Below are 55,200 nucleotides of genomic sequence, written 5' to 3'. Positions count from 1 at the left end.
TTGCCCGCCGTCCGGTCGCTCCACACCACGATCTCGCCGTTGTGCCCGGCGGCCCACACCGGCGTCGGCACGGGCGTGCCGTTCTTGCGGAACGTGGTCAGCAGGAGGTACTTCTCGGCGGCCATGCGCTCGAATTCGGACATGACCCAACCGTAGCGTGATCAGGGCCCTGCGGGTGTCCGCTGTGGACTGTCCACCTCGCCGAACCGGGCCAGCGCCAGCGCCGCCGCCACCGCGACGACGAACCCGGCGACGGCGAGCGGCGCGAACCCGGCCCGCGTCGAATCGCCCAGCAGGACCACGCCGATCAGCGACGGCACCACCGTCTCGCCGACCACCATCAGCGCGGTGCCGGTCGTGACGCTGCCGCGCTGCAGGGCCGAGGCGTAGAACAGCATCGCGAGCACCCCGCCCGCGGCGAGGGCGTACGCGGCGGGATCGGTCAGCACCGCGGTCACGCCCGTGACGTCCAGCACGCGCCCGGCCAGCGCGACCACGCCGAAGCACAACCCGGAGACCAGCCCGAGCGCGGGCGTGCGGATGTGCTCCGGCGCGCGCCCGGCGATCCAGCCCGCCCCGGCCAGCAGCGCGACGGCCACCAGCAGGCCGGCGTGGAACGCCGTGCCCACCGGTTCCGAGCCCTCGCTCTTGGCGGCCACGCCGAGCAGCGCCAGCCCGGCGCACACCAGGGCGATCGCGGTCCACTCCCGGCCGGACAGCCGCGCGCCCAGTGTGAGCGCGGCCACGGCGGTGACGGCGAGGCTCGCGGCGAGCGCCGCCTGCACGACGAACAACGGCAGCACCCGCAGCGCGATCAGCTGCGCCACGAAGCCGAGGGCGTCCAGACCGAGTCCGAGCACGTACCGCCACTGCCGCAGCACGCGCACCAGCAGCCGCGGGTCCACACCGGACCCGCCCTCGTCCACCGCGCGGGCCGCGACGGCCTGGAACACGGAGGCGACCCCGTAGGCGACCGCGGCCGCCACCGCGCAGAGCAACCCCCACCACACCCCGACCACTCTAGGGAACATCTACCCTGGTGGCATGGGTGTAGCGGTCAGGGTGATCCCGTGTCTGGACGTCGACGCGGGCCGGGTGGTGAAGGGGGTCAACTTCGCCGACCTCAGGGACGCCGGCGATCCGGTCGAGCTGGCGCGGGCCTACGACGAGGCGGGCGCCGACGAGCTGACCTTCCTCGACGTCACCGCCTCCTCGGGCAACCGCGAGACGACCTTCGACGTGGTCCGGCGCACCGCCGAGCAGGTGTTCATCCCGCTCACCGTCGGCGGCGGCGTGCGGGCCTGCGACGACGTCGACCGTCTGCTGCGCGCGGGCGCGGACAAGGTGAGCATCAACACGGCGGCGATCGCCCGGCCGGAGCTGCTGCGGGAGGCCTCCCGGCGGTTCGGCGCGCAGTGCATCGTGCTGTCCGTCGACGCGCGCCGCGTGCCCGAGGGCTCGGAGCCGACCCCGTCCGGGTTCGAGGTCACCACGCACGGCGGCCGCCGCGGCACCGGCATCGACGCGGTCGAGTGGGCCCAGCGCGGCGAGGAACTGGGCGTCGGCGAGATCCTGCTGAACTCGATGGACGCCGACGGCACCAAGACCGGCTTCGACCTCGAGCTGATCGAGCGAACCCGCAAGGTGGTCACCGTGCCGGTGATCGCCAGCGGGGGAGCGGGCGCGGTCGAGCACTTCCTGCCCGCGGTCCGGGCCGGGGCGGACGCCGTGCTCGCGGCCAGTGTGTTCCACTTCGGACAGTTGACGATCGGCGCGGTCAAGGACGCCCTGCGCGCCGGTGGGGTCGAGGTCCGGTGAGCCTGTCACCCGAGCTGGCCCAGCGGCTCAAGCGCACCGCCGACGGCCTGGTGTGCGCGGTCGTGGTCGACCACGCGACCTCCGACGTGCTGATGGTGGCGTGGATGAACGACGAGGCGCTGGAGCGCACGCTGACCACGCGGCGCGGCACATACTTCTCGCGCAGCCGCCAGGAGCTGTGGGTCAAGGGCGAGACGTCCGGGCACGTGCAGCACGTGCGGGAGGTCCGCCTGGACTGCGACGCCGACACGCTGCTGGTGCGCGTCGACCAGACCGGCCCGGCCTGCCACACGGGCACCCGCACCTGCTTCGACGGCGAAGACCGCCTCCTGCTGGAAGATGACGCCTAGTCGATGTCGCCGGTCAGGTAGCGCTGCAGCGTCGGCCCGACGGCCGCCGCCAGGGTTTCGACGTCCGTGGTCGAGAACGGCTCGAACATCGCCACGTAGCGTGCCATCCCCATGCCCACCATCTGGGACGCGCACAGCGTCGCGCGCAGTTCCGGGCGGTCCGGTGACACGTGGCCGACCACGTTCTCCAGCACGTGCCGGATCAGGAAGTCCTTGAGGCTCAGCGCGGCCTGGTCGTGGCTGGCGATGCTGCGCACCAGCGCCGGGAACGCACCGCCGTCGGTCGCGTCCCACACGGTCAGGAACCGCCGCACGATCCGCTTCCCCAGCTCGTCCACCGGCCCGTCCATCAGCTCGGAAAACAGCTGGATCGGGTCGAACGGCAGCTGCAGCACGGCCTGCGCGAACAGGCCCTCCTTGCCGCCGAACCAGTGGTTCACCATGGCGGCGTCGACCCCGGCCCGCGCGGCGATCGCGCGCACCGTGGCGCCCTCGTAGCCGCTCTCGCTGAAGACTTCGCGCGCGGCCTGCACCAGCGCGGCCCGCGTGTCCTGGCCGCCGGGGCGGCGGCCGCGCCGCTTGCCGGGCGTAGGCTGTTCGGCGGTACTCACCTCCCCATCATGACCTGGGCGCGACCGGAATTCAACAATGCGTGAATTAACGCCCGGTGCGAAGACTGTCGGACCCGGGCGGCACAATGGCTGCATGGTCAGTGCGAATCCCACCGACGGCGGCCTCGGTTCGGTGAGCCCCGCACGCGACGAGTTCCGCGCCCTCGCCGAGGGCCGTCGCGTGATCCCGGTGGTCCGTCGGCTGCTCGCCGACGGCGAGACGCCCGTCGGGGTCTACCGCAAGCTCGCGGCCGACCGCCCGGGCACGTTCCTGTTCGAGTCGGCCGAGAACGGGCAGTCGTGGTCGCGCTGGTCCTTCATCGGCGTCCGCAGCCCCGCCGCGCTGACGGTGCGGGACGGCCGCGCGGTGTGGGAGGGCACCCCGCCGGTGGGCCTGCCGACCGAGGGCGACCCGCTGACCGTGCTGCGCGAGACCGTCGCGGCCCTGCACACCGAGCCGCTGCCCGGCATGCCGCCGCTGACCGGCGGGATGGTCGGCTACCTCGGCTACGACGCCGTGCGCTGGCTGGAGAAGCTGCCGGAGCTGGCCGAGAAGGACCTCGACATCCCCGAGCTGACCATGCTGCTGGCCACCGACCTGGCCGCCGTGGACCACCACGAGGGCACGGTCACGCTCATCGCGAACGCGGTCAACTGGGACGACAGCCCGGAGCGGGTCGACGCGGCCTACGACGACGCCGTCCGCCGCCTGGAGGAGATGACCGAGCGGCTGGGCGCCGCGGCCCCGGCCACCGCCGCTGTCTTCGACCGCCCCACGCCGCAGTTCGAGCGCAGGCGCACGCAAGCCGACTACTTCGCCGCGGTGGAGAAGGCGGTCGAGGCGATCAAGGCCGGTGAAGCGTTCCAGGTCGTGCCCTCGCAACGGTTCGAGATCCCCACGCAGGCCGACGCGCTGGACATCTACCGAGTGCTGCGCACCTCCAACCCCAGCCCGTACATGTACCTGTTGCGGCTGGACGGGTTCGACATCGTCGGCTCCAGTCCCGAGTCGCTGGTCACCGTGCGGGACGGCCGCGCCACCACGCACCCGATCGCCGGCACCCGCTGGCGCGGCGCGGACCCGGAGGAGGACGCGCAGCTGGCCAAGGACCTGCTGGCCGACGAGAAGGAACGCGCCGAGCACCTGATGCTGGTCGACCTGGGCCGCAACGACCTGGGCAAGGTCTGCAAGCCGGGCACCGTCCGGGTGGTCGACTTCTTCGCCATCGAGCGCTACAGCCACGTGATGCACATCGTGTCGACCGTCACCGGCGAGCTGGCCGAGGACAAGACCGCGTTCGACGCGGTGGCGGCGTGCTTCCCCGCCGGGACGCTCTCCGGTGCCCCCAAGGTGCGCGCGATGGAGCTGATCGAGGAGCTGGAACCGACCCGCCGCGGCCTCTACGGCGGTGTCGTCGGCTACCTCGACTTCGCCGGCGACGCCGACACGGCCATCGCCATCCGCACCGCCCTGATCCGGGACGGGATCGCCTACGTGCAGGCGGGCGGCGGCGTGGTGGCCGACTCGGTGCCCGAGTACGAGGACAACGAATGCCTGAACAAGGCCCGCACGGTGCTCTCCGCGGTCGCCGCCGCGCAGACCATGGCGCCGCCGCGGAAGCTGGACCCGGCCGATGACGTCGCCAACGTCCAGTAAGCGTCCACTGTGGATGGTCGCGGCCGCGCTCCTGCTGGCCGCGGCCGCGCTGTGGGGCTCCTCGCGCCTGGTCTGGGCCGCCGAGCTGCGCGACGCCGGTGTGCGCGGCATGGTGCTGGACCAGCACACGGGGGCGGAGCAGTCCGGGGCGTTGGTGCCGCTGGCCGTGCTCGCGTTGGCCGGGGTCGCCGGGCTGATCGCCGCGGGCGGCTGGCTGCGGCGGGTGCTGGGCGTGGTGGTCGCGCTTGCGGGGATCGCCGCCGGCTGGATCGCGATCGACGGCTGGCGCTTCGGCGGCTTCCCCGAGGGGGCGCCCACCGCGCAGATCTTCGCCGGGCGCGGACTGGCCCTGCTGGCGGGAATTCTGATGCTCGTCGCCGGGTTGTCAGCCATCAAGGGCGCCGGCCGGATGGCGAAGATGGGCGCGCGCTACGAGGCCCCGGCCGGCCGCAAGAAGGCCGCGAAGGACCCGGACACGGAGCTGTGGGAGGCCCTCTCCGACGGCGAAGATCCGACTACTGATCGGTAAGTGATGCGGGAGGCGGTTTGCGTAGCGGTGCGGGTGGCGGAGCCTCAGACTCCCGCCCGCCAGCCCGACCACCGCCCCCATCGAGGCGCTCCGCGCCGCAGTGCCATCGGCTGTGGGATCGCCTCATGAATTCCCACCCGCCACCCCTGGTGGACGCGCTTCGCGCGACTGCGCCGTTCACCACGTTGGCGTTGTCCTCGCGAGGGGCCGCCCGCCCGTCTCCCGCCGCCACCCTCAACGGACGCGCTGCGCGCGGCTGGGCTGATTCAGCACCCGCGGCGGTGCCGGCTGCGTGCGGGGTGTGAGCATCGAAAATTCCGCTACCGGACAAGGCAAGTCCGACCCGGAACCGGTCCGCACCAGTGGGCGGGTTAGCATCTTTTCTGCGGGAAGGGGAAGGTGTTTGTGAGCCAGCTTTCGAGTGAATGTGCGACAACCGGTGAGGTTGCGCCGTGACCGTTCTCGAAGACATCGTCGCCGGCGTCCGGGAAGATCTCGCCGAGCGGGAGAAGGCGCTCCCGTTCGACGAGCTGAAGCGGCTCGCCGCGCAGGCGCCGCCACCGCGGGACGCCATGTCCGCGCTGCGTGATTCGTCGATCGGCGTCATCGCCGAGGTCAAGCGCCGCAGCCCGTCCAAGGGCGCGCTGGCCGACATCCCCGATCCCGCCGCGCTGGCCAAGGACTACGAGGCCGCCGGCGCACGCGTCATCAGCGTGCTCACCGAGCAGCGCCGGTTCGGTGGTTCGCTGGCCGACCTGGACGCCGTCCGCGCCGCGGTCGACATCCCGATCCTGCGCAAGGACTTCATCGTCAGCCCCTACCAGGTCCACGAGGCCCGCGCGCACGGCGCCGACGTGGTCCTGCTGATCGTCGCCGCGCTGGAGCAGAACGCCCTGATGGCGCTGCTCGACCGCGTCGAGTCGCTGGGCATGACCGCGCTGGTCGAGGTGCACAACGCCGAGGAGGCCGACCGCGCGCTCGAGGCCGGGGCCAAGGTCATCGGCATCAACGCCCGCAACCTGCACACCCTCGAGGTCGACCGGGACGTCTTCAGCCGCCTCGCGCCGGGCCTGCCGTTCGACACCGTGAAGGTCGCCGAGTCCGGCGTCCGCGGCCCGGGCGACCTGATGGCCTACGCCGGGCACGGCGCCGACGCGGTGCTGGTCGGCGAGGGCCTGGTGGCCTCGGGCGACCCGAAGGGCGCCCTGATGAAGCTGGTCACCGCCGGATCCCACCCCGCCTGCCCGAGGCCGAGCCGATGAGCGAGCACGACGAGCACCACACCGAGCACGACCCCGACGAGCGCGGCTACTGGGGTCCGTACGGCGGCCGGTTCATGCCGGAGGCGCTGATCGGCGTCGTCGACGAGGTGTCCGCCGAGTACGACAAGGCCCGGGTCGACCCGGACTTCCAGGCCCAGTTCAAGCGCCTGCTGCGCGACTACGCCGGACGGCCGTCGCTGCTCACCGAGGCCGAGCGGTTCGGCGAGCACGCCGGCGGCGCGCGGATCTTCCTCAAGCGCGAGGACCTCAACCACACCGGCTCTCACAAGATCAACAACGTGCTGGGCCAGGCGCTGCTCACCAAGCGGATGGGCAAGAAGCGGGTCATCGCCGAGACCGGCGCGGGCCAGCACGGCGTCGCCACCGCCACCGCGTGCGCCCTGATGGGCCTGGAGTGCGTGGTTTACATGGGCGAGGTCGACACCGAGCGGCAGGCGCTGAACGTGGCGCGCATGCGGCTGCTCGGCGCCGAGGTGATCCCCGTCAAGACCGGGTCTCGCACCCTCAAGGACGCGATCAACGAGGCGCTGCGCGACTGGGTCGCCAACGCCGACACCACGCACTACCTGTTCGGCACCGCCGCCGGGCCGTTCCCGTTCCCGATGATGGTGCGCAACTTCCACAAGGTCATCGGCGAGGAGGCCCGCGCGCAGATCCTCGAGCAGACCGGGCGGCTGCCGGACGCGGTCGCGGCCTGCGTCGGCGGCGGGTCCAACGCGATCGGGATCTTCCACGGCTTCATCGACGACCCGGACGTGCGCCTGGTCGGCTTGGAGCCGGGCGGCGAGGGCATCGACGGCAACCGCCACGGCGCGACCCTGACCAAGGGCACGCCGGGCAACCTGCACGGCGCGATGTCGTACCTGCTGCAGGACGAGGACGGCCAGACGGTCGAATCGCACTCGATCTCCGCCGGCTTGGACTACCCGGGCGTCGGCCCCGAGCACGCGTGGCTCAAGGACAGCGGCCGCGCCGAGTACCGGCCGATCACCGACGCCGAGGCGATGGAGGCGTTCGCGCTTCTGTCCCGCACCGAGGGCATCATCCCGGCGATCGAGTCGGCGCACGCCCTGGCCGGGGCCATCCAGCTCGGCCAGGAGCTGGGCCGGGACGGGCTCATCGTGGTCAACCTGTCGGGCCGCGGCGACAAGGACATGGACACCGCCGCGAAGTACTTCGGATTGGTGGACGAGTCGTGAGCCTGGCGGAACTGTTCGCCCAGACCCGCAGCGAGAGCCGGGCGGCGCTGGTCGGCTACCTGCCCGCCGGGTACCCGACCGTGCCGGGCTCGAAGGACCTGCTGGCGGCCCTGATCGACGGGGGCGCGGACCTCGTCGAGGTCGGCGTGCCCTACTCCGATCCGGTGATGGACGGCCCGACGATCCAGCTCGCCGCGGACGCCGCGCTGAAGAACGGCTTCCGGCTGCGGAACCTGTTCGAGGTCGTCGAGTCGGTGTCCGCCCGCGGTGGCCGGGCGGTCGTGATGACCTACTGGAACCCGGTGCGCCAGTACGGGGTGGACAAGTTCGCGCGCGACCTCGCCGCCGCCGGCGGCCTGGGCCTCATCACGCCGGACCTGATCCCGGACGAAGCCGGTGACTGGATGGCCGCGTCCGAGCAGCACGGTCTGGACCGCATCTTCCTGGTCGCGCCGTCCTCGTCGGAGGAGCGGATCGACCTGACCGTGAAGGCCAGCTCCGGGTTCGTGTACGCGGCCGCGGTCATGGGCGTCACCGGCGCGCGCGACCAGGTCAGCAGCGGCGCCGCGGAGCTGGTGCGCCGCACCCGGGCGCACACGGACCTGCCGATCGGCGTCGGGCTGGGTGTGCGGTCGCGCGAGCAGGCGGCGGAGATCGCCGGGTTCGCCGACGCCGTGATCGTGGGATCGGCGCTGGTGTCGGCCGCCGCGGGCGGGACCGAGCCGGTGCACGCGCTGGCCGGTGAGCTGGCCGAGGGTGTCCGGCAGGCCGTCGCCACGGCGTGAGCCGGCCAAAACACATAGCCCTCGCCTGCGTTGATCGGCAGACTGGCGGCATGGCCTACGAACTCGCGCAGGTGAACATCGGCCGTCTGGCCGCGCCACTGACCTCGCCCCAGCTCAAGGACTTCGTGGACGCGCTCGACCCGATCAACGCCCTCGCCGACGCCGCGCCCGGTTTCGTGTGGCGCCTGCAGACCGAGGACGGCAACGCGACCGACGTGCGCGCCTTCGAGTGGGACGCCGGCACCAGCGCTGGGCTCATCGTCAACATGTCGACGTGGCGCTCGGTCGAGGACCTGGCCGCGTACGTGTACTCGGGGGAGCACCGGGCGGTGCTCAAGCGCCGCCGCGAGTGGTTCGAGCGGATGCCCGAGGCGTTCACCGCGCTCTGGTGGGTGCCGGCGGGACACCGGCCGACCACGGACGAGGCCGAGGACCGGATCCGGCACCTGCGGGCGCACGGGCCGACGCCGTACGCCTTCACCTTCCGCGAAACGTTCCCGCCCGGCGGCGCCGTGCCCGAGCCCGGGCACGCCGAATGGTTGTGCAGGGCATGAGCATGGGCAAGGTGCTGTCGGTCAACATCGGGTCGAAGCGGGAAGTGCGGGAGGCCGATCTCGGGGTCACCGGGATCGACAAGCGTCCGGTCGAGGGGCCGGTGGCGGTGGCCGCGCCGGGCCCGCGTGGCGTCGGCGGCAGCGGCGTGACCGGCGACGTGATCTGCGACCTGCGTCACCACGGCGGCGATGACCAGGCGGTGTACGCGTACGCGCGGGAGGACCTGGACGTCTGGGCGGCGGAGCTGGGCCGCGACCTGCCGCCGGGCGTGTTCGGCGAGAACCTGACCACGATGGGCGTGGACGTCACCGGCGCGCTGCTCGGCGAGCGGTGGCGGATCGGCGAGTCGCTGGTGCTGGAGGTGACCGCGCCGCGCATCCCGTGCCGCACGTTCGCCGGCTGGCTGGGCGAACGCGGCTGGGTGAAGACGTTCACGCAGCGCGCGGTGCCCGGTGCGTACCTCCGGGTGCTCGAGCCGGGGCCGGTGCAGGCCGGGGACGCGGTGACGGTGCTGTCGCGCCCGGACCACGGGGTCACGATCGGGACGGCGTTCCGCGCGTTCACCACGGAGCCGGCGTTGCTGCCGCGCCTGGCCGACGTGGAGGCCCTCCCGGAGGCCGACAAGCGCAAGGTGCACCGCGCCCTACAGCGGCGAGGAGCGTCCGCGGGCTGACCCCGGCGCAGAACTCGCGCCCCGCGACGCAGAACCCGCACGCCTGAACGTGGAACTCGCGCGCACCGCGGGTTCTGCGTTCGGGGGCGGGGGTCCCACGTCCTGTGGGTGAGTTCTGCGTTCGTGTGGGGGAGGCGCGGGTCGCTGAGCCGGGCGTGGCAGGCTGGGCCTATGGCCCGGCCTTCTCCCCTGCAGATGCGCAACCTCGTCATCGCCGTGGTGGCGGCTCTCGTCGCCGTCTGGAACGTCACCCAGGGCGGGCCGTGGTACCTCACGGCGATCTTCGGCGTCGGGTGTGTGCTCGCGCTCGGGTCGGCCGTCCTCAACCGCGCGGGCTGATCCGCGCACCACACACCGCGCACGTTACGGTGAGCCCGTGAATTCCGCCTCGGCTGTGTTCCTCGCGACGATCCCGAGCCCGGACCGCGGCGTCTGGCACCTGGGACCGATCCCGATCCGCGCCTACGCGCTGTGCATCATCGCCGGCATCATCGTCGCCATCTGGTGGGGCGACCGCCGCTGGGTGCAGCGCGGCGGCACCAAGGGCACGGTCGTCGACATCGCCGTGTGGGCCGTGCCGTTCGGCCTCGTCGGCGGGCGCCTCTACCACGTCATCACCGACTGGTGGCGCTACTTCGGCGAGGGCAAGGACCCGGTCAAGGCGCTCTACATCTGGGACGGCGGCCTGGGCATCTGGGGCGCCATCGCCCTCGGCGCGGTCGGCGCGTGGATCGGCTGCCGCCGCAAGGGCGTGCCGCTGCCGGCGATGGCCGACGCGATCGCCCCGGGCATCATCGTCGCCCAGGCCATCGGCCGCCTCGGCAACTACTTCAACCAGGAGCTCTACGGCGGGCACACCACGCTGCCCTGGGGCCTGGAGATCTACCAGCGCTTCGACCCGAACAACCCGACGATCCCCGACCAGGGACCCAACGGCATCGCGTTCGGGCACATCCCGCTCGCCGACAGCCCGGTGCACCCGACGTTCCTGTACGAGCTGATCTGGAACCTGATCATCGCGGCGCTGGTCGTGTACGCCGACCGCAAGCTGCGCCTGGGCCACGGCCGCGCGTTCGCCCTCTACGTCGCCGGGTACACGCTGGGCCGGTTCTGGATCGAGCTGATGCGCACCGACGACGCCACGCACGTCCTCGGCCTGCGGGTCAACACGTGGACGTCGATCCTGGTCTTCGCCGGCGCGATGGTCTACTTCCTCCTCGCCAAACGCCGCGGGCCACGCGAGGAGCCGGAAACGTTGCGCAGCAAGGACGACGAGACCGACAAGGTCGCCCCGGATCGCGAGTAGTTCTACTCAGGCGCGGCCCTCGCGAGGTCCGGCAGACTGGCGATCATGACCGAGGACCGGCGGCCGGGCGTGGCGTTCGTGGGGTTCGCGTTCACGGCCGCACTGCTGATCGCGTTGGTGGCTGCCATGTCGCAGGACCTCGTCGCCGGCTGGCACGGCGGCGAGTACGCGGAGCTGTTCCTCGGCATCGCCCTCGGCGCGGTGCTCGCCGGGATCGTGCTCCGGCTCGCGCGGCCGCCGTGGAAGTCCCTCGGCACCGGCCTGGTGCTCGGCGGGACGTTCGGCCTGGCGGCGGCCCTCGCGATCGGGGTGATGCTCCTGGTCGCGTTCTCGCAGTGGTCTAGCTGACCAGGCCGCGCCCGGTGACCAGCGGCAGGTCCAGGGCCGTCAGCAGGCCGGGCGGCGCCGCGACCACCGCCGGGACCGCGTTCACCAGCCGCATCGCCGTCGCCTTGAGGCCCGCCGTGTTGTGGTCGCCGTCCGTGCCGACCAGCCGCAGGTCCAGCGTGTAGTTCGGCTCGCCGGTCACCTGCACCCGGTAGCAGCCCTGGCCGGACGGCTGTGGCCAGTCCGGTCCCAGGTCGGGGCGTAGCCGCGTCACGTGCTCCAGCACGCACACCGGCCGTCCGTTCCGCATGCCGCGCACCTCGAACCGCAGCGCGGCGGCCGTGCCCTCGGCGATCGTGCCGCACGAGACGTCGAACGCCGACGGCGCCGGCAACCGCTCGAACCTCTCCTCGACAGCGTCCAGCTCCACGCCCAGCCCGGCCGCGAGCTGCCGCACCACGCTGCCCCACGCCAGCGACAGCACGCCGGGCTGAAGCAGCATCGGCGTCTCGTCCAGCGGGCCGCCGAACCCCATGATGTCGAAGACGACCTTGCGGTTGTCGTAGGTCGAGTAGTCGAGGATCTCGAAGCAGCGCACCTCGTCGATCCGCTCGCACACGCCGGTCAGCACCAGCGGCAGCCAGTCGTTGGCGAACCCGGGATCGACGCCGTTGACCCACAGCGACGCGCCACCCTCGGCGGCGGCCGCGCGCACCGGGCCGGACACTTCGTCGGGTACCACGCCGTCCGGGAACTGCAGGAACACCGGGCTGCTGGACACGACGTTCACGCCGGCCCGCAGGATCCGCCGCAGATCGGCCAGCGCCTCCATCAGCCGGTCGTCGGCCATCGCCGTGTAGACCACGCAGTCCGGTCGCAGCCCCAGCAGCTCGTCGGCGTCGGTGGTCGCCGCGACGCCCAGCGACCGGCCCAGCCCGGCCAGCTCACCGGCGTCCCGGCCGGCCTTGTCCGGGTTCGACACCCAGACGCCGGCCAGTTCCAGCTCCGGATGCGCGTCGATGCCCGCGATCGCGTGCCGCCCCACGTTGCCGGTGCTCCACTGCACCACCCGGTACGTCACAGGTCCGGCAATCCGAGTTCGAGGTTGGGCGCCTGCAGTCCACCGTCCACTTCCAGCACCTTCCCCGTGACGAACGCGCCGGCGGGCGAGGCCAGGTAGACGATCGCGGCGGCGATGTCTTCGACCTCGCCGAGCCGGCGCAGCGGCGTGCCCGCTTCCATCTTGGCCTTGATCTCCGGGTTGTTGACCACGACCTCCAGCGCGGAGGTCGCCACCGACCCGACAGCGATCGCGTTGACCCGGATGCGCGGCGCGAGGTCGTAGGCCGCCAGGCGCGTGTAGTGGGCGAGAGCGGCCTTGGCGGTGCCGTAGGCGGCGAACCCTCGCCCGGCGACGCGGCCCATGTTCGAGGAGATGTTCACGACCGCGCCGCCGTCGGTCATCAGCGACACGGCGGCGGTGGTGAGCGCGTGCGCGGTCGAGACGTTGAACCGGAAGGCCTCTTCCAGGAACTCGGGGGTGGTGTCCAGCAGCGGCCGGGGATAGGTGCCGCCGACGTTGTTGACCACGATGTCGACCCGGCCGAACTCGCCGACCGCGGCCTGCGCGAGCGCGGCGGCGGCCGTGGGATCGCTGAGGTCGGCCGGTATGACGTGCGCGCGCCGCCCGGTTTCGGCGACCCGGGCGGCGACGGCGTCCAGGTCGGTCTTCGTGCGGGAGGAGATCACCACGTCCGCACCGGCTTCGGCGAGCGCGACGGCGGCTCCCGCGCCGATACCGCGCCCGGCCCCGGTGACGACGGCGACTTTGCCGGTCACGCGGAAACGATCGAGGATCATGCGGCCGACTGTAACAGGTTCTAGTTGTCGGAGGGAGCGACGTCGGCTAGGTGATCAGGCCGTGCGCGGTGATCCACAGGTGGATCGCCAACGCGATGCCGATCACCGCGACCATCCGGCGCAGACTGGCAGCCGGCAGACGCCGGGCGATGCGTGGTCCCAGCGTCGAACCGACGAACATGCCCAGGCCAAGGGGCGCCGCGGCCATCCAGTCGACGGGGCCGAAAGCGGCGAACGATGCGGCCGAAATCAGGGCGGGGGCACCGATGAGCATGTTCTTCAAGGCGTTGGCGGCGGCGAGGCGCAGTTCGACGGTGACCATGAGGAGCGCGAGGATCATGACACCAGAGCCGGCACCGAAGTAGCCGCCGTACACCGACAGCGCGATCAGCCCGAGCGGGAGGATCACCGCGCGATCCCCGGATGGACGGCGGTGCCGGTATCGCTGGTGCACAGCGGTGAGCCGGGGCTGCGCAAGTAACGTCAGCGAGCCGATGAGCACCAGGAACGGCACGACGTGAGCGAACACCCCGGTCGGAGTGCAGAGCAACAGCACCGTGCCCGCCGCACCGCCGAGAGCGGACAGCGGGACCCAGCGACGCAGCCATGGCCCGTGGCCCACCAGCTCGGGTCGGGAGACAAGAGCCGCGCCAGGCCAACACCCCACGCCGGCAACGAGGTTGGTGACGTTCGCCGACAGGGCAGGAAGCCCCGCCATGAGCAGAACGGGGTAGGAGATCAACGAGGTGATGCCGCCCGCGGTGCCGATCAGTCCGGCGAGTACGCCGGCAGCGGCCAGGAACGCGCCGTCACGGATCCCGATCACGACGCTGACCCCGCATCCAAGCAGCTGTCGTGCAGCACGCTCCCACCCCCGGCCTGTTGTGCCAGTTACCCGGACGACATCGTCGGCTTTGCCCCGGGGGTAAGGTCAAAAAACCCGGCGGACCGGGTCAGGGGCGCGCCGGGCGGATCGGCAGCACCGCCAGTTCGCCGCGATCGCTCATCCGCACCTCCGCCGCCGCGCCGTAGTGCTGCGCCAGAGCCTCCGCGGTGAGCACCTGCGCGGGTGGTCCGGCCGCGACCGGGCGGCCGCCGTCGAGCAGGAGCAACTGGTCGGCGTACTGCGCGGCGAACGTCAGGTCGTGCAGGGTCGACACCACGGTGATGCCGTCCTCGTGCCGCAGCCGGTCGATCAGCTCCAGCAGCGCCTGCGCGTGGCCGATGTCCAGGCCCGTCGTCGGCTCGTCGAGCAGCAGCAGGCTCGCCCGCTGGGCCAGCACCCGCGCCAGCACCGCGCGCTGCCGTTCGCCGCCGGAGAGCGTGTCCATCCGGCGGCCGGCCAGCGCGCTCAGGTCCAGCCGCGCCAGCACCTCCTCCACAATGGACAGATCGGCCCGGCTTTCCCGCGCCAGCAAACCCAGGTGCGGTGTCCGGCCGAGCAGCACGTAGTCGGTCACCGTCAACCCCACGGGCACCGCCGGGTCCTGCGGCGCGTACCCGACGATCCGCGCGAGTTCCCTGCGCGGCAACCGGCTCCGGCCGTCGATGAGCACTTCCCCGTGTGGCGGTAGGAGTCCGGCCACGGCTTTGAGCAAAGTGGACTTCCCGGCCCCGTTCGGCCCGACGACAGCCAGCCACCCGCCTGCCGGCACATTCACCGAAACCCCGTGCACCACCGGGCGATCGCCGTACCCGGCGCGCACCGAGCGCAACGACAACGCGGTCACGAGAACCTCCTCCGCGACGAGCGCAGGATCCAGGCGAAGAACGGCGCGCCGGTGAACGCGGTGACCACACCCAGCGGCAGTTCACCCGGCATGATCGTGCGCGCCAGCTGGTCGGCCAGCACCAGGAACGCCGCACCGCCGACCAGCGACAGCGGGATCACCACCCGGTAGCTGGCCCCGGCGAGCATCCGCACCACGTGCGGCACCACGATCCCGACGAACCCGATCAGCCCGCTCACCGACACCGCGGCCGCGGTCGCCAGCGACGCCGCCGCCAGCACGACCAGCCGGATCCGGCCCGGCCGCAGGCCCAGTGACGCCGCCTCCGCGTCCCCGAGCGCGAGCACGTCGAGCAGCCGCGCGGACAGGCACAGCACGACCGCCGCGACCGCCACGTACGGCACCGCGATCAGGACCTCACGCCACCCGCTCACGTTGAGCCCGCCCAGCATCCACGTGTAGACCTGCCGGATCGTCTCCGTGTTCAGCTGCTGCGCGAACGTCTGGATCGCGGTGAGGAACGACGCCACCGCGACCCCGGCCAGCAGCAGCGTGCTCGTGGTGCCCCCGGCCGACCGGCCCACCACCCAGCTCAGCCCGACCCCGCCGAGCGCCCCGGCGAACGCGGCCAGCGGCAGCGGGCCGACGACCCACCCGCTGACCGCCGGGGCGAGCACCACGACCAGCGTGGCCGCCATGCCCGCCCCGGCCGCCGCGCCCAGCAGGTACGGGTCGGCCAGCGGGTTGCGGAACACGCCCTGGAACGTCGCCCCGGACACCGCGAGCGCGGCGCCGACGAGGCCCGCGAGCAGCACCCGCGGCACCCGCAGCTGCCACACGATCGCGGCCTCCCGCGCCGACAGCGGCGACTGCCCGCCGGTGACCTGCGCCCAGATCTCCGCGAGCACCCGCTGCCAGCCCAGATCGCTCGCGCCGACGAGCACGGCGAACACCAGGACGGCCACGAGCACCACGAGCCCGGCGAGCAGGACCGGGGCTCGCAGCCGGGTGCGGGTGTCAGGCACCGGTCTTGGCGACCGCGTCGGCGACGGCGCGGACGAGCTCGACGATCCGCGGGCTCCACCGGGAGGCGATGTCGTCGTCGAGCGCGATCACGTGCCCGTGTTGCACGGCGGTCAACGTGTTCCACCCCGGCCGCGCGGCCACCGTCTGGGCGTTCTGCCCGCAGCACTTGCTGTCCGCGAGGAAGATCAGGTCCGGGTCGGACTGCAGGATGCGTTCGGCCGACAGCTGGGGGTAACCGCCGGAGGCGTTCGGATCGGTGCCGTCGGCGATGTTGGTGAGACCGAACCGGGTGAGCACCTGGCCGATGAAGGTCGCCGAGGTCACGCTGTAGAACGTCTGGTCCAGCTCCCAGTAGTAGGTCTGCGACCGCTTCGGCGTGTCCGAGACGATCTTGTCGATGTCGTCGCGCGTCTGCCGGGCCAGGCTCTCGCCCTCGGCCTGGTGCCCGGTCGCCTTGCCCAGCACCTCGAACTGCGTGTAGGCGTCCTCGAGCGTCTTCGCGTCGGGCATCACCAGGGTCTTGGTGCCGGTCCGGGCCAGTGCGTCGGCCAGGCCGGTGGTGTCGGCGTAGACCACGACGAGGTCGGGCCGGTAGGCGGCGATCGCCTCGGGGTCCGGGCTCAGGCCGGACAGCTGCGTGCGCGGCGCCTGAGCGGGGTAGTCGGACGCGGAGTCGACGGCGACCACCTGCGGACCCGCGCCCAGGGCGAACAACGTCTCGGTGGCCGACGGCGACAGCGACACGATCCGTTGCGGCTGCTTGTCGAGCGTCACGGGCGGGGCGCCGGGCGCGGCGACCGTGACCGGGAACGCGCCCTCGGTTTCGGGCGGCGCGGCCGAGTCCTCGGACGGCCGGGTGGCGCACCCGGTCAGGACCAGCAGGACCGCGAACAACGGTGCGAAACGACGGAACACAAGAAAACCTCGGGTTTCCGGCCGGCGTCACGGGGCCCCGTCCCGCACCCAGGCGTTACGGACGCCGCACCCCTGAGCCGGGGGCGAAAGGCGTCGGCGCGGCGGCAGGCGACCTGGCTCGACCGGGTGTGCACGGAGCGCACCCGAGTCATCACAGTTGCGGCACAGCACCGGGTTCGCACCGGTTTCGCGGCCGCCGCGTCACTGGCCGGCAAGCCGCTGACCAGCGTGAGGAACGCTACCACCGGCGAATCTGGCCCCGGGGCGGGATCCTCGCGTAATCTTGATGGGATCGCGCGACGCGTACGCTCGATCGAAGGCGCCGATGGCAGCCCATCAAGAACGACGTCGTTCCTCGCAGCCAGATCGTTACCGATCGGATGAGAAAATCCACACTCCGAGAGGGTGCCGTCATGTTTCCTGGGTGTTAAGGTCGCGCTAATCCAAGGGCCATCGTCGTCCCTGCAGCAGTACCGGGGGAACTTTCCGAACTGAGCATTGAGACGACGAAGGAGGTCCCCGCATGATCTTCTCCGCCAACCCGGGCAAGCAGGGCCTGTACGACCCTGCCATGGAGCAGGATTCCTGCGGTGTGGCGATGGTGGCCGACATCCAGGGCCGCCGCACGCACGCCATCGTCACCGACGGGCTGACGGCGCTGATCAACCTGGACCACCGGGGCGCCGCGGGCGCCGAGCCGACCTCCGGCGACGGCGCCGGGATCCTCGTGCAGCTGCCCGACCAGCTGCTCCGCGAGGAGGCCGGCTTCGAGCTGCCCGAACCCGACGCGCAGGGCCACCACCGCTACGCCGCCGGCATCGCGTTCCTGCCCGCCGAGGAGGAGGCGCGCGGCAAGGCCGTCGCGCTGATCGAGCGCCTGGCCGACGAGGAGAGCCTCGACGTGCTGGGCTGGCGCGAGGTCCCGGTCGACGCCGACGCCGCCGACATCGGCCCCACCGCGCGGTCGGTGATGCCGCACTTCGCCATGCTGTTCGTGGCCGGCAAGCCGGACGCCGACGGTGTCCGCCCCTCCGGCCTGGAGCTGGACCGGCTCACCTTCTGCCTGCGCAAGCGGGTCGAGCACGAGAGCGTGGTCGCCGAGTGCGGCACGTACTTCCCGTCGCTGTCCGCGCGCACCATGGTCTACAAGGGAATGCTCACGCCCGAGCAGCTCCCGGCGTTCTTCGGCGACCTGCGCGACCCCCGGCTGACCAGTGCGATCGCCCTGGTGCACAGCCGGTTCTCCACCAACACGTTCCCGTCGTGGCCGCTGGCGCACCCGTTCCGGTTCGTCGCGCACAACGGTGAGATCAACACGATCCGCGGCAACCGCAACCGCATGCGGGCCCGCGAGGCGCTGCTGGAGTCGGGCCTGATCCCGGGCGACCTGACCCGGCTGTACCCGATCTGCTCGCCGGAGGCGTCGGACTCGGCGTCCTTCGACGAGGTGCTCGAGCTGCTGCACCTGGGCGGCCGCAGCCTGCCGCACGCCGTGCTGATGATGATCCCGGAGGCGTGGGAGAACCACGCCACCATGGACCCGCGGCGCCGCGCGTTCTACCAGTTCCACGCGAGCCTGATGGAGCCGTGGGACGGCCCGGCGTGCGTCACCTTCACCGACGGCACGCTCGTCGGCGCGGTGCTGGACCGCAACGGCCTGCGCCCGTGCCGCTGGTGGCGCACCGCCGACGACCGCGTGGTGCTGGCCAGCGAGGCCGGTGTGCTGGACGTGCCGCCGGACCAGGTGGTCGCCAAGGGCCGCCTCAAGCCGGGCCGCATGTTCCTGGTGGACACCGAGGCCGGCCGCATCGTCGCCGACGACGAGATCAAGTCGGAGCTGGCCCAGCAGCACCCGTACGAGGAGTGGCTGCACGCCGGTCTGCTGCAGCTGGCGGACCTGGCCGACCGCGACCACGTCACGCAGAGCCACGACTCGGTGCTGCGCCGTCAGCTCGCCTTCGGCTACTCCGAGGAGGAGCTGAAGATCCTGCTCGCGCCGATGGCCGCCAACGGCGCCGAGCCGCTGGGCTCGATGGGCACCGACACGCCGCCCGCCGTGCTGTCCAAGCGGTCGCGGCAGCTCTACGACTACTTCAAGCAGGCCTTCGCGCAGGTGACCAACCCGCCGCTGGACGCGATCCGCGAAGAGCTGGTCACGTCGATGAGCCGGATCATGGGTCCCGAGCGCAACCTGCTCGACCCGGGCCCGGCCTCGTGCCGGCACATCCAGCTGCCGTACCCGGTCATCGACAACGACGAGCTGGCCAAGCTCATCCACATCAACGACGACGGCGACCTGCCCGGCTTCGCCTGCACCGTCCTATCCGGACTGTTCGAAGTGGACGGCGGCGGCAAGGCGCTGGCGGAGGCGATCGAGCGGGTGCGCCGCGAGGCGTCCGAGGCGATCGCGGCCGGCGCGCGCACGCTGGTGCTGTCCGACCGGGACTCCGACCACAAGATGGCGCCGATCCCGTCGCTGCTGCTGGTCTCCGCGGTGCACCACCACCTGGTGCGCACCAAGGAGCGGCTGCGCGTGGCGCTCGTGGTGGAAAGCGGGGACGCCCGCGAGGTCCACCACATCGCGCTGCTGCTCGGCTATGGCGCCGCGGCGGTGAACCCGTACCTGGCCTTCGAGACGATCGAGGACATGATCGCCCAGGGCGCGATCACCGGGATCGAGCCGCGCAAGGCCGTGCGCAACTACGTCAACGCGCTGGTCAAGGGCGTCCTGAAGATCATGTCCAAGATGGGCATCTCGACCGTCGGCGCCTACACCGCGGCGCAGGTGTTCGAGTCCTTCGGGCTGTCGCAGGAGCTGCTCGACGAGTACTTCACCGGCACGGTGTCCAAGCTCGGCGGCGTCGGTCTCGACGTGCTCGCCGAGGAGGTCGCGGTCCGGCACCGCCGGGCCTACCCGGACAACCCGACCGACCGGGTGCACCGCCGCCTCGACACCGGTGGCGAGTACGCCTACCGCCGCGAGGGCGAGCTGCACCTGTTCACTCCCGAGACGGTGTTCCTGCTGCAGCACGCCAGCAAGACCCGCCGCGACGAGGTGTACCGCCGCTACACCGAAGAGGTGCACCGCCTGTCCCGCGAGGGCGGCGCGCTGCGCGGGCTGTTCAAGTTCCGCAAGGAGGGCCGCACGCCGGTGCCGATCGACGAGGTCGAGTCGGTCGAGTCGATCTGCAGGCGGTTCAACACCGGCGCGATGTCCTACGGCTCGATCTCGGCCGAGGCGCACCAGACGCTCGCGATCGCGATGAACCGCATCGGCGGCCGGTCCAACACCGGTGAGGGCGGCGAGGACCCGGAGCGCCTCTACGACCCGGAGCGGCGCAGCGCGATCAAGCAGGTCGCCAGCGGCCGGTTCGGCGTGACCAGCGAGTACCTGGTCAACGCCGACGACATCCAGATCAAGATGGCGCAGGGCGCCAAGCCCGGCGAAGGCGGCCAGCTGCCGCCGAACAAGGTGTACCCGTGGATCGCGCGCACGCGGCACTCCACGCCGGGCGTCGGTCTCATCTCGCCGCCGCCGCACCACGACATCTACTCGATCGAGGACCTGGCGCAGCTGATCCACGACCTGAAGAACGCCAACGAAAAGGCCCGCATCCACGTGAAGCTGGTCAGTTCGCTGGGCGTCGGCACGGTCGCGGCGGGTGTGTCGAAGGCGCACGCCGACGTCGTGCTGATCTCCGGTCACGACGGCGGCACCGGCGCCTCGCCGCTGAACTCGCTCAAGCACGCGGGTACGCCGTGGGAGATCGGCCTGGCCGAGACCCAGCAGACCCTGATGCTGAACGGGCTGCGCGACCGCATCACCGTGCAGGTCGACGGCGCGATGAAGACCGGCCGCGACGTCGTGGTCGCGGCGCTGCTCGGCGCCGAGGAGTACGGCTTCGCGACCGCGCCGCTGATCGTGGCCGGCTGCATCATGATGCGCGTCTGCCACCTGGACACCTGCCCGGTCGGGGTCGCCACCCAGAGCCCGGAGCTGCGCAAGCGCTACACGGGGCAGGCCGAGCACGTGGTGAACTACTTCAAGTTCGTGGCGCAGGAGGTCCGCGAGCTGCTGGCCGAGCTGGGCTTCCGCACCCTGGACGAGGCCATCGGCCGGGCCGACGTGCTGGACACCGACGAGGCGGTCGACCACTGGAAGGCCAGCGGCCTGGACCTCAAGCCGATCTTCGAGATGCCGACCGAGACCCCGTACGGCGGTGCACGGCGCAAGATCCGCGAGCAGGACCACGGCCTCGAGCACGCCCTGGACCGCACGCTCATCCAGCTGTCCGAGGCGGCGCTGGAGGACGCGCACCCGGTGCGGCTGGAACTGCCGGTGCGCAACGTCAACCGCACCGTCGGCACGCTGCTGGGCTCGGAGATCACCCGCCGCTACGGCGGTGAGGGCCTGCCCGACGGCACGATCCACATCCGGCTCGTCGGCTCGGCGGGACAGTCGCTGGGCGCGTTCCTGCCGCGCGGCGTCACGCTGGAGATGGTGGGCGACGCCAACGACTACGTCGGCAAGGGCCTGTCCGGCGGCCGCATCATCGTGCGGCCGCACCCGGACGCGACGTTCGCCGCCGAGCGTCAGGTCATCGCCGGCAACACGCTGGCCTACGGCGCCACCGCGGGGGAGATGTTCCTGCGCGGGCACGTCGGCGAGCGGTTCTGCGTACGCAACTCGGGCGCCACCGTCGTCGCCGAGGGCGTGGGCGACCACGCCTTCGAATACATGACCGGCGGCCGCGCGGTGGTGCTCGGGCCGACCGGCCGCAACCTCGCCGCGGGCATGTCCGGCGGTATCGGCTACGTCCTCGACCTCGACGAGGGCAGCGTCAACCGCGAGATGGTCGAGCTGCTCCCGCTCGAGCCCGAGGATCTGAACTGGTTGAAGGACATCGTGACCCGTCACCACGAACTGACCCGCTCGGCGGTCGCCGCGTCGCTGCTGGGCGACTGGCCGCGCCGGTCGGCGAGCTTCACCAAGGTCATGCCGCGCGACTACAAGCGCGTGCTGGAGGCGACCAGGGCCGCCAAGGCCGCCGGGCGCGACGTCGACGAGGCGATCATGGAGGTGGCGTCTCGTGGCTGACCCCAAGGGCTTCCTGAAGTACGAGCGGGTCGAGCCGCCCAAGCGCCCCAAGGAGCACCGCGCCGAGGACTGGCGCGAGGTCTACGTCGACCTCGAGCCGGCCGAGCGCGACCAGCAGGTGCGCACCCAGGCCACTCGCTGCATGGACTGCGGCATCCCGTTCTGCCACTCGGCCGGTTCCGGCTGCCCGCTGGGCAACCTGATCCCGGAGTGGAATGACCTGGTGCGCCGCGGGGACTGGGCCGCGGCCAGCGACCGGCTGCACGCGACCAACAACTTCCCGGAGTTCACCGGGAAGCTGTGCCCGGCGCCGTGCGAGGCGGGCTGCACGCTGTCCATCTCGCCGCTGTCCGGCGGGCCGGTCGCGATCAAGCGCGTCGAGGCGACGATCGCGGAGAAGTCGTGGGAGCTGGGCCTCGCCCAGCCACAGGTCGCCGAGGTGGCCAGCGGTCAGCGGGTCGCCGTGGTCGGGTCCGGCCCGGCCGGGCTCGCCGCCGCCCAGCAGCTCACCCGCGCCGGGCACGACGTGACCATCTTCGAGCGGGACGACCGGCTCGGCGGGCTGCTCCGCTACGGCATCCCCGAGTTCAAGATGGAGAAGAAGCACCTCGACAAGCGCCTGGCCCAGCTCAAGAAGGAGGGCACGCAGTTCGTCACCGGCTGCGAGGTCGGCGTCGACATCACCGTCGAGGAGCTGCGGGCGCGCTACGACGCGGTCGTGCTCGCGGTGGGCGCGCTGCGCGGCCGGGACGACACCACCACGCCGGGCCGCGAGCTCAAGGGCATCCACCTGGCGATGGAGCACCTGGTGCCGGCCAACAAGCAGTGCGAGGGCGACGGGCCGTCGCCGATCCACGCGCACGGCAAGCACGTCGTGATCATCGGCGGTGGCGACACCGGCGCCGACTCCTACGGCACCGCGATCCGCCAGGGCGCGGCCTCGGTGACCCAGCTGGACCAGTACCCGATGCCGCCGTCCAGCCGCGACGACGACCGGTCGCCGTGGCCGACGTGGCCGTACGTGCTGCGCACCTACCCGGCGCACGAGGAGGGCGGCGAGCGGAAGTTCGGCGTCGCCGTGCGGCGGTTCGTGGGTGACGAGAACGGGCACGTCCGCGCCATCGAGCTGCAGAAGGTCAAGGTCGTCAAGGACCCGGAGACCGGGCGCCGCGAGGTGCTGCCGGTGTCGGACGAGATCGAGGAGATCCCGGCCGACCTGGTGCTGTTCGCCATCGGCTTCGAGGGCGTGGAGCACATGCGGCTGCTCGACGACCTGGGCATCTCGCTGACCCGCCGGGGCACCATCTCGTGCGGCCCGGACTGGCAGACCGAGGCGCCGGGCGTGTTCGTCTGCGGTGACGCGCACCGCGGCGCCTCGCTGGTGGTCTGGGCGATCGCCGAGGGCCGCTCGGTGGCCCACGCGGTGGACGCCTACCTGACCGGCGCGTCGGACCTGCCGGCGCCGGTCCATCCGACCGCCCTGCCGCTCGCCGTGGTGTAACGCAACCAAATATCGCGCATCGGCCGTTCGGGCTCACCCTGGGCCCGAACGGCCGATTGTTCACCCTGTCGTGGCCGCCTAACTTTCGGTAGCAACGAACGGTCGGCAAGACAGGTGGGCGTCATGAAGCGAACAGGTATCCGGGCACTGGTCCTCGCGGCGCTCACAGCGCTGACCACGGCGGTCCTGGCGGCCCCGGCCGAGGCGGCCCCGGGCCCGGCGGTGCACCCGCACGGCGGGGGTGCGGCCGAGTACTGGACGCCCGAGAAGATGCGGTCGGCCAAGCCGCTCGACAACGTGCTCACCGCCACCCGGAACGTCACCGCCGACGTCCGGGCCGCGGTCCCGCGCCTGCTCCCGTCCCGGACCTCGAAGATCAGCACCGGCGCCCCGTGGACCCGCGGCGGCGCGGTGACGCACACCGCGGGCCGGGTCTTCTTCACCTTCAACGGTTCCCCGGCCTCGTGCAGCGGCGACGCGGTCACCAGCGCCAACCGCAGCGTCGTCATCACCGCCGGGCACTGCGTGAAGTACCAGGGCAGCTGGCACACCAACTGGGTCTTCGTGCCGGGCTACGACAACGGCAACGCCCCGTACGGCGAGTGGGCCGCGACGACGACCTTGACGACGCCGCAGTGGCAGGCGAACGAGGACCTCAACTACGACGTCGGCGCCGCGGTGGTGGCCCCGCTGAACGGGCGGTACCTCACCGACGTGGTGGGCGCGCAGGGCATCGCGTTCAACCAGCCCCGCGGCCAGGTGATGTACAGCTTCGGTTACCCCGCCGAACCGCCCTACGACGGCAGCGAACTGACCTACTGCGCCGGCCGGACCTTCAACGACACGTTCGGCAGCAACGACCTCGGGATGCGCTGCAACATGACCGGCGGCTCCAGCGGCGGCCCGTGGTTGCTGAACTTCAACGAGACGACCGGGACAGGCATCCAGAACTCGGTGAACAGCTTCGGGTACACCTTCCTGCCCGGCGTGATGTTCGGCCCGTACTTCGGAGCGGACGCGGAGGCCCTCTACAACGCGGCGGCCGCGCGCTAATCGGTTGCCGCGAGCCCGATCGGTCGGATAAGAAGCCCGCATGCTCAAGGGCGAGAAGGTCGGGCTGCGGGCCCGGTACGACGAGGACATCCCGATCCTGCGGACCGAGCTCTACGACGACGTCGTCAACGGTTCCCGGGCGGAAAGCCGGCCGTGGCGGCCGATCTCGCCGAGCTCCAAGGACCGGCGGCTCTTCGTCGACGACAGCGAGGAGGGGCACGTCCCGTTCTCGGTCGTCGAGCTGGCGGGTGACACGCTGATCGGCATCGCGAACCTGTGGGGCATCGACACCCACCACCGGTCCGCGCACGTCGGGCTGGGGTTGCTGCCGTCCGCGCGCGGCAAGGGCTACGGCAGCGACGTGGTGGCCGTGCTGTGCCACTACGGTTTCGTCGTGCGCGGCCTGCACCGGCTGCAGATCGAGACCCTGGCGGACAACTTCGCGATGCTGCGCGCGGCCGAGCGCAACGGATTCGTGCGGGAGGGCGTGCTGCGCAAGTCGGCCTGGGTGATGGGCGAGTTCCTGGACGACGTGCTCCTCGGGCTGCTCGCCGAGGAGTGGAAAGCGACGCACTAGGCCCGCCCGCCACCACCCTCAACGGACGCGCTTGGCGCGGCCCCTGATCGCGAAGCACGGACGAAAGCGACGCCCTGCCCAGCTGTCCTCGGGCAACGCGCAGCAGCTGACCGAGTCGGCCAAGCAGTTCCGCACCGAACTGCGGGCGTTGCCCGGCGGCGGCGACCTGCTGCTGGTGATCTTCCGCAGCCCGGTGATCGCGCTGCTGCCGATCATCCTGATCGGGATCGTGTCGCAGATCGCGAACGGCCTGATCTCCTGGGTGGTGAAGCTGTTCGGGATGCAGACCGACGCGTCGATCCTGATCGTGGTGCTGTTCGGCGTCGGCACCGACTACATCCTGTTCCTGATGTTCCGGTTCCGGGAGCGGCTGCGGGCCGGGGACGAACCGAAACAGGCGATGGTCACCGCGGTGAGCGGCGTCGGCGAGGCGATCACGTCCGCGGTGACGCTGCTGGCCGGGCTGACCCTGGTGCCGGCCGTGGTGTCGCTGTTGGGCGCCGGAGTGTTCTAGCCGTCGAAGTCGTGGCGCGCCGAGCCGAAGGGCGCGCGGTTCTCGGCGATCGGCCGGAGCCTCGGCGGGTGGTGTTCCCGGTGGCGGCGGCGCTGGCGGTGCGCCACACGGGCCCGACGATCGCCGCGGCGGGCGTCATCCTGGCCGGTTCGCTCGGGGCGCTCATGCTGGCGGGCAACGCGCTGCTGGCCGAGATGGGGTTCGCGCTGTCGTTCGGGATCCTGGTGGCGGCGTTCGTCATGGCGATGTTCTTCGTGCCGAGCCTGACGGCGCTCATCGGGCGCGCCGCGTGGTGGCCAGCCACGGCGACCGGGCGAAGCCGGCACCCGAGCCGGAGCGGGTGCCGCAGGGCCGAGCTCTCCGCCCCGGGGGTGGCCCCTGCCACCTCGGGGCGGATCATCCCAGCGCACCCCATATCCTGGGGTGGTGAACTGGACCGTGGACGTGCCCGTCGACACCCTTCCCGAGCTGCCGCCCCTGCCGCCGGAACTGCGTGCCCGGCTGGACGACGCCCTGTCCCGCCCGGCCGCCCAGCAGCCGGAGTGGCCGGACGCCGACGCGGTCAACCGGGTCCGCCACCTGCTCGAGGCCGTGCCGCCCATCACCGTGCCCGCCGAGATCGACCGGCTGCAGAGCCGCCTGGCGATGGTCGCGCGGGGCGAGGCCTTCCTGCTCCAGGGCGGCGACTGCGCGGAGACGTTCGAGTCCAACACCGAGCCGCACATCCGCGCCAACCTGCGCACGCTGCTGCAGATGGCCGTCGTCCTCACCTACGGCGCCAGCCTGCCCGTCGTCAAGGTCGGGCGCATCGCCGGGCAGTACGCCAAGCCGCGCTCCAGCAGCACCGACGCGCTCGGCCTGCCCGTCTACCGCGGCGACATCGTCAACTCGCTGGTCGCCAAGCCCGAGCTGCGCGTCCCCGACCCCGGCCGGATGATCCGCGCCTACGCCAACTCCGGCGCCGCGATGAACCTGGTCCGCGCCCTCACCGGCGCCGGCATGGCCGACCTCGCCCAGGTGCACGACTGGAACAAGGACTTCGTGCGCACCTCGCCCGCGGGTGAGCGTTACGAGGCTCTGGCCGGCGAGATCGACCGCGGCCTGCGGTTCATGTCCGCGTGCGGCGTCAGCGACACCTCGCTGCACTCCACCGAGATCTTCGCCAGCCACGAGGCGCTGCTGCTCGACTACGAGCGCGCCATGCTGCGGATGGACAACGCCAACGCGGCCAACCCGAAGCTCTACAACCTCTCGTCGCACTTCCTGTGGATCGGCGAGCGCACCCGCCAGCTCGACGGCGCCCACATCGCCCTCGCCGAGCTGCTCGCCAACCCGATCGGCGTCAAGATCGGCCCGACCACCACGCCCGAGCAGGCCGTGGAGTACGTCGAGCGGCTCGATCCGCGCAACGAGCCCGGCCGCGTCACCCTGATCTCCCGCATGGGCAACGGCAAGGTCCGCGACGTGCTGCCGGCCATCGTGGAGAAGGTCGAGGCCACCGGGCACAAGGTGATCTGGCAGTGCGACCCGATGCACGGCAACACGCACGAGTCGTCCACCGGCTACAAGACCCGCCACTTCGACCGCATCATCGACGAGGTCCAGGGCTTCTTCGAGGTGCACCACAAGCTCGGGTCCTACCCGGGCGGCATCCACGTCGAGCTGACCGGTGAGGACGTCACCGAGTGCCTGGGCGGGGCGCAGGAGATCTCGGATTCTGATCTGGCCGGGCGGTACGAGACGGCTTGCGATCCGCGGCTGAACACGCAGCAGTCGCTGGAGCTGGCGTTCCTGGTGGCGGAGATGCTGCGGGGTTGATTTCGGGGCGCTACGCGGGTGTCTACTGCGCCGGCTTCGCTTCGCTACGCCCCGATCTGCCCCTCCCGGGTTGCGGGAGACGGGCTGGCTCGTGGAGTGGGTGCGTTGCGTTGCCGGGTGCCGGTTCTGGCTGTTTAGACCGCGAACCTGTCCTCAGCCGCTTCCCGTGGGCGCTGCAACGGTGCGGGCAGCTCGAACTGGGCCACTGTGCGCCACGGGCCGTGTTCGTCGTCGCCGGCGACCAGGTGGACGCGGTCGATCCAGGCGCGCACCGGGAGCGCCGTGGCCAGGTCCGCCGCGGCGCGCCGGCGGGTGTGGGCGTCGCCGGTGCGGTGGTCCACCACCGTCAGGTGGGGGACCGTGTCGGGGTGCTGGCCGCCGTAGGGCGGGTGCGCCGGGAACCGCTCGCACACCGCCTGCGTCAGCGCCCGGAAGTGCTGGTCCGGCTCCGGCGCCAGCCACACCACCTCCGACCTGAACCACCCGACCTGCGAGAACTCGCACTCGAACGCCTCGATCCCGACCAGCGCCGCCTCCAGGTCGGCCACCGTCCGGGCGTCGATGTCCCGCGGCGCCACGAACGGGTACAGCACGGTCACGTGGGCGGGCACGCTCCGCCGGTGCCGGGTCACCAGGTGGTCGGTCTCGGGGACGGGAACGACGATGGCACTCTTCGTGGCACGGCGAAGCCACTGCGCGTCGGGGACCGGCATGGCTTCATCATGACTGAAGCGGCCCGGAAAGTTTAGATCGACCGCTCGTACAGAGCAGCGGCCGACTTCAGCACCGCGTCCCGCAGCGAGCCGGTGTCCGACACCGCGTCGCCGTTCATCTGCAGTCCGATGTGGACGTGGCCGGCGTACGTGGCGGCCGCGATGCCCACCGCGTGCCGCGGCGCCAGCGGCACGAACGGGTAGATCTCGCACAACCGCGCGCCGTCCAGCGACAGGTCCAGCTTCGGCAGCGGCACGTTCGTGATCACCGTGTCGAACAGGATCCCCGCCGCCTTCCCGGCCACCTTCGCCGCCAGCCGGTGCAGCCCCGGCGGCAACCGGTCGGCCAGCACCGGCAGCGCACCCGCCCCGCGCTGCGGCCCCGCGGCCTTGTTCCGGTTCATCGACCAGCGGATCTCCCGCAACCGGCGCACCGGATCATCCAGGTGCACCGGCAGGTCGCACAGGTAACCGGACAGCTGGTTGGCGCCCCAGCCGCCCTCCCGCGCCCGCATGCTCACCGGGATCAGGCCACGCAGCGTGCGCGCGTCCGGCCGCTGACCGCGGTTGATCATCCACTCGCGCAGCGCGCCGGCCAGCACCGCGAGCACCACGTCGTTTGGTGTGCCGCCGTGCGCGGCCCGGATGGTGCGGATGTCGGCGACCGGCAGCCGGACGAACCCGAGCCGCCTGCTGGCCGAATCCGGCGCGCTCAGCGGCGACGACGGGTACGGCCGGGCGGCCCGCAGGATCGCCGACGCGATCGCCGCGTTCTCCCCGGCCTGGCTGAACGCCTCCGTCACGCCGTCCCGCAGCGCCTCCAGCGGCGACCGCGGATCGGCCGGCCGGTCGGCCGCCTCGGCGAGCATGCGCGTGATCGGGAGCTCGTCCAGCAGCCCGGCGGCCACCGCGAACGCGCCGGCGCCGTCGGTGAACGCGTGGTGCAGCTTGAGCAGCAACGCGAACCGGTTTTCCGGCAGCCCGGTCACCACCCGCACGTCCCACAGCGGCCGGTCCATCGGCAGCGGCTGTTCGATCCACTCCGCCGCGTGCGCCGCGAGCGGGTCGTCGGCGTAGAACCCGGTGAGCCGGTGCACGTGGATGTGCGCACGCGGGTCGAAATCCGGATCTTGGGCCCAGGTCGCGCCGCCCGGCGGGAAGAACGTCGGGCGGACCCGCAGGCGCAGGCGCGGTATCCGCTCCGCGCGCTGGGCGAGCAACTCGGCCACCGCGTGGGGATCGATCGGTCCGTCCGGTTGGAAGATCACCGCCGCCCCCATGTGCATGGGGGTGGATTCTCCTTCCAGGCAAAGGAAAGCCACGTCCAGCCCACTGAGCTGACGGCCAGCCATAGACGACCCCTCTACGGTCGGTGACACGGGATTGCCTGCTACTTGAGCAAACGGACGTGACGAAACGGTAGTCCATTTGTTTCCGCAGCGCTAACGGCTCCCATTTCTCACTCGAATGGGGTATCGGTCCTTTGTGGACGTGAAATCGCGTTCATCTCCTTTTTGATCAAGGAAATACTTGCAATTTCACCTTCTTGCCGCGTTCCACGTGCTCGCCGGGCTCGGGATCCTGCCCGACGACGATGGAGAAGTTCCGCGTGCGGCCTTGCACGTCGGCCTGCAGACCGGCGTCGGACAGCAGCTGGATCGCGTCCTGCACCGGCCGCCCGAGCACGGACGGCACCTCGACCGCGGTGGACGTGAACACGCCGACACGTTTGCTGCCCTGGCCGTCGATGGTGGTGCCGGCCGCCGGAGTGGTGCGGGTCACGTTGCCTGCCGGCACGTCCTCGGCGAACTCGGTGCCGGCGTCGTACGGATCGAACCCGGCCTCCCGCAGCCGCTGGAAGGCCTCGTTCCGGCTCAGCCCGACCACGCTGGGCACCGGGGTCGGCGGCGCGCCCTGCGACAGGCCGATCCGCACCGGCGAGCCGATGGTCAGCTGGGTGCCCGGCCGCGGGTCGACCACGAGCACCTTCCCGGCCGGCACCGAGGTGCTGTAGCCGTCGATGGTCTCGTCCCGCCGCGGCGTCAGCCCGGCCGCCTTCACGGCCGCCTCCGCCTGCGCCAGCTCGGTGCCCGGGCTGATGTCGGGCACCGTCGGGCGGCCCGCGGACAGCACCAGGGTGACCGCGCTGTTCTTCGCCACCGATGTCCCGGCCTGCGGATCGCTGCCGATGGCCTTGCCCGCCGCGACGGTGTCGCTGAACTGGCGCGTCACGGTCACCGACAGGCCGGCGTCGTTCAGGGTCTTCTCGGCCGTGGCCTGGTCCAGCCCGGCCACCGGTGGGATCGCGATCGTGTTCGCGGCCTCGTCGCCGACGCTGAACCACCACACCCCGGTGCCGACGAGCGCCACCACCAGCGTGGCGATGACGGCCCACAGCACGACCGGCCGCCGCTGGACCAGCGTCCGCTGGTCCTCCTGTGGGGGCGCGGGCGGAGGCGGCGGCACGGGCGCGGCCTGCGGCCGGATCATCGCCCGGGTGCCCCGCGGGCCGGCGACCGGGTTCGTGGTCGTGACCGGGGAGAACGCGGGCACGGTCTTCTCCGGATCAGCCGTCGCGACGGGCGCGGCCGGCACGGCCTTGGGCGGCAGCACCGGGAGCGGGGCGGGCGCGATGCCCAGCGCCGCCCGCACGCGCCGCAGCTCCTGCAGGAACGCGGCGGCGTCCGCGGGCCGCGCCTCGGGGTCGCGGCGCGTGGCACGCAGCACCAGGTCGTCCAGCACCGCGGGGATGCCCGGCTCGACCGTGCTGGGCGCCGGGACGTCGTCGTTCACGTGCCGGTAGGCGACCGAGATGGCGGTGTCGCCGGTGTAGGGCACCTGGCCGGTGAGCATCTCGTAGAGCACGATGCCGGCCGAGTAGACGTCGCCGCGCTCGCCCGCCATGCCGGTGGTGACCTGCTCGGGCGCCAGGTAGGCCACGGTGCCCAGGATGATGCTCGAACTGGTGGTGCCCGCGCTGGCCACGGCGCGCACCAGACCGAAGTCGGCGACCTTCACCACCCCGGCCGGGGGGTGCCCGGTGGAGCCGATGAGCACGTTCTCCGGCTTCACGTCGCGGTGCACGAGCCCGGCCAGGTGCGCGGCGGACAGGGCGGAGAGCATCTGCTCGGCCACGCTCAGCGCCAGCGGCACGTCCAGCTTGCCCCGCTGGTCCAGCAGGTCGCGCAGCGTGCCGCCGTCGACCAGCTCCATCACCAGGAAGACGTGCGAGCGGTCCCCGGCCACGTCGACGCCCTGGTCGTGCACCGTGACCACGTTCGGGTGGTGCAGCTTCGCGGCCAGCCGCGCCTCGCGCTCGAAGCGGTCGACGAACGAGCGGTCGTCGGCGAAGCGCGGGTCCATGATCTTGATCGCGACCGGACGGTCCAGCCTCGTGTCCGACCCCCGGTAGACGGCCGACATGCCGCCCCGCGCGAGGAGGCCGTCGACCCGGTAACGCCGCTCCAGGAGCGCCCCGGCCAGGCTGGTTTCCGTGCTCGTCACGCGCCCGATCGTACGGACTTTGCCCGAGTCCGTGGACCTGCCCCGGGTGGCGCGGTTGAGGTTTCGTTACGCCGTTCGCGCGACATTGCGGACAACCAGGCCAGATGTGGCACCCTGTCTTGCGTGAGTGCGATCCCAGTCGCTGATGACGTTCTCGACGCCGACGTGGCCGTGCTGTCGCTCGCGCAAGTGGCGGAGCTGATCGGCCTGTCGGTGAACAAGGTCCGGCAGCTGCTGCGAGACGGCCAGCTGCTCGCCGTGCGCCGCGACGGCGACCTGATGGTCCCGGCCGACTTCTTCGTCGACGGCCAGGCCGTGAAGGGGCTGACCGGGCTGCTGACGGTGCTCGCCGACGCCGGGTTCAGCCGCACGGAGATGCTGCGCTGGCTCTACGAGGCGGACGACACGCTGCCCGGCAGCACCCCGATCAACGCCCTGCGCACCAACCACGGCACCGAGGTCAAGCGCCGCGCCCAGGCGATGGCGTTCTAGCGAACGAGGCGGGTGCGCACGGCACCCGCCTCATCAGCTCGGCTCAGCCGTTCTGGGCGTCGCGCCAGGAGATCCACCTCTTCAGCGCGCCCAGGTCGTAGTCCGGGCCGCCCACGCCCACGGTGAACAGGCTCACGCCCAGCCCCCGAAGCTTCGGGCCCAGCTCCTCCGGCTCGCCCTGCACGCCGGTGGAGATCTCGATCTCGCCCGCGTCGCGGCCCACGTCCGCGCAGTGCTGCTTGAGGATGCCGACCTTGCGCTCGACCACCTCGGGGTCGCCGAAGCTGTGCCAGATGTCGGCGTGCTTGGCGACCAGCTTCAGGGTCTTCTTCTCGCCGCCACCGCCGATCAGCACCGGGATCTTGCGGGTGGGCGCCGGGTTGAGCTTGCCCAGCCGCGATTCGATGCGCGGCAGCGCCTCGGCCAGGTCGTCCAGCCGCCCGCCGGCGGTGCCGAACTCGTAGCCGTACTCGGTGTAGTCCTTCTCGAACCAGCCGGAGCCGATGCCGAGGATCAGCCGGCCGTCGCTGATGTGGTCGACCGTGCGCGCCATGTCGGCGAGCAGCTCCGGGTTGCGGTAGCTGTTGCAGGTGACCAGCGCGCCGATCTCGACCCGCGAGGTCTGCTCAGCCCAGGCGCCGAGCATGGTCCAGCACTCGAAGTGCAGGCCGTCGGGGTCGCCGTACAACGGGAAGAAGTGGTCCCAGTTGAAGATGATGTCCACGCCCAGTTCCTCGGCGGCGGACGCGGTGTCGCGGATGGTCCGGTAGTCGGCGTGCTGCGGCTGGAGCTGCAGCCCGATCCGGATCGGCCTGGTGGTGTCGGTCATACCGTCAGCCTAGCCACATCGCGCGGCGCCCGCGCGGCCCGGCGGAACGCTTGCGCCGCATGGACTTCCACCTGGATCACGCTCCAGGTTGTCGGTCCACTTTGTACGGATTCAGAAGGTGCGCTGGGTGGCGAGGCGGGCCAGCTCGGCCAGCCGGGTCGCGGCGGGTTCGGCCAGCCGGGCGCGCTCCAGGGCGGCCAGCGCGGTGCCGGTGAGCGCGGTGATCCGCTCCTCGACCGCCTCCACGGCGCCGACCTCGGTCAGCGTGCGGCGCACCGTGTCCACCTCGTCCTCGGTGAGGTCGGCGCCGATCGCGTCGGCGATGAGCTTGTGCTGCTCGGGGTCCTCGGCCAGCTGCAGGCCGAGCGCGACCAGCAACGTGCGCTTGCCCTCGCGCAGGTCGTCACCGGCGGGCTTGCCCGTGACGGACGGATCGCCGAACACGCCGAGCAGGTCGTCCCGCAATTGGAACGCCACGCCCAGGTCGTCGCCGAACTCGCGCAGCGTCGCGATGCGCTGCTCGTCGGCCCCGGCCAGCGCGGCGCCCAGGTGCAGCGGGCGCTGCACGGTGTAGGCGGCGGTCTTGAGGCGGCACACCCGCAGCGCGGCCTCGGGCGAGGTGTCGCCGGTGGCCTGCGTGCGCACGTCCAGGTACTGGCCGGCGAGCACCTCGGTGCGCATCGCGCGCCAGGCCGGTCGGGCGGCCGCCAGCGTCGCGGCGGGCAGCGGGGCGCTGGCGAACATGTCGTCGGCCCAGGCCAGGGCCAGGTCGCCGATCAGGACGGCGGCGGCGAGGCCGAACGTCTCCGGCGTGCCGAGCCAGCCGTTCGCGCGGTGCTCGCGGCCGTAGGAGACGTGCACCGTGGGGCGGCCGCGGCGCGAGTCGGAGGAGTCGATGAGGTCGTCGTGGATCAGCGCGCACGCCTGCACCAGCTCGAGGCTGGCGACGGCCCGCAGCACGCCCTCGGTGTCCGGGCCGTCCGGGTCACCGCCGGTGCCGCGCCAGGCCCACCACGCGAACGTCGGCCGCAGCCGCTTGCCGCCGCCGAGTACGAAGTCGGTCAGCGTGTCGACGCCGGAGCCGAACGCGGGCTGCTCGGCCCGGACGGCCGCGCCCGCCTCGGTGAGGAACGCGGCCAGGTGGCGTTCCAGGTGCTGGGGCAGGTCGGCGTCGAAGTCCATGCGCCTATCGTCGGTGACCGGCTCCGGGTGCGCTTGGCGGGGTGGCCGGGATGTGATCGGCGCCCGTAGGCTCGTTTCCGTGGCCACCCTCGTGACGTTTCACGCCCATCTCGACGACGAGTGCATCGCCTGCGGCGGGGTGATGCGCAAGGCCTTCGAGGAGGGGCACCGGGTGGTGCTCGTCGTCGCGACCCGCGGCGAGCACGGTGAGGTCCCGCCCGGCTTCCTCGCCGACGGTGAGCCGCTGTGGCGGCGCCGGGTCGAGGAGACCGAGGCGGCGGCGGAGATCCTCGGCGCGAAGCGGCTGGAGTTCCTCGGTTACACCGACTCCGGGATGATGGGCACCCCGGAGAACGACCTGCCCGGCTCGTTCTGGCGGGCCCCGGTCGAGGAGGCGGCGGCCAAGCTCGCGGCGATCCTGCGCGAGGAGCGGGCCGACGTGCTGACCGTCTACGACGACTACGGCACCTACGGCCACCCGGACCACATCCAGGTGCACCGCGTCGGGATGCGCGCGGCCGAGCTGGCCGGCACGCCGCGGGTGTACCAGAGCACGGTCAACACCGACCACATGCGGGCGGGGCTGGCGGAGTTCGCCGCCAAGGCCGCCGAGTCCGGGATCGAGATCCCCGCCGTCGACGGCCTGGACCAGCTGGGCAAGCCGGCCGCGGAGATCACCGCCGCGGTCGACGTGACGCCGTGGCTGGAGGTCAAACGCGCGGCGATGCGCGCGCACGCCAGCCAGATCAGCGAGCAGTCGATGTTCCTGGCGATGCCCGGCGACGCGTTCGCCCACGCCTTCGGCACCGAGTGGTTCATCCGCGCCGGCCAGGGGCCGGGCATCACCGAGACCGACCTGATGGCCGGGCTCTAGGCGTCGATGAGGCCGATCCGCACCGTGCCGTCCGGGTCCACCGCCCAGCCGGGGTTGTGCGCGATCTCCCAGATCAGGCCGATCGGGTCGCGGAAGTGGCCGTGGTAGCCGCCGAACGCGGCGCGCTGCCCGGGTTTGAGGATCTCCGCACCGGCCCGCTCCGCGGCGTCCAGGCAGCGGTCCACCTCGTCCGGGCTGGGCAAGTTGTGCGACAGGGTCAGCCCGGCGGGGCCGGTGACGTCGGTGGTGTTCAGGTCCTCGGCGAACTTCGCGGCGTCGAACAGGCCGAGCGCGACCCCGTGGGCGACCTCGAAGAACAGGATCTCGCCCGGCACGTCCAGCAACGGCCGCCAGCCGAGCCCGTCCACGTAGAACGCCCTGGCGGCATCGAGGTCCAGGGTGGACACCGTGATGATCTGCACGCTTTGCTCCATACTCGGCAGCATGGCAGCCGCACCCGGCGACGGCTTGAACGAAACGGACGCCTACCGCGAATGGGCGGGCTCCGGTGTCGTGCGCTGCTGGTGGGCGCAGCGGGTGCCGGGCGAGTTCGTGCAGCGGGTGGTGCCGGACGCGGCGGCGGACGTGATCGTGGCCTCGACCGGCGCGGCCTACCTGGTGGGGCCGACGTTGTCGCCCGCGCTGCACCGGTTGCCGCCCGGCACCGAGCTGCGCGGGCTGCGGCTGCGCACCGAGGCGATCGCGGCGGTGCTGGACCTGCCCGGGCACGAGGTGCGGGACGCGGTGGTGCCGTTGACCGCGGTGCTGCCGGACGCCGCCGCGCGGGCGGTCGCGGACTCGGTGTGGCGCGGCTCGTTCCCGTCGGCGTTGTCTCCCCGGGCTGGTGATGCGCGCGTCCGGCACGCGGTGAGCCGGATCTGGGGCGGTGCGTCGCTGGACTCGGTGGCGGACGAGGTGTCGCTGACCGGCCGCCAGTTGCGCCGGCTGTTCACCGAGCAGGTCGGCCTCGGGCCGAAGGCGTTGCAGCGCGTGGTGCGGTTCCAGCGTTTCCTGCGCAGCGCGGACGCCGCCCGCCCGTCGTCGCTGGCCGACTCCGCCGCGGCCGCCGGATACGCCGACCAGGCCCACCTGACCCGCGAGACGCGCGAACTGGCCGGGGTGACGCCGGCGGTGCTGGTGCGCGAGCGGCACGGCCTGGCGGCACCGGACGCCACCGCGGCGGTGGCGATGTTCCAGGGCACCGCCTGCTAGGTGTGCTCCGAGACGAGCACCGCCCGCGTGCCGGGCTCGAGGGCCTGGAAGATGTGCTCCACGTCGCCGGGGTAGGCGATGTAGTCGCCGGGGGCGAGTTCCACCGGCTCGTCGATCAATCCGACTAGGGCGCGGCCCGAGCTGAGCACCACGTGCTCCACCACGCCCGGCATGTGCGGGTCCGATCGGCGCGGCGGCCCCGGCTCGGCCGAGATGCGGAAGATGTCGCGGCGCGCGTTCGGCGGGCAGGACGCCACCAGCGTCGCCACGTAGTCCGAACGCTCCGAGTAGAACGTCGGCCCCTCGTCGGCGCGGATGACCTGCACCTGCGGCCGCACCGGCTCGACCAGCCTCGCGAACGGCACGTCGAGCACCACGCTCAGCGCCCACAGCGTCTCCACGCTCGGGTTGCCGCTGCCGGCCTCCAGCTGGGACAACGTCGACTTGGCAATACCCGCCCGCTTGGCGACCTCGGTGAGGGACAGCCCGGTGCGGGCGCGTTCGCGCCGCAGGGAACCCGCGATGACGTCGAGTGGGGCGCCGCGGTCGGCCATGTGTTCGCTCCAGAAGTCCTGTTGTTCGACTTGACGAACGCTCGTGCGTCTGTTCAGTATAGAAGGCGATGCGTACGATCTACCGAACACTCGACCGTCGCCTGCTGCGCGACGTCGCCCTGGTGGCCCTGGCCGACGGGGTGGTCGGCGTCTCCTACGGCGCCATCAGCACCGGATCCGGCTTCGGCGCGTGGCTGCCGATCGTGATGTCGCTGCTGGTGTTCGCCGGGGCCGCCCAGTTCCTGTTCCTCGGGCTGGTGGCCGCCGGCGGCAGCCCGTTCGCGGCGGCGGTCGCCGGGCTGCTGGTGAACAGCAGGCACCTGCCGTTCGGCATGGCGGTCAGCGACGTGCTCGGCCGCCGCGGGCGCCTCCTGGGCAGCCACCTGATGACGGACGAGAACGTGGCGTTCGCGATGGCCGAGGAGGACGCCGGGCGCCGCCGCGCCGCGTACTGGGCCTGCGGGATCGGCATCTTCGTGTGCTGGAACGCCGGGGTGGTCGCGGGTGCGTTCGCGGGCACGGCGATCGGCGACACCGACGCGTTCGGGCTGGACGCCGCGTTCCCGGCCGTGCTGCTGGCGCTGGTGCTGCCGTCGCTGCGCGACCGGGCGACCCGCCAGGCGGCGCTGGCCGGTGCGGTGATCGCGCTCGCCGTGACGCCGGTCCTGCCCGCTGGCCTGCCGGTGCTGCTCGCACTGGCCGGCGTGCTGGTGCTGGTGGGGCGGCGATGACCCTGTTGATCGCGATCGCGGTGCTGGCCGCGGGGACGTTCGCGTTCCGGTTCGCCGGGCCGCTGCTGCAGGCCCGGATCCCGGCCAGGGCGCAGAACCTGATGACGATCTCGGCGACGGTCCTGCTGGTGGCCGTGGTGGCGACGAGCGCACTGGCGGAGGGGCACGGTTTCGCCGGTTTCGCCCGCCCGGTCGGCGTCGCCGTCGGCGGCGTCCTCGCCTGGCGGAAGGCGCCTTTCCTGGTCGTGGTGATCAGCGCCGCGGCGGTCACGGCGTTGCTGCGGCTGGCCAGCGTGCCCTAACCCCGCCAGGGCCGCACCGAACCCCAGCCCCAGGCCGGCATCGGCTCGTCCAGTGCGGGTTTCGCGCCGGGCCGCGAGAACAGCACCGCCAGCCGCGTGCCCCACTCCAGGTAGGCCACGAACGCCGAGCGGAACTCCGGATCGTCCGGGAGTCCGACCTCGTCCGCGGTGTCGAGCAGCAGCGCGACCCATCGGCGGCGCTGTTCCTCGGTGATCGCCCTGCCCAGGTGCTTGGACACCATGTGGGCGTGGCCGCCGCGCCCGGTGCTGTAGACGGGCGGACCGCCGAACACCTCGCCGACCCAGGCCGCGACGTGCCGCGCGTGGTCGGCGTCCATGCCGGCGAACAGCGGCGCCAGGAGCTCGTCCCCAGGCACGCGCCGGTAGAAGGCGGCGAACAGCCGCTCGAACGCCTCGGCGCCGCCCGCCCACTCGTACAGGCTCGGCACCGGGCTGCCGATGTCCACCGGTTCGTAGTGCCGCATTTCCTCGATGTCGCCGACGAACTCGCGGACCTCGGCGAGGAACGGCGGGAAGTGCGGGCCGGTGCGGAAACCGCTCAGGTGCGCCTCCGCGGAGGTCCAGGTCAGCCGGACGACGTAGCACTCCGGTTCGTCCACGCAGCGGGTCATCTCGAAGTCGTGGCATTCCGGCGCGGCGGCCAGGTGCACGGCCGCGCGCCGGTAGGCCTCCGTCAGCCGCGCGCCGCGGCCCGGGACCCGGTACCGGATGTATTCGACGATCACGCGGACAGTCGAGCACCTGCCGCCGGGCGCGGCAAGTACGTACTTTGTGGTGCGTGAACGTGCGCAGAACCCGGTACCACTGCCCGGTCGAGCTGGCGGTGGAGGTGATCGGCGGCAAGTGGGCCGTGGTGGTCCTGGCCCACCTCAAGGAAGGCGGCCTGCGGTACGGCGAACTGCGCCGCCGCATGCCCGGAGTGAGCGAGAAGATGCTGACGACCCGCCTGCGGGAACTGGAGGCGGCCGGGCTGGTCGAACGGATCGCGGAGACCGGCAAGGTGCCCGCGGTGACCTACCGCCTCGCGCCGGAGGGCCGGGAGCTGGCCCCGGCGCTGCAGATCCTCTACGACTGGGGGCAGCGCCGCGCCGAGCGGGAGGGTGTGCGCATCGAACCCGTCTAACCGTGCAGCCGGCTGGCCTCGGCGCGGATCGCGTCCGACAGGGCCGCCGTGGGGCCCCGTGGCGTGGCCGACCGGGTCGTCAGCAGGAACTGCACCTCGCCCGGGTCGGGGAGGCCGTGGCCGGCCGGCAGTTCCACCAGCCCGGCCGGGATCAGGCTCCGCGCGAACACCACGACCCCCAGCCCGGCCAGTGCTGCCGCGCGCAGGCCGTTCAGGCTGCCGCTCGTGCACACGATCCGCCACGGCTTTCCGTTGTCCTGCAACGACTCCAGCGCGCGAGCGCGCGTGATGCTCGGCGGCGGGTAGGCGATCAGCGGCACCGGCGCGCCCGGCTCCAGCGCGAACCCCTCGCGCCCCACCCACACCAGCGGGTCCGTCCACAACGGACTGCCGGACTCGTCGCCCGCGCGGCGCTTGCCCAGCACCAGGTCCAGCTCGCCCGCGCGCAGCTTCTCGTACAGCACACCGGACAGGTCCACCGTCAGTTCCAGGTCGACCAGCGGGTGCAGCCGCCGGAACTCGCGCAGGATCTCCGGCAGCGGGCCGACCACGAAGTCCTCCGAGGCGCCGAACCGCACCCGTCCGCGCAGCTCCGGCCCGGCGAAGTAGGCCAGCGCCCGGTCGATGTCCTCCAGGATCGTCCCGGCGAACCCGATCATCGCCTCACCGTCGGGCGTCAGCGAAACCGAGTGGGTGTCGCGCAGCAGGAGTTGCTGCGAGGTGGCCTCCTCGAGCTTCCGGATGTGCTGGCTCACCGTCGACTGCCGCAGCCCGAGGCGCTGCCCGGCCCGCGTGAAGCTGCGCGTCTCGGCCACGGTGAGGAACGTCCGCAGCCACACCGGATCGAGCACCGTGGCCTCCATCGCGAACAGCGATAGCAGTTATGCCCTTCATCATACTTCACAATCGGCGCACTTCAGCGGACGATCGGAGACGTGAAAAGCCCAGCCGCGCTCCTCGCCAAGCTCCGCATCGACCCGTTCATCCTCGGCATCCTCGCCGCGGTCGGGATCGCCTGCCTGGTACCGGCGCGCGGCCAGGGCGCGGGGGTCGCCTCCTGGGTCACCTCGATCGGCGTCGGCGCCCTGTTCTTCCTCTACGGCGCGCGCCTGTCCACCGCCGAGGCCGTGGCCGGGTTCAAGCACTGGCGGCTGCACCTTGTGATCCTCGTCTCCACCTTCGTGCTGTTCCCGCTGCTCGGCCTCGCCACGAAACTCCTCGAACCGAACGTGCTCACCCCCGCGCTGGTGGCCGGCGTCATCTTCCTGTGCACGCTGCCCTCGACGGTGAACTCCTCGATCGCGTTCACCTCGATCGCCAAGGGCAACGTGGCCGCCGCGATCTGCGCCGCGTCGTTCTCCAGCCTGCTGGGCATCGTCGTCACGCCGCTGCTGGTCGCCCTGTTGCTGCACAGCACCGGCAACGGCTTCTCGCTCGACGCCGTGACTTCGATCGTGCTGCAGCTGCTCGTGCCGTTCCTCGCCGGGCAGATCGCGCGGCGCTGGATCGGCGGGTTCATCACGCGCCACAAGAAGATCCTCGGCCGCGCCGACCGCACCGTGATCCTGCTGGTGGTCTACGCGGCCTTCAGCGAGGGCGTCGTCGCCGGGATCTGGCACCAGCTGACCCCGCTCGCGCTCGGCGCGCTGGTGGTGGTCAACCTGGCGCTGTTCTACGCGGTGTTCTGGATCCTCAAGCTGGTCACGCCGAAGCTGGGCTTCGACCGCGCGGACCGGGTCGCGATCATCTTCGCCGGGTCGAAGAAGAGCCTCGCCAGCGGACTGCCGATGGCCGCGGTCCTGTTCCCGGCGCAGACGGTCGGCCTGATCGTGCTGCCGCTGATGCTGTTCCACCAGGCCCAGCTCATGATCTGCGCGGTGCTCGCGCGACGGTGGGGCGTCCAGGCCGAAGCCGGCCAACCCGCTGCCGCCGGAGTGCGTTAGCCGTTCCCAAGTGGCGGACCGCATATCCCACCTTTCGGACACCGGTTACCATTGCCCGCATGACGTCGGTGATCGAGCGCCTGCGAGGGGAGTCCCCGGCGTTCTCCATTGAGTTCTTCCCGCCCCGCGACGCGGCCGACGAGGCCGTGCTGTGGCGGTCGATCCGCGAGCTGGAGCCGCTGGACCCCGCCTACATGTCGATCACCTACGGCGCGGGCGGGTCGAGCCGCGACGGCACCATCCGCAGCATCGCGCGGGTGGCGACCGAGACCACGCTGGTGCCGATGGCGCACCTGACCGCGGTCGACCACTCCGTCGCCGAGCTGCGCAACGTCATCGGCTGGTACGCCGCCGTCGGCGTGCGCAACATCCTCGCGCTGCGCGGCGACCCGCCGGGCGACCCGTACGGCGAGTGGGTGCCGCACCCCCAGGGCCTCAGCTACGCCGAGGAGCTGGTGGCGCTCGTCCGCTCGCTGGGTGACTTCTGCGTCGGCGTCTCCGCGTTCCCCTACGGCCACCCGCGCTCGCTGGACCTGGACACCGACACCAAGTACCTGGTGCGCAAGTTCCGCGCGGGCGCCGACTTCGGCATCGCCCAGCTGTTCTTCGAGGCCGAGGACTTCCTGCGGCTGCGCGACCGGGTCGCCGCCGCGGGCTGTGACGCGCTGCTCATCCCCGGTGTGATGCCGCTGACCACGCCGCGCACGCTGCACACCACGATCCGCCTGTCCGGCGCGCCCGCGCCGCAGCGCCTGCTGGACCGGCTCGAACCGCTGGCCGGCGACGCCAAGGCGTTCCGCGCCGAGGGGCTGGACGTGGTCACCGAACTGTGTGAGCGGCTCATCGCCGAAGGCGTGCCGGACCTGCACTTCTACACCTTCAACCGCTCCAAGGCGACGCGCGAGGTGGTCCGCAGGCTCGGCCTGGTGCCCGCGCGCGCGTAAACCCGGTTGCCGCGTTCGGTAGGTTGCATCCATGGGCGTGCACCAGATCTGTGACCAGTTCGTCGAGGACTTCGCCGCCGCGCACCCGGTCGCGGCCACCGAGATGGGCATCCCGGGCTACGACGACCAGCTGACCGACTATTCGCCGGAGGGCTACGCCGCCCGCGCCGCGCTGGCGCGCCGGGCGCTGGACGCCGTCACCGCCGCCGAGCCGGCCGACGCCGGGGAGCGCGCGGCCAAGGCCGTGTTCACCGAGCGAACCGGGCTGGACCTGGAGATCCACGACGCCGGCCTGGACGTCGCGTCGCTGAACGTCATCGCGAGCCCGGTGCAGGACCTGCGCATGGTGTTCGACCTCATGCCCACCGACGCGCCCGAGCAGTGGGCCACCATCGCCAAGCGCCTGGCCAAGGTCCCCGACGCGGTCGACGGCATCCGCGCGTCCCTGCTGGCCGCTGTCGAGGCCGGCAACGCGCCCGCGCTGCGCCAGGTCACCAAGGTCGCCGAGCAGGCCGAAACCTGGGCCGGGCTGTCCGGCGAGACCGGCTTCTTCCAGAACATGGTCGCCGGAGCGCCCGACGGCGCCCTCCGCGAGGACCTCGACCGCGGTGCCCGCGCCGCCCAGGAGGCCTACGCCGAACTCGCCGGGTTCCTGCGCGCCGAGCTGGCGCCGAAGGCCCGCACGAAGGACGCCGTCGGCGAGGACGCCTACCGGCTCTGGTCGCGGTACTTCATCGGCGCGAAGCTCGACCCGCGCGAGTCCTACGAGTGGGGCTGGACCGAGTTCCTGCGCCTGGAAGCGGAGATGAAGGCCGTCGCCGAGCGCATCGCGCCCGGTGGCACGCTCGCCGACGCCGCCGCCGCGCTGGACGCGAACCCGCGCTACCGCGTGCAGGGCCGCGACGCCTTCCAGCGGTGGATGCAGCAGCTGTCCGACAACGCGCTGGCCGAGCTGCGTGGCAAGCACTTCGACATCCCGGATCCGCTGATGGCCCTCGACTGCCGGATCGCTCCGCCCGGTGGGGGCGCCGGCGCGTACTACACGGGCCCGAACGAGGACTTCACCCGCCCCGGCACCATGTGGTGGTCGCTGCCGCCGGGCCGCGACGAGTTCACCACCTGGCGCGAGGTCAGCACCGTCTACCACGAGGGCGTGCCGGGTCACCACCTGCAGATCGCCACCGCGGTGCACGAGCGGTCGCTCAACCGGTTCCAGCGGCTGCTGGCGTTCACCTCCGGGCACGGCGAGGGCTGGGCGCTCTACGCCGAGCGGCTGATGCAGGACCTCGGCTACCTCGCCGACGACGGTGACCTGCTCGGCATGCTGTCCGAGCAGCTGTTCCGCGCCGCGCGGGTGATCGTCGACTTCGGTATGCACCTGGAGCTGGAAATCCCGTCCGGCACCGGGTTCCACGAGGGCGAGCGGTGGACGCCCGACCTCGGCCTGGAGTTCATGCTGACCCGCACGATCACCGACGAGCCGCTGGTGCGCGACGAGATCGACCGCTACCTCGGGTGGCCCGGCCAGGCGCCGGCGTACAAGCTGGGGGAGCGCCTGTGGATCGAGGCGCGCGAGGACGCGCGCAAGCGCCAGGGCAGCGCCTTCGACCTCAAGGACTTCCACACCAAGGCCCTCCGCCTGGGCGGCATGGGCCTCGACACCCTCCGCGAACAGCTCGCCGAGCTCGACTAGGGGAGTTTCACCATGGCTTGCGTGGCGGTGCGGGCAGCGGCCCCTCCCGCCAGCCCACCACCACCCTCAACGGACACGCTCCGCGCGGCAGAGCCGACTCAGGCGGCCCCTCGCTGTGGGATCGCCTCCTCATGAATGCCCAATTCACCACGTCGGCGCTGTCCTCGCGAGGAACCGCCCACCCGCCGGCCCACCACCACCCTCAACGGACGCGCTCCGCGCGACTCCGCCCCTTCAATCCCGCGGCGGTGCCGGTTGACGGCCCACCGCAAGCGGCTCCGCCGCTTATGAACAACGACTCAAGGAGCACGTGATGCACCGGGTCTTCCTGGTCACCCCGCCGCCCCCGGCCTAGCGGGGCGGTCGCTTCTCGCCGCACACTCGTGCGGCGCCACAAGGCATCACGGTTTCCGTGATGCCGCATCGCCCCGCGTCCGCGGCATTGTCCACATCAGACGCTGGAGCGAATTCGTCATGTCCGTTTCCGTCGACGCGCCCGTGCGCGCTCGTTCGTCGTTCACCTTGCTGGTCGCCGGGGTGCTGTGGGGCACCGGTGGCCTGTCCGGGTCCCTGCTCGCCACCCGCGGCGGCCTGTCCGCGATCTCCGTCGCCACCTACCGGTTGCTGCTCGGCGGCGCCGCGCTCGTGCTGTTCCTGTGGCTGACCCGAAACCTGCGGGGAATGGTCTGGACCAAGCCGGTGGTCCGCCGGATCGCGCTGGCCGGCGGCCTCCTCGGGTCGTTCCAGGCCGCCTACTTCGCGGCGGTCACGCTCACCTCGGTCGGCACCGCGACCATGGTCACCATCGGCAGCGTGCCGGTGTTCGTCACCGCCGCCACGGCCGTCCAGGCGCGCCGCCTGCCCGGCCCGCTGACCCTGGTGTCAGTCGCCCTCGGGCTGGCCGGACTGGCCCTGCTGTCCGCCACCCCCGGTCAGGGCGGCTGGCGGCTGCTCGGCGGCGTGGCGTTCGCGCTGGCCGCCGGCGCCGGGTTCAGCGTGCTGACCCTGGCGCTGCGCCGTCCCGTCGCGGGCCTGGATTACCAGCGCACCACGGCGTTCGGCCTGCTCACCGGCGGCTTGCTGCTGCTGCCCGTCGGGCTGGTCCTCGGGATGGCGCTGCCGCTGCGGCTCGACGTCCTCGCGGTCGCGCTGTACTTCGGCGTCGTGCCCACCGGTCTCGGCTACGTGCTGTACTTCCGCGTGCTCGGCGCCGCGCGGCCGGTGATCGCCGCGCTGGCGACCCTGCTGGAACCGCTCACCGCGGCGATCCTGTCCGCCGTCGTCCTGCACGAGGACCTCGGCGTCCAGGGCTGGTGCGGCGCCGGGCTGCTGGCCGCCGGACTGCTGGCAGGCTACCTGCGGTCCTGAGGCTCCAGGGGCAGGGTGCGGCCGAGGATGGCGAACGGGCGTGGATCACCGGCGAAGTGGTAGTCGCGCAGCGCGTCGACGAACCCCATGCGCCGGTACAGCTTCCACGCCCGGCTCGGCCCCTCCGGCGTCGACAGCAGGACGTGCCGGTTGGGCACGCCGTCGAGCAGCCGGCGCAGCAGGTCCTCGCCGATCCCGCGGGCCTGGCTCGCCGGGCGGACGTGGATCTCGGTCAGCTCGAAGTAGTCGGCCAGCCACCGCTGCGCGAGCTCCTCGCCGCCGGCCGAGGTCAGCCCGCGCCGCACCTGCTCGTGCCACCACTGGCCGGGCGCGCCCTGGTAGCCGTAGGCGACGCCGAGCATCGTGCCCTCCGCGTCGAGCGCGGCGATGCACCGCCAGCCCTCGCGCAGCGCGTGCGTCAGCCACATCGGGGCGCGCTGCTCCGCCGTGCCCGGCGGGTAGCGCATCGCCTCGACGTAGATCGCCAGCGCCTCCCGCAACCGGGCGCGGAAGTCGTCGGCGGACAGCCGCGCGTAGTGCAGGGACGTGGTCATGACGCCACGTCCGCGGGCTGTCCGCCGGTGACGGCCACGAGGTCGGCGAAGGTGGTCGGGAAGACCGACTTGGCGTGCCCGGCCGCCGCCCACACGGTGTCGTAGGCCCGCAGCGCGGTGTCGACGAGGGTGAGCACCGGCGCCGGGTGCCCGAGCGGGGCGACGCCGCCGATGGCCTGGCCGGTGTGCTCGCGCACGAACGCCGGATCGGCCTTCTCGACCGACTCGGCGCCGATCAGCGCGGCGAGGGTGTCGGTGTTGGCGCGGTGGGCGCCCGAGGTCAGCGACAGCAGCGGGGCGGTCCGATCGGCGAACACGGCGCGGAAGACGAGGCTGTTCGCGATCGCGCCCACCTCGACCCCGAGGGCCTCGGCGGCTTGCGCGGCCGTGCGCACCTCGGCCGGCAGGATGCGGATGCCGGCAGCGGCGTCGTGCCTGCCCGCCTCGGCGAGCGCGGCAGCGACCTTGGCCACCGCCGGATGGTCCAGGCTGCTCATACCGATATGAGATCACGGGCCGCGACGGGTGGCGACGCGTATCCCCGCTCAGTCGTCCGGGACGGCCCCGGAGTTCCCGGGCGTGGGTCTTTTCACGCTCGCCCGGTGACCCCGCTTTTCCTTGCCCGCCAACGATATCGTGTGCGGAAACGCGGGAAAGGCGGTCCACGGTGTTCTCCTCCCCGGCATGGCTCGGCTGGTCGGTGGCCGGCCTGTTCACGGTGCTCGCGATCGTCTCGCTGGCACAGGTGCTCGGCGCCCTGCCGTGCGCCGCCTGCGGCGACGGGGTGACCGGCGACCGGGAATCGGCTGTCGCGCACGCGGTGATGGCCGTGGCGATGGCGCTGATGTTCGTGCCGTGGGGGGACTCGGTTCCGGCACTCGCGTGGCAGGCCGTGTTCGTGGCGATGGCCGCCTGGTTCGCCGCGACGCTGTTCCGCGCCGGGCCCGGCATGCCCCGGTGGCGTTCGGCGGCGACACACCACCTGCTGGGCGCGGTCGCGATGCTCGCGATGGTCGGCGCCATGGACGGCGCGCCCGCGGCGAGCGGTGACCACGGCGGGCACTCCGCCGCGTCCGCCGGGTTCCTGCTGCCTGCCGTGCTGGCCGCTCTGGTGGTCTACTTCGCCGCCGACACCGCCCTGTCCGGCTGGCGGGCGGTCCGCGGCGGGACCGGTGGCCGCGCCTCCGGAGCCGCCCGCGCGGTGATGGGCGCCGGCATGGCGGCGATGCTCGTGCCGATGCTGTAGAAAACCGGTTTGAGTCTCCTGTAGCGGGAGACTTTAGCGTTCCGCACATGACGATCACGGTTCTGGACACCTACCCCGCCATGCGGCGGATCCTGCGCGCCCCGCGGGAGGAGCGCGCCGCGCTGCTCGAAGCGATGCTGAAGCCCGCCGCGGGCATGTACCGCTACTTCCCGGGCGAGGTCGACCTCGTCCAGATGCACCGCATGGGCTCGGGCTTCCCGATCGACCGCGACGAGGACCGGTGCCTGGACGCGCTGGAGGAGTTGCACGAGGCCGACGCGTGGGGCCGCATCGAGCGCGCGCTGAACGACGCCGTCGCCGTGCAGCTCGAGGCGACCCCGGACATCACGGTGCCCGACCTCACCGTGCTCATCGTCCTCGGCGATCCCGGGGACGAGCACTTCATGGGCACGAGCCTGGGCATGGCGGCCAACGGCAGCGTGTCCGGCTACATCTACCTGAACTTCTGGCCGTACCCGGAGAACCTGGCGCGGCTGGAGGCGACGGCGGTCCACGAGCTCAACCACAACCTCCGCTACGGCGACGGCGGTGTGGTGTGGAACCCGGCGACGGTCACGGTGGGGGAGCAGGTGGTGTCCGAGGGGCTGGCGGACGCGTTCGCACGCCAGCTGTACGGCGACGAGCTCGGCTACGCGCGCGTCGGCGTGCCGCACCTGCACGACGACGCGGTGTTCGACAAGGTCGTCTCCGGCCTGGAGGTGACCGGGATGCAGAACTTCACCGCGTGGGTGCACGGCGACGCGCACGCCCTCCGGTACGGCGCCACCCCGGTCGGGCTGCCCACCGGCGCCGGGTACGCCGTGGGCAACCGGCTGGTCGACGCGTACCTGGCCGCGACCGGACGCACCGCAGCGCAGGCGCTGCGGGTGGACAGCCGGGAGGTCATCGACACCGCCCTCAGCTCGAGGAGCGCCGCCCCCGGACGATGACCGCGACGGTGCCGGCGACCACGACCACCGCGATGACGACCCAGGCCCACACCGGGAACCCACCGCCGGACGACTCGGCGGCCTGCAGGGCCTGGGTCGTCGGCGGAGCGGGCGCCGCCGACGAAGGTGCGGTCGAGGGCGACGGTGTGGACGCGGGGGTCGTGAGCGAGAAGTTGATCCGGCCGGTGATCGGGTCGCCGTCGGCCGCGACGATCGACCAGGTGAGCACGTAGGCCCCGGCGGGACCGGACGGCTGGACCGGCGCGGTGACGGTCCGGTCGGTCACCGTCGCCGCGCCGACCGTCCACTGCGCCCCATCGGGGCCGGTGATCCGGATCGGCTCGGCGGGCAGGGTGAACGCGCCGCCGAACTTGAGGCTGACCTGTTGCGGCGCGGCGGACAGCGCCGCGCCCTCGGCCGGATCGCTGCTCTGCAGCGTGGTGTGGGCCAGCGCGGCCGGCGCGGTGAGCACGAGAGCCGTGATCAGCGCACCGGCCAGGACGGACAGACGCCGCAAGACCATGGACGCACCTTCCGTGGGGAGTCGGGGTGTGGGGAGGCCCCTGGTTCAAGGTCGTCCGGGGCCGCCGGAAAGTTCCCGGATTCCGCCCTGCGGCGCGGACGAGTGCGTGTGACACCGGGCAGGTGGGCTGGGGGGCGGACCGGCCCGGCGTGACGTCCTGCGAGTCGCCGCGGCACCCGGTCCGGTTCCGGCTGAGTTCCGGCTTTCCCCGATCGTGTGATCGAACGCGGTCAAGTGCGGCACACCACGTCATTCGAAGACTTGAACGAACAGGTGTTCGAAGCTACTCTGGAACTCGCTCGAACAAGAGTTCGACATCCGGTGAGCGCTCGCCGGTCAGGCCACCCGGTGCCGGAACGGGGGAAGCGTTTCGGCACCGGGTAGCCGCCACCGCACGTTGTCCGCAAGGGAGGGGCAATGTCCATTGCCGTCGCATCCCACGCCGAGGAGAGGCAGCCGGCGCTGCCGCTACCGGTCCGTCCGCCGGCGGCACCCGCCGCCACGGCCCTGCTCGCCGACGCCCGGCGGGGCATCGCCGAAGCCCGGCACGCCGCCCAGCCGGCGCCCAAGTTCATCGCGGCCTACCTGGCCGCACTCCGCGCGGGCGCCGCGGTGCTCGCCGCGCGCGGCCGCCCGCACCGCGGCCGGGCCCGCCCCGCCAGCGTGTGGGTGCTGCTCGAGACGGCGGCGCCCGAGCTGACCGACTGGACGGCGTACTTCGCCGCGCACTCGGCCGCCCGCGCCGCCGCCCAGGCCGGCAACACCCGTCGCGTCACCGCCGAGCGGGCCGAGGAGCTGCTCCGCCAGGCCGCGTTGTTCGTCGAGCTGGCCCGCGATCTCGTGCACGGCCGCGAGCCGGTGACCAGGCCGGGCCGGGTGCGGCAGTGCGACGTCCCGCCGACCTTGGGGAAGGCGTCCCGAAGGCGATGAGCGGGCAAGCACTCGTCGGCCACGACCGCCTGCTGGACGTGCTGGGCGCCGAGGCCGAACTGCTCACCGCGACGGCGCGGGAGGCGGCGCCGGACACCCCGGTGCCCACCACGCCCGGTCTCACGATCGGCGAGGTGATCCGGCACGTCGGCGGCGTCTACCGGGTCGCCACCGGCTGGATGACCGAGGGCAGGCGCCCCCGGGACTGGCAGGAGAACCCGGCGGACGGCCAGAGCGGCGAGGAGTACCTGCGGGAGGGGCTCGCGGCGCTGCACCGCGAGCTGACCTCGCACGATCCGGCCGAATACGCGGCCACCTGGTGGCCGGCGGACCGCACGTACGGGTTCTGGTGCCGCCGCATGGCCCACGAGACCACCGTGCACCGGATCGACGTCCAGAACGCCGCGAACGTGATCGTGGCCGAGGTCGCCGACGACGTGGCGATCGACGGCGTGGACGAGGTGCTGGCGGTGTGGTTCGGGCAGCGGCTGCCGATGCTCGGGTTGTCCGGCACCGCCACCGGGACGGTCGCCGTCCGCACCGGCGGCCACAACTGGATCGCCCGCGCCGGGCCCGGCGAGACGGTCGCGTGGCGCTGTTCCGACGCCGACGTCGACCGGGCCGACGGCATCGTCACCGGTTCGCCGATGGCGGTCTACCAGTGGCTGTGGGGCCGGCTCGGGCACGGATCGGTGACCTGGGAGCGCAGCGACGATTCGATCGGCCAGTTCTGGGCGCTGCTGCGGCTGGCGACGAGATAAATCCGGGGCGTGGGGAAGCGTTGCCGGATATCGTCGCCGTCATGGCGACGCGACTGGACAGTCTGGTGGTCGATGCGAACCAGCGCAGGCAGCTGGCGGAGTTCTGGTCGGAGCTGCTGGGCTGGCCGATCACGTTCGAAGACGACGAGGAGGTCGACGTCGAGGCGCCCGCGGACGGCGTCGACCTCGTCTTCGTGACGGTCCCCGAGGCGAAGGACCCGGCCGTGAAGAACCGGGTGCACCTGGACCTGCCCAGCGCCTCACCGGAGGACCAGGCGGCGAAGGTGGACCGGGCGCTGGCCCTGGGCGCGCGCCGGATCGACATCGGGCAGGGCGCGGTCCCGTGGGTGGTTCTCGCGGACCCGGAGGGCAACGAGTTCTGCGTGCTCGAACCGCGGCCCGGCTACACCACGACGGAGGCCATCGCGGCGGTCGTCGTGGACGCCCGGGATCCGCTGGCGCTGGCGGGGTTCTGGGCGGAGGCCACCGGGTGGCGGATCGCCAACCAGGAGCCGCAGATCGTCGGGCTGCGTGCGCCGACCGGGCGCGGGCCGTGGCTGGAGTTCCTGCGCAGCGACGAGCCCAAGGACCACAAGAACCGGCTGCACCTGGACGTGGCGCCGTTCGCGGACGGTGACACCGCGGCCGAGGCGGACCGGTTGTGCGGGCTCGGCGCCCGGCGGATCGACCTCGGGCAGGGTGAGGTCACCTGGGAGGTCCTGACCGACCCGGAGGGCAACGAGTTCTGCGTGTTGTCGCCCCGCTGAGTGTTTCGGCGCCGTTGCCCGACGGCGCGGCACCCTGACACGGGCGAAACACACGCGTCCACGGCCGGCAACAACCGTGCGCGATCGTTACGCGATGGAGATTCGCACGCGGAGAGCGCTGACGGTGCCGCGGCCGGTGATCACCGAGACGGACGAGGTCAGCTCGGTCATCTGGCGTGTCCGCATCCGGATGGACGACCACCCGGGCATGCTGGCGCGCATCGCCATCCGGATGGCCGACCTGGAGTGCAACATCCTCGGCCTGACCGTGCTGCCGGTGCCCGGCGGCGTGCTGGACGAGGTGATGATCCGGCCGGCGACGGGGCTGACCAAGGAGCAGCTGGTCACGGCGATCCAGGCCGAGGGCTGCGAGTGCGCGTCCGTCACCGACGCCGACGTGCGCGAACTGGTGGACGCCTCCGCCGCGACGCTCACCGCGGCCGGCCGGGCGGTCGACGACCCGTCCCGCCGGGCCGAGGTGCTGCGCGAGGTGCTGGCCGCGGACCTGGTCACGGTCGTCCCGCTGGCGGAGTCGAACCCGGCGCGCGTCGAGGGCGGGCATCGCGTGGTGTTCGCGGTGGACGGGGAGACGGCGCTGGTGGCGCGGCGGCGGTGGGCGCCGTTCGTGCAGCTGGAACTGACCCGCGCGGAGGCGCTGCTGGGGCTGCTGGACCGCGCGCGGCGCAACGTGACCAGCCCGCTGGCGCTGACGTGCGCGGACGGTGCGGCGATCGTGCTGCGCGAAGGCAAGCCCGCCGACGCCGAGGCGGTGTCGGCGATGCACGCCCGGTGCTCGATGAACACGCTCTTCTCGCGCTACCACACGGGAATGCGCACGATGCCGCGTCGCTGGTTGCACCGCCTGCTGGTGCCGCCGCGCGGGCTGAGCCTGCTGGCGGTGTGCGGACGCGAGGTGGTCGGCGTCGGACAGCTGATCCCGGGCCCGACGGGCGAAATCGCCGAGGTGTCGCTGCTGGTGGAGGACGGCTGGCAGCGGGTAGGCGTGGGCACCGCACTGCTGAAGCGGCTGGCGGAAATCGCCGCGGCGCGCGGGTGCCGCCGGTTGGTGGCGGTGTCACTGCCCGGCCGGGACGGGATCTACCGCACGGCCCAGCGGGCGGGGCTGGCGCCGGAGCCCCCGGAGGAGGAGGGCCTGCTGAGGATCGACCTGGCGGCCAGGGGCCCACACGTACTGGGCGAGGTATAGCCGGCGCGTGGGTGGTGCGTTGGCACCAGGCAAGGCTGGTGCGTCCGGCGCCAAGTGAACGTCACTTCTCCTGCAGGCTGCCGGCGGCAGGCGGTGCGTAGTGCCGCGACCCCGGCGACGGTTGGCATGCGCAGGCCGCCCCCCATGCGGTGGTGGTGGGCACGCGCCCAGGCCCGCCAGCGCACCCGGCTGACGGCCACCGCCGCGCCCCAGAGCCGCCAACCCACCCGGTCGCGGCTGGCAGGCGCCGCAGCCGACCAATGCACCGGGCTGGGGGCAGTGCCGCGCCTCAAGGAAACAACCCGCCCGGCGATGGTTGAGACGCGCCGCAGCCGACCAACCCGCCGGCGACGGTTGGCACGCGCTGCAGGTCGCCAACCTGCGCGGTGGTGGCGGGCACATGCCCCGGCCCGCCGGCGCACCGGGCTGAGGGCCAGCGCCGCGCCGCACACCACCAACCCGCCCGGTGGCGGTTGGCACGCGCTGCAGCTCACCAACTGCTCCCGCGGCCGCCGCTACCCACCCAAGCCCCTCGACGCACCCCGGGTGGCTGGGGCGCGGTGGCGGCCGCCGACCCAGGCGTCAGTCTGCTCCGGTGCGCGGCGGTGGCATGGTCAGCGGCTCCAGAACCAGTCCTTGTCCCGCGCCTGCTTCAGCGCCTCCCGTTTCCGGTCCTTCTCCAGCCGGTCCAGGTAGAGCGTGCCGTCGAGGTGGTCGGTTTCGTGCTGGAGGCATTGCGCCAGCACGCCCTCGCCCTCCACGGTGACCGGCTCGTTGCGCAGGTCGACTCCCCGCACGACCGCGCGCTTCGCCCGGCGGGTCGGGAACCACAGCTCCGGCACGGACAGGCAGCCCTCGTTGATCTCGTGCGTCTCCTCGGACAGCTCGACGATCTCCGGGTTGATCACGTACCCGAACAGGTTGTCCACCTCGTAGCTGAACACCCGCAGGCTCACCCCGATCTGCGGCGCCGCCAGCCCGGCGCGCCCGGCCGGCCGCACCGAGTCGAGCAGGTCGGTCACCAGCTGCTCGAGCCCCTTGTCGAACTTGGTCACGGGGTCGCAGACCGTCTTGAGCACCGGGTCGCCGAAGTACCGCAGCTCCCGCAACGCCATCAGGTCGTCCTCTCACTCGATCGGGTCACGAAAAGTAAATCGTGTTCGCCCGGAGTGAGCCAACCGAGGGCGTGGTGATCTCAGGCTCGTAGTCGTAGTCCTTTCGGCGTGGCGCGGAAGCCGGCGTCGCGCAGGACGTGGGCCAGTGCGGAGGTCAGGGCCTGTTCGCCGTCGGCGCGTTGGACGGCCAGTTGCCCGAGCCAGCCCTCCCGGACGGCGCGGGACAGGGCGTGCGCGGCGGCCTTCAGCGTCGGTTCGTCCTCGGTGAACGACAGCAGCGACCGGCCGCCCCGTTCGACGTACAGCGCCGGCACCCCGTTGACCAGCACCACCAGCGCCCCGGCCTTGCGGGCCGGGCGGTGCTTCGTGTCGCCCAGCGCGGCCGGCCACGACAGCGCCGCGCCGTACGGCTGGGCCGGGTCCGTCGCCGCGAGCACCACCGCGTCGGTCATCGCGTCCGGCCGCCGGGTCCCGCCCGGGTCGGACAACGCCCGCAGCCGGTCCACCGCCCCGCGTGCGGCGAACTGCGCGGCGCCCAGGCCCTCCACGACGTAGCCGCGGATCACCTGCCCCGAGTCCTCCATCGCCCGCAGCACCTTGTAGATCCCGGAGAACCCGCCGGTGACCCGCTCGGTCTCCAGCGCACCCCGCGTCAGCACGCCGTGCCGCTCCAGGAACGCCTCGGTCCGCGCGTGCGTGCGCCGCGTCGGATCGGTCTCGCGCAGCGGCGCCAGCGCCCACCGCCCGGCGACCGTCGGCGGTCCGGTGCGCGACGGCATCGCCGGACGGCCCGCACGCATCCGCCCGTACCGGCTGCGCGGCGTCGCCTGGCGCGGTTTGTGCGCCGCGCCCTTGCCCGACACCAGCGCCCGCAGCGGGGCCAGCGTGTCGCCGGTGACCGTGCCCGCCCACACCAGGTCCCACAGCGCGCCCACCACGTCCGCGTCGTTCGGCGCGCTGTCCAGCAGCGGCGTCACCCGGTCGACCAGCTGCCGGAAGAACAACGCGCCGCCTTCCAGCGCGGAGAGGATCGCCTCGTGCAGCGGGCTGGTCGGCGCCTCCTCGTCGGCCTCGGGCAGCAGCAGGTCGGCCACGTCCGCGGGCGCCAGCGACACCCACCCGTCGCCACCGGCCAGCGCCCCGGCGCCGCACCACACGACTTCGCCCGCGGTCATCAGCTCGTCCATCAGCGCGGGGTAGTACCCGGGCAGGCGGCTCGGCAGGATCAGCGACTCCAGCGCGCTCGCCGGCAGCGGCGCCCCGGCGAGCTGCTCCACCACCGACAGCACGTCGTCGACGCTCGGCGCGGCCCGCATCCGCGCCCCGATCCCGTGCCAGGACGGCAGGAACCGGCCCAGCGCCGCGGGCTCCACCGGCTCGACCTCGGCGCGCAGCCGCGCCAGCGACGCCCGCCGCAACCGCCGCAGCACCGCCGCGTCGCAGTACTCGGTGCCCGCCCCGTGCGTGTCCGGATGCCCCACCGGACGCAGCTCGCCGCGCACCAGACGGCCCTCGGCGGTGAGCCGGTCGAGCACACCCGTCACCACAGCCGGCCCGAGCCCGAACCGGTCGGCGGCCTGGTGCGCGGAGAACGGCCCGCGGATGCGGGCGTACCGGGCCAGCAGATCACCCAGCGGATCGGCGACCGGCTCGGTGAACGCCTCCGGCACGCCGATCGGCAGCGCCACCCCGAGCGCGTCCCGCACCCGGCCGGCGTCCTCGATGGACAGATTGCGGCTCTCACCCGCGATCCGCACCCGGATCACCCGCCGCTGCGCGACCAGTTCGTCGAGCCACTCCGGCCGCACCCCCCGCGCGGCCGCCTCCGCATCGGACAGATCACCCAGGAACCGCAGCAGGTCCGCGGTCTCCTCGGCGTTGCGCGCGTGCCGGTCCGGCTCCAGCCGCTGCAGCGACCGCTCGACCTCGTCGACCACCTCGGCGTCGAGCAGCTCGCGGATCGCCTCGGTGCCCAGCAGTTCCGCGAGCAGCGTGGAGTCCAGCGACAGCGCCGCCGCCCGGCGCTCGGCCAGCGGCGCGTCCGTCTCGTACAGGAACATCCCGACGTAGCCGAACATCAGGCTGCGCGCGAACGGCGACGGCGACGGCGTCTCCACCTCCGCGACCTTCACCCGGCGCGCCCGCACGTCGGCCATCAGCTCGCGCAGCCCGCCCACGTCGTAGACGTCCTGCAGGCACTCGCGCATCGCCTCCAGCACCACCGGGAACCGCTCGTACTTCGCGGCCACCGACAACAGCTGCGAGGCTCGCTGGCGCTGCTGCCACAGCGGGGTGCGCCGCCGTGGATCACGCCGGGGCAGCAGCAGCGACCGCGCCGCGCACTCCCGGAACCGCGCGGCGAACAGCGCCGAGCCGCCGACCTCGGCGACGATGATCTGCTCGACCTCCTCGGGCTCGATCAAGACGTCGTCGGTGCCGATCGTGACCTCGGCGCCCTCGCTGTCCAGCGCCTCCGG

57 protein-coding genes and 1 pseudogene (2 of these 58 only partly in view) are annotated in these 55,200 nt (G+C 72.4%); 35 read left to right on the top strand and 23 right to left on the bottom strand.

All coding sequences use genetic code 11. The features are described 5' to 3' along the window. Together IE290_RS22410 and IE290_RS22405 are read right to left on the bottom strand one after the other, a co-directional pair. A protein-coding gene (locus IE290_RS22410; protein WP_191246641.1) for a PPOX class F420-dependent oxidoreductase crosses the window boundary here: on the bottom strand, positions 1-143 show its 5' end (the start). The gene continues 238 nt to the left of window position 1, outside the view; only the first 143 of its 381 coding nucleotides appear in the window; the start codon lies at positions 141-143; the stop codon falls past the left edge of the window. A gap of 18 nt (positions 144-161) precedes the next feature. Further along, a complete protein-coding gene (locus tag IE290_RS22405) occupies positions 162-1,010 on the bottom strand; it encodes a DMT family transporter (protein ID WP_191246640.1) in 849 nt (282 codons plus the stop codon). 34 nt (positions 1,011-1,044) lie between these two features. On the opposite strand from IE290_RS22405, the gene hisF reads away from it, so the two are divergent. Both hisF and hisI read left to right on the top strand, forming a co-directional pair. Continuing rightward, entirely contained in the window at positions 1,045-1,818 is a 774-nt protein-coding gene (gene hisF / locus IE290_RS22400; RefSeq protein WP_191246639.1) for an imidazole glycerol phosphate synthase subunit HisF, read from the top strand. Then, the gene (gene hisI / locus IE290_RS22395) at positions 1,815-2,168 is read left to right on the top strand and encodes a phosphoribosyl-AMP cyclohydrolase (RefSeq protein WP_191246638.1); all 354 of its coding nucleotides are present in this window, start codon (positions 1,815-1,817) and stop codon (positions 2,166-2,168) included. Before hisF ends, hisI begins: the two co-directional genes overlap by 4 nt. Here the strand turns inward: hisI and IE290_RS22390 are convergent. After that, positions 2,165-2,779 carry a TetR/AcrR family transcriptional regulator gene (locus IE290_RS22390; protein ID WP_191246637.1) on the bottom strand — a complete coding sequence of 205 codons (615 nt, stop codon included), beginning with the start codon at positions 2,777-2,779 and terminating at the stop codon, positions 2,165-2,167. The two genes, hisI and IE290_RS22390, sit on opposite strands and share 4 nt — an antisense overlap. Before the next feature lie 94 nt (positions 2,780-2,873). Here IE290_RS22390 and IE290_RS22385 point away from each other — a divergent pair, with 94 nt between their 5' ends. The 10 genes from IE290_RS22385 (at position 2,874) to IE290_RS22340 (ending at position 11,114) form a co-directional block, all read left to right on the top strand. Then, entirely contained in the window at positions 2,874-4,436 is a 1,563-nt protein-coding gene (locus IE290_RS22385; protein WP_191246636.1) for an anthranilate synthase component I, read from the top strand. Further along, a complete protein-coding gene (locus tag IE290_RS22380; protein ID WP_191246635.1) occupies positions 4,414-4,965 on the top strand; it encodes a Trp biosynthesis-associated membrane protein in 552 nt (183 codons plus the stop codon). The genes IE290_RS22385 and IE290_RS22380 overlap by 23 nt, the downstream gene beginning before the upstream one ends. Positions 4,966-5,417: 452 nt before the next feature. Next, positions 5,418-6,227, top strand: coding sequence for an indole-3-glycerol phosphate synthase TrpC (gene trpC, locus IE290_RS22375; protein ID WP_191246634.1), 810 nt, complete (start codon positions 5,418-5,420; stop codon positions 6,225-6,227). Then, positions 6,224-7,447, top strand: coding sequence for a tryptophan synthase subunit beta (trpB, locus tag IE290_RS22370; RefSeq protein ID WP_373300494.1), 1,224 nt, complete (start codon positions 6,224-6,226; stop codon positions 7,445-7,447). The genes trpC and trpB overlap by 4 nt, the downstream gene beginning before the upstream one ends. Beyond that, positions 7,444-8,232: a tryptophan synthase subunit alpha gene (gene trpA / locus IE290_RS22365; RefSeq protein ID WP_229874652.1), complete on the top strand. Its 789-nt coding sequence runs from the start codon at positions 7,444-7,446 to the stop codon at positions 8,230-8,232. The genes trpB and trpA overlap by 4 nt, the downstream gene beginning before the upstream one ends. A 50-nt stretch (positions 8,233-8,282) precedes the next feature. Then, positions 8,283-8,786, top strand: coding sequence for a DUF3291 domain-containing protein (locus tag IE290_RS22360; protein WP_191246633.1), 504 nt, complete (start codon positions 8,283-8,285; stop codon positions 8,784-8,786). Next, positions 8,783-9,460 (top strand): MOSC domain-containing protein, encoded by a 678-nt coding sequence (locus IE290_RS22355; RefSeq protein WP_191246632.1) that lies wholly within the window; start codon positions 8,783-8,785, stop codon positions 9,458-9,460. The genes IE290_RS22360 and IE290_RS22355 overlap by 4 nt, the downstream gene beginning before the upstream one ends. A gap of 171 nt (positions 9,461-9,631) precedes the next feature. Continuing rightward, positions 9,632-9,799, top strand: a complete 168-nt coding sequence (locus IE290_RS22350; protein ID WP_191246631.1) for a hypothetical protein — start codon at positions 9,632-9,634, stop codon at positions 9,797-9,799. Between the two features lie 37 nt (positions 9,800-9,836). Further along, positions 9,837-10,766 carry a prolipoprotein diacylglyceryl transferase gene (gene lgt / locus IE290_RS22345; protein ID WP_229874651.1) on the top strand — a complete coding sequence of 310 codons (930 nt, stop codon included), beginning with the start codon at positions 9,837-9,839 and terminating at the stop codon, positions 10,764-10,766. 45 nt (positions 10,767-10,811) lie between these two features. Beyond that, positions 10,812-11,114, top strand: a complete 303-nt coding sequence (locus IE290_RS22340; protein WP_191246630.1) for a hypothetical protein — start codon at positions 10,812-10,814, stop codon at positions 11,112-11,114. On the opposite strand, the gene IE290_RS22335 is transcribed toward IE290_RS22340, so the two are convergent. The 6 genes from IE290_RS22335 to IE290_RS22310 all read right to left on the bottom strand — a co-directional run bounded on the left by IE290_RS22335 (position 11,107) and on the right by IE290_RS22310 (position 16,624). Further along, positions 11,107-12,174: an NAD(P)H-dependent amine dehydrogenase family protein gene (locus IE290_RS22335; protein WP_191246629.1), complete on the bottom strand. Its 1,068-nt coding sequence runs from the start codon at positions 12,172-12,174 to the stop codon at positions 11,107-11,109. The genes IE290_RS22340 and IE290_RS22335 overlap by 8 nt on opposite strands. After that, on the bottom strand, positions 12,171-12,953 hold the full coding sequence (locus IE290_RS22330) for an SDR family oxidoreductase (protein ID WP_191246628.1): 783 nt from the start codon (positions 12,951-12,953) through the stop codon (positions 12,171-12,173). Before IE290_RS22330 ends, IE290_RS22335 begins: the two co-directional genes overlap by 4 nt. Positions 12,954-12,999: 46 nt before the next feature. Continuing rightward, entirely contained in the window at positions 13,000-13,779 is a 780-nt protein-coding gene (locus IE290_RS22325) for a sulfite exporter TauE/SafE family protein (RefSeq protein WP_191246627.1), read from the bottom strand. Between the two features lie 127 nt (positions 13,780-13,906). Next, positions 13,907-14,683, bottom strand: a complete 777-nt coding sequence (locus IE290_RS22320) for an ABC transporter ATP-binding protein (protein ID WP_191246626.1) — start codon at positions 14,681-14,683, stop codon at positions 13,907-13,909. Next, positions 14,680-15,708 carry a FecCD family ABC transporter permease gene (locus IE290_RS22315; protein WP_191246625.1) on the bottom strand — a complete coding sequence of 343 codons (1,029 nt, stop codon included), beginning with the start codon at positions 15,706-15,708 and terminating at the stop codon, positions 14,680-14,682. Before IE290_RS22315 ends, IE290_RS22320 begins: the two co-directional genes overlap by 4 nt. Then, positions 15,701-16,624, bottom strand: a complete 924-nt coding sequence (locus IE290_RS22310) for an ABC transporter substrate-binding protein (RefSeq protein ID WP_373300493.1) — start codon at positions 16,622-16,624, stop codon at positions 15,701-15,703. The genes IE290_RS22315 and IE290_RS22310 overlap by 8 nt, the downstream gene beginning before the upstream one ends. A gap of 523 nt (positions 16,625-17,147) precedes the next feature. Here IE290_RS22310 and gltB point away from each other — a divergent pair. From gltB to IE290_RS22280, 7 genes and pseudogenes are all read left to right on the top strand, one after another. Then, positions 17,148-21,722 (top strand): glutamate synthase large subunit, encoded by a 4,575-nt coding sequence (gltB, locus tag IE290_RS22305; RefSeq protein ID WP_191246624.1) that lies wholly within the window; start codon positions 17,148-17,150, stop codon positions 21,720-21,722. Then, positions 21,715-23,223 (top strand): glutamate synthase subunit beta, encoded by a 1,509-nt coding sequence (locus tag IE290_RS22300; protein WP_191246623.1) that lies wholly within the window; start codon positions 21,715-21,717, stop codon positions 23,221-23,223. The genes gltB and IE290_RS22300 overlap by 8 nt, the downstream gene beginning before the upstream one ends. Before the next feature lie 123 nt (positions 23,224-23,346). After that, positions 23,347-24,276, top strand: coding sequence for a trypsin-like serine peptidase (locus IE290_RS22295; protein WP_191246622.1), 930 nt, complete (start codon positions 23,347-23,349; stop codon positions 24,274-24,276). Between the two features lie 40 nt (positions 24,277-24,316). Beyond that, the gene (locus tag IE290_RS22290) at positions 24,317-24,853 is read left to right on the top strand and encodes a GNAT family N-acetyltransferase (RefSeq protein WP_191246621.1); all 537 of its coding nucleotides are present in this window, start codon (positions 24,317-24,319) and stop codon (positions 24,851-24,853) included. A 31-nt stretch (positions 24,854-24,884) separates the two neighbouring features. Further along, the gene (locus IE290_RS37965) at positions 24,885-25,367 is read left to right on the top strand and encodes an MMPL family transporter (RefSeq protein ID WP_229874650.1); all 483 of its coding nucleotides are present in this window, start codon (positions 24,885-24,887) and stop codon (positions 25,365-25,367) included. A gap of 164 nt (positions 25,368-25,531) precedes the next feature. Continuing rightward, positions 25,532-25,639: pseudogene (locus IE290_RS38575) on the top strand (hypothetical protein); the annotation flags it as partial. Positions 25,640-25,793: 154 nt separating this feature from the next. After that, positions 25,794-27,185, top strand: a complete 1,392-nt coding sequence (locus IE290_RS22280; RefSeq protein WP_191246620.1) for a class II 3-deoxy-7-phosphoheptulonate synthase — start codon at positions 25,794-25,796, stop codon at positions 27,183-27,185. Between the two features lie 134 nt (positions 27,186-27,319). Here the strand turns inward: IE290_RS22280 and IE290_RS22275 are convergent, their stop codons facing one another. From IE290_RS22275 to pknB, 3 genes are all read right to left on the bottom strand, one after another. Continuing rightward, a complete protein-coding gene (locus IE290_RS22275; protein ID WP_191246619.1) occupies positions 27,320-27,898 on the bottom strand; it encodes a 2'-5' RNA ligase family protein in 579 nt (192 codons plus the stop codon). Positions 27,899-27,930: 32 nt separating this feature from the next. Beyond that, positions 27,931-29,250: a wax ester/triacylglycerol synthase family O-acyltransferase gene (locus IE290_RS22270; protein ID WP_191246618.1), complete on the bottom strand. Its 1,320-nt coding sequence runs from the start codon at positions 29,248-29,250 to the stop codon at positions 27,931-27,933. Positions 29,251-29,416: 166 nt separating this feature from the next. Next, entirely contained in the window at positions 29,417-31,402 is a 1,986-nt protein-coding gene (gene pknB, locus IE290_RS22265) for a Stk1 family PASTA domain-containing Ser/Thr kinase (RefSeq protein WP_191246617.1), read from the bottom strand. A 123-nt stretch (positions 31,403-31,525) separates the two neighbouring features. Between pknB and IE290_RS22260 the strand changes: the two genes are divergently transcribed. After that, positions 31,526-31,894, top strand: a complete 369-nt coding sequence (locus tag IE290_RS22260; RefSeq protein WP_191246616.1) for an Rv2175c family DNA-binding protein — start codon at positions 31,526-31,528, stop codon at positions 31,892-31,894. Between the two features lie 43 nt (positions 31,895-31,937). On the opposite strand, the gene IE290_RS22255 is transcribed toward IE290_RS22260, so the two are convergent. Further along, positions 31,938-32,723 (bottom strand): LLM class F420-dependent oxidoreductase, encoded by a 786-nt coding sequence (locus IE290_RS22255; RefSeq protein WP_191246615.1) that lies wholly within the window; start codon positions 32,721-32,723, stop codon positions 31,938-31,940. 111 nt (positions 32,724-32,834) lie between these two features. Beyond that, a complete protein-coding gene (locus IE290_RS22250) occupies positions 32,835-33,905 on the bottom strand; it encodes a polyprenyl synthetase family protein (RefSeq protein ID WP_191246614.1) in 1,071 nt (356 codons plus the stop codon). Positions 33,906-33,984: 79 nt separating this feature from the next. Here IE290_RS22250 and IE290_RS22245 point away from each other — a divergent pair, with 79 nt between their 5' ends. Then, entirely contained in the window at positions 33,985-34,779 is a 795-nt protein-coding gene (locus IE290_RS22245; RefSeq protein WP_191246613.1) for a PIG-L family deacetylase, read from the top strand. Here IE290_RS22245 and IE290_RS22240 read toward each other — a convergent pair. Further along, positions 34,776-35,213 (bottom strand): VOC family protein, encoded by a 438-nt coding sequence (locus IE290_RS22240; RefSeq protein ID WP_191246612.1) that lies wholly within the window; start codon positions 35,211-35,213, stop codon positions 34,776-34,778. The genes IE290_RS22245 and IE290_RS22240 overlap by 4 nt on opposite strands. A gap of 10 nt (positions 35,214-35,223) precedes the next feature. Here IE290_RS22240 and IE290_RS22235 point away from each other — a divergent pair, with 10 nt between their 5' ends. Continuing rightward, positions 35,224-35,991 (top strand): helix-turn-helix domain-containing protein, encoded by a 768-nt coding sequence (locus IE290_RS22235; protein WP_191246611.1) that lies wholly within the window; start codon positions 35,224-35,226, stop codon positions 35,989-35,991. Here the strand turns inward: IE290_RS22235 and IE290_RS22230 are convergent. Beyond that, complete coding sequence (locus IE290_RS22230; RefSeq protein WP_191246610.1) at positions 35,988-36,545, bottom strand: helix-turn-helix domain-containing protein; 558 nt, start codon at positions 36,543-36,545, stop codon at positions 35,988-35,990. The two genes, IE290_RS22235 and IE290_RS22230, sit on opposite strands and share 4 nt — an antisense overlap. 68 nt (positions 36,546-36,613) lie before the next feature. On the opposite strand from IE290_RS22230, the gene IE290_RS22225 reads away from it, so the two are divergent. Together IE290_RS22225 and IE290_RS22220 are read left to right on the top strand one after the other, a co-directional pair. Then, a complete protein-coding gene (locus IE290_RS22225) occupies positions 36,614-37,276 on the top strand; it encodes an AzlC family ABC transporter permease (RefSeq protein ID WP_191246609.1) in 663 nt (220 codons plus the stop codon). Further along, complete coding sequence (locus IE290_RS22220) at positions 37,273-37,578, top strand: AzlD domain-containing protein (RefSeq protein WP_191246608.1); 306 nt, start codon at positions 37,273-37,275, stop codon at positions 37,576-37,578. The genes IE290_RS22225 and IE290_RS22220 overlap by 4 nt, the downstream gene beginning before the upstream one ends. On the opposite strand, the gene IE290_RS22215 is transcribed toward IE290_RS22220, so the two are convergent. Further along, positions 37,575-38,324 (bottom strand): group II truncated hemoglobin, encoded by a 750-nt coding sequence (locus IE290_RS22215; protein ID WP_191246607.1) that lies wholly within the window; start codon positions 38,322-38,324, stop codon positions 37,575-37,577. The two genes, IE290_RS22220 and IE290_RS22215, sit on opposite strands and share 4 nt — an antisense overlap. 53 nt (positions 38,325-38,377) lie before the next feature. Here IE290_RS22215 and IE290_RS22210 point away from each other — a divergent pair, with 53 nt between their 5' ends. Then, on the top strand, positions 38,378-38,722 hold the full coding sequence (locus tag IE290_RS22210) for a winged helix-turn-helix transcriptional regulator (protein WP_191246606.1): 345 nt from the start codon (positions 38,378-38,380) through the stop codon (positions 38,720-38,722). Here the strand turns inward: IE290_RS22210 and IE290_RS22205 are convergent. Further along, positions 38,719-39,573, bottom strand: coding sequence for a LysR family transcriptional regulator (locus IE290_RS22205; protein ID WP_191246605.1), 855 nt, complete (start codon positions 39,571-39,573; stop codon positions 38,719-38,721). The two genes, IE290_RS22210 and IE290_RS22205, sit on opposite strands and share 4 nt — an antisense overlap. An 84-nt stretch (positions 39,574-39,657) precedes the next feature. On the opposite strand from IE290_RS22205, the gene IE290_RS22200 reads away from it, so the two are divergent. From IE290_RS22200 to IE290_RS22185, 4 genes are all read left to right on the top strand, one after another. Further along, positions 39,658-40,665 carry a bile acid:sodium symporter family protein gene (locus IE290_RS22200; RefSeq protein ID WP_191246604.1) on the top strand — a complete coding sequence of 336 codons (1,008 nt, stop codon included), beginning with the start codon at positions 39,658-39,660 and terminating at the stop codon, positions 40,663-40,665. Between the two features lie 59 nt (positions 40,666-40,724). Further along, positions 40,725-41,609, top strand: a complete 885-nt coding sequence (locus IE290_RS22195; protein WP_191246603.1) for a methylenetetrahydrofolate reductase — start codon at positions 40,725-40,727, stop codon at positions 41,607-41,609. Between the two features lie 31 nt (positions 41,610-41,640). Continuing rightward, complete coding sequence (locus IE290_RS22190; RefSeq protein ID WP_191246602.1) at positions 41,641-43,302, top strand: DUF885 domain-containing protein; 1,662 nt, start codon at positions 41,641-41,643, stop codon at positions 43,300-43,302. 474 nt (positions 43,303-43,776) lie between these two features. Beyond that, complete coding sequence (locus IE290_RS22185; RefSeq protein ID WP_191246601.1) at positions 43,777-44,670, top strand: DMT family transporter; 894 nt, start codon at positions 43,777-43,779, stop codon at positions 44,668-44,670. Here the strand turns inward: IE290_RS22185 and IE290_RS22180 are convergent. Together IE290_RS22180 and IE290_RS22175 are read right to left on the bottom strand one after the other, a co-directional pair. Beyond that, positions 44,655-45,224: a GNAT family N-acetyltransferase gene (locus tag IE290_RS22180; RefSeq protein WP_191246600.1), complete on the bottom strand. Its 570-nt coding sequence runs from the start codon at positions 45,222-45,224 to the stop codon at positions 44,655-44,657. The genes IE290_RS22185 and IE290_RS22180 overlap by 16 nt on opposite strands. Further along, the gene (locus IE290_RS22175; protein WP_191246599.1) at positions 45,221-45,721 is read right to left on the bottom strand and encodes a YbaK/EbsC family protein; all 501 of its coding nucleotides are present in this window, start codon (positions 45,719-45,721) and stop codon (positions 45,221-45,223) included. The genes IE290_RS22180 and IE290_RS22175 overlap by 4 nt, the downstream gene beginning before the upstream one ends. A 170-nt stretch (positions 45,722-45,891) precedes the next feature. Here IE290_RS22175 and IE290_RS22170 point away from each other — a divergent pair, with 170 nt between their 5' ends. Both IE290_RS22170 and IE290_RS22165 read left to right on the top strand, forming a co-directional pair. Next, complete coding sequence (locus IE290_RS22170; RefSeq protein ID WP_191246598.1) at positions 45,892-46,470, top strand: DUF5134 domain-containing protein; 579 nt, start codon at positions 45,892-45,894, stop codon at positions 46,468-46,470. 47 nt (positions 46,471-46,517) lie between these two features. Then, positions 46,518-47,420, top strand: a complete 903-nt coding sequence (locus tag IE290_RS22165) for a DUF2268 domain-containing putative Zn-dependent protease (RefSeq protein ID WP_191246597.1) — start codon at positions 46,518-46,520, stop codon at positions 47,418-47,420. Here IE290_RS22165 and IE290_RS22160 read toward each other — a convergent pair. Beyond that, entirely contained in the window at positions 47,389-47,943 is a 555-nt protein-coding gene (locus IE290_RS22160; protein WP_191246596.1) for a copper resistance CopC family protein, read from the bottom strand. The two genes, IE290_RS22165 and IE290_RS22160, sit on opposite strands and share 32 nt — an antisense overlap. A 417-nt stretch (positions 47,944-48,360) precedes the next feature. Here IE290_RS22160 and IE290_RS22155 point away from each other — a divergent pair, with 417 nt between their 5' ends. From IE290_RS22155 to IE290_RS22140, 4 genes are all read left to right on the top strand, one after another. Next, positions 48,361-48,873: an SAV_6107 family HEPN domain-containing protein gene (locus tag IE290_RS22155; RefSeq protein WP_191246595.1), complete on the top strand. Its 513-nt coding sequence runs from the start codon at positions 48,361-48,363 to the stop codon at positions 48,871-48,873. Further along, on the top strand, positions 48,870-49,634 hold the full coding sequence (locus IE290_RS22150; protein ID WP_191246594.1) for a maleylpyruvate isomerase N-terminal domain-containing protein: 765 nt from the start codon (positions 48,870-48,872) through the stop codon (positions 49,632-49,634). Before IE290_RS22155 ends, IE290_RS22150 begins: the two co-directional genes overlap by 4 nt. A gap of 41 nt (positions 49,635-49,675) precedes the next feature. Further along, positions 49,676-50,401: a VOC family protein gene (locus IE290_RS22145; protein ID WP_191246593.1), complete on the top strand. Its 726-nt coding sequence runs from the start codon at positions 49,676-49,678 to the stop codon at positions 50,399-50,401. 94 nt (positions 50,402-50,495) lie between these two features. After that, positions 50,496-51,608, top strand: coding sequence for a GNAT family N-acetyltransferase (locus tag IE290_RS22140; RefSeq protein ID WP_191246592.1), 1,113 nt, complete (start codon positions 50,496-50,498; stop codon positions 51,606-51,608). A gap of 614 nt (positions 51,609-52,222) precedes the next feature. Here the strand turns inward: IE290_RS22140 and def are convergent. After that, positions 52,223-52,723 carry a peptide deformylase gene (def, locus tag IE290_RS22135; protein WP_191246591.1) on the bottom strand — a complete coding sequence of 167 codons (501 nt, stop codon included), beginning with the start codon at positions 52,721-52,723 and terminating at the stop codon, positions 52,223-52,225. 80 nt (positions 52,724-52,803) lie between these two features. Continuing rightward, positions 52,804-55,200, bottom strand: partial view of an ATP-dependent helicase gene (locus IE290_RS22130; RefSeq protein ID WP_191246590.1) — the 3' portion only. 2,223 nt of this gene lie beyond the right edge of the window; only the last 2,397 of its 4,620 coding nucleotides appear in the window; the start codon falls outside the window, past its right edge; its stop codon occupies positions 52,804-52,806.

This window comes from Amycolatopsis deserti (assembly GCF_014653945.1).
GTDB lineage: Bacteria > Actinomycetota > Actinomycetes > Mycobacteriales > Pseudonocardiaceae > Amycolatopsis_E > Amycolatopsis_E deserti.
Note: the sequence above shows the minus strand (reverse complement) of the source record. Positions and strands in the feature narration are given on the sequence as shown.

Coding starts and splice junctions, on each gene's coding strand:
- IE290_RS22385 (WP_191246636.1), top strand. CDS start 2,874: ATGGTCAGTGCGAATCCCACCGACGGCGGCCTCGGTTCGGTGAGCCCC.
- IE290_RS22350 (WP_191246631.1), top strand. CDS start 9,632: ATGGCCCGGCCTTCTCCCCTGCAGATGCGCAACCTCGTCATCGCCGTG.
- IE290_RS22270 (WP_191246618.1), bottom strand. CDS start 29,250: ATGGCTGGCCGTCAGCTCAGTGGGCTGGACGTGGCTTTCCTTTGCCTG.
- IE290_RS22150 (WP_191246594.1), top strand. CDS start 48,870: ATGAGCGGGCAAGCACTCGTCGGCCACGACCGCCTGCTGGACGTGCTG.
- IE290_RS22220 (WP_191246608.1), top strand. CDS start 37,273: ATGACCCTGTTGATCGCGATCGCGGTGCTGGCCGCGGGGACGTTCGCG.
- def (WP_191246591.1), bottom strand. CDS start 52,723: ATGGCGTTGCGGGAGCTGCGGTACTTCGGCGACCCGGTGCTCAAGACG.
- IE290_RS22380 (WP_191246635.1), top strand. CDS start 4,414: ATGACGTCGCCAACGTCCAGTAAGCGTCCACTGTGGATGGTCGCGGCC.
- IE290_RS22240 (WP_191246612.1), bottom strand. CDS start 35,213: ATGGAGCAAAGCGTGCAGATCATCACGGTGTCCACCCTGGACCTCGAT.
- IE290_RS22290 (WP_191246621.1), top strand. CDS start 24,317: ATGCTCAAGGGCGAGAAGGTCGGGCTGCGGGCCCGGTACGACGAGGAC.
- IE290_RS22275 (WP_191246619.1), bottom strand. CDS start 27,898: ATGCCGGTCCCCGACGCGCAGTGGCTTCGCCGTGCCACGAAGAGTGCC.
- hisF (WP_191246639.1), top strand. CDS start 1,045: ATGGGTGTAGCGGTCAGGGTGATCCCGTGTCTGGACGTCGACGCGGGC.
- IE290_RS22185 (WP_191246601.1), top strand. CDS start 43,777: ATGTCCGTTTCCGTCGACGCGCCCGTGCGCGCTCGTTCGTCGTTCACC.
- IE290_RS22165 (WP_191246597.1), top strand. CDS start 46,518: ATGACGATCACGGTTCTGGACACCTACCCCGCCATGCGGCGGATCCTG.
- IE290_RS22225 (WP_191246609.1), top strand. CDS start 36,614: ATGCGTACGATCTACCGAACACTCGACCGTCGCCTGCTGCGCGACGTC.
- IE290_RS22145 (WP_191246593.1), top strand. CDS start 49,676: ATGGCGACGCGACTGGACAGTCTGGTGGTCGATGCGAACCAGCGCAGG.
- IE290_RS22330 (WP_191246628.1), bottom strand. CDS start 12,953: ATGATCCTCGATCGTTTCCGCGTGACCGGCAAAGTCGCCGTCGTCACC.
- IE290_RS22140 (WP_191246592.1), top strand. CDS start 50,496: ATGGAGATTCGCACGCGGAGAGCGCTGACGGTGCCGCGGCCGGTGATC.
- IE290_RS22230 (WP_191246610.1), bottom strand. CDS start 36,545: ATGGCCGACCGCGGCGCCCCACTCGACGTCATCGCGGGTTCCCTGCGG.
- IE290_RS22160 (WP_191246596.1), bottom strand. CDS start 47,943: ATGGTCTTGCGGCGTCTGTCCGTCCTGGCCGGTGCGCTGATCACGGCT.
- IE290_RS22250 (WP_191246614.1), bottom strand. CDS start 33,905: ATGGACTTCGACGCCGACCTGCCCCAGCACCTGGAACGCCACCTGGCC.
- IE290_RS22255 (WP_191246615.1), bottom strand. CDS start 32,723: ATGACCGACACCACCAGGCCGATCCGGATCGGGCTGCAGCTCCAGCCG.
- IE290_RS22360 (WP_191246633.1), top strand. CDS start 8,283: ATGGCCTACGAACTCGCGCAGGTGAACATCGGCCGTCTGGCCGCGCCA.
- IE290_RS22190 (WP_191246602.1), top strand. CDS start 41,641: ATGGGCGTGCACCAGATCTGTGACCAGTTCGTCGAGGACTTCGCCGCC.
- IE290_RS22355 (WP_191246632.1), top strand. CDS start 8,783: ATGAGCATGGGCAAGGTGCTGTCGGTCAACATCGGGTCGAAGCGGGAA.
- IE290_RS22195 (WP_191246603.1), top strand. CDS start 40,725: ATGACGTCGGTGATCGAGCGCCTGCGAGGGGAGTCCCCGGCGTTCTCC.
- IE290_RS22175 (WP_191246599.1), bottom strand. CDS start 45,721: ATGAGCAGCCTGGACCATCCGGCGGTGGCCAAGGTCGCTGCCGCGCTC.
- IE290_RS22180 (WP_191246600.1), bottom strand. CDS start 45,224: ATGACCACGTCCCTGCACTACGCGCGGCTGTCCGCCGACGACTTCCGC.
- IE290_RS22295 (WP_191246622.1), top strand. CDS start 23,347: ATGAAGCGAACAGGTATCCGGGCACTGGTCCTCGCGGCGCTCACAGCG.
- IE290_RS22340 (WP_191246630.1), top strand. CDS start 10,812: ATGACCGAGGACCGGCGGCCGGGCGTGGCGTTCGTGGGGTTCGCGTTC.
- IE290_RS22155 (WP_191246595.1), top strand. CDS start 48,361: ATGTCCATTGCCGTCGCATCCCACGCCGAGGAGAGGCAGCCGGCGCTG.
- IE290_RS22235 (WP_191246611.1), top strand. CDS start 35,224: ATGGCAGCCGCACCCGGCGACGGCTTGAACGAAACGGACGCCTACCGC.
- gltB (WP_191246624.1), top strand. CDS start 17,148: ATGATCTTCTCCGCCAACCCGGGCAAGCAGGGCCTGTACGACCCTGCC.
- trpB (WP_373300494.1), top strand. CDS start 6,224: ATGAGCGAGCACGACGAGCACCACACCGAGCACGACCCCGACGAGCGC.